This window comes from Paenibacillus sp. Y5S-9 (assembly GCF_036894235.1).
Lineage (GTDB): Bacteria > Bacillota > Bacilli > Paenibacillales > Paenibacillaceae > Paenibacillus.
On the sequence record NZ_CP145887.1, the window covers coordinates 6,113,173 to 6,170,843 of the forward strand.

The 57,671-nt window shown below is 47.7% G+C and carries 38 protein-coding genes, 1 tRNA gene and 1 rRNA gene; 7 read left to right on the top strand and 33 right to left on the bottom strand.

Features of this window, described 5'->3' with window-relative positions; all coding sequences use genetic code 11:
- Nucleotides 1-200: 200 nt before the first annotated feature.
- Nucleotides 201-276, bottom strand: a tRNA-Ala gene (locus V6669_RS27010).
- A 108-nt stretch (nucleotides 277-384) separates the two neighbouring features.
- Nucleotides 385-1,937 (bottom strand): 16S ribosomal RNA (locus V6669_RS27015).
- Between the two features lie 714 nt (nucleotides 1,938-2,651).
- Here V6669_RS27015 and V6669_RS27020 point away from each other — a divergent pair.
- Entirely contained in the window at nucleotides 2,652-4,025 is a 1,374-nt protein-coding gene (locus V6669_RS27020) for a molybdopterin-dependent oxidoreductase (protein WP_338588656.1), read from the top strand.
- Between the two features lie 128 nt (nucleotides 4,026-4,153).
- Here the strand turns inward: V6669_RS27020 and ligA are convergent, their stop codons facing one another.
- From ligA to uvrB, 15 genes are all read right to left on the bottom strand, one after another.
- Nucleotides 4,154-6,175: an NAD-dependent DNA ligase LigA gene (ligA, locus tag V6669_RS27025; RefSeq protein WP_338588657.1), complete on the bottom strand. Its 2,022-nt coding sequence runs from the start codon at nucleotides 6,173-6,175 to the stop codon at nucleotides 4,154-4,156.
- 286 nt (nucleotides 6,176-6,461) lie between these two features.
- The gene (gene pcrA / locus V6669_RS27030; protein ID WP_076334036.1) at nucleotides 6,462-8,816 is read right to left on the bottom strand and encodes a DNA helicase PcrA; all 2,355 of its coding nucleotides are present in this window, start codon (nucleotides 8,814-8,816) and stop codon (nucleotides 6,462-6,464) included.
- A gap of 634 nt (nucleotides 8,817-9,450) precedes the next feature.
- A complete protein-coding gene (locus V6669_RS27035; RefSeq protein ID WP_338588658.1) occupies nucleotides 9,451-10,146 on the bottom strand; it encodes a heptaprenylglyceryl phosphate synthase in 696 nt (231 codons plus the stop codon).
- A 115-nt stretch (nucleotides 10,147-10,261) separates the two neighbouring features.
- Complete coding sequence (locus V6669_RS27040) at nucleotides 10,262-11,137, bottom strand: phosphatidylinositol-specific phospholipase C/glycerophosphodiester phosphodiesterase family protein (RefSeq protein WP_249912618.1); 876 nt, start codon at nucleotides 11,135-11,137, stop codon at nucleotides 10,262-10,264.
- A 135-nt stretch (nucleotides 11,138-11,272) separates the two neighbouring features.
- Nucleotides 11,273-12,154, bottom strand: coding sequence for a dTDP-4-dehydrorhamnose reductase (gene rfbD, locus V6669_RS27045; RefSeq protein ID WP_338588659.1), 882 nt, complete (start codon nucleotides 12,152-12,154; stop codon nucleotides 11,273-11,275).
- Nucleotides 12,151-13,176: a dTDP-glucose 4,6-dehydratase gene (gene rfbB / locus V6669_RS27050; RefSeq protein WP_338588660.1), complete on the bottom strand. Its 1,026-nt coding sequence runs from the start codon at nucleotides 13,174-13,176 to the stop codon at nucleotides 12,151-12,153. Before rfbB ends, rfbD begins: the two co-directional genes overlap by 4 nt.
- A 53-nt stretch (nucleotides 13,177-13,229) precedes the next feature.
- Nucleotides 13,230-13,778, bottom strand: coding sequence for a dTDP-4-dehydrorhamnose 3,5-epimerase (gene rfbC, locus V6669_RS27055; RefSeq protein WP_338588661.1), 549 nt, complete (start codon nucleotides 13,776-13,778; stop codon nucleotides 13,230-13,232).
- Nucleotides 13,779-13,959: 181 nt separating this feature from the next.
- On the bottom strand, nucleotides 13,960-14,838 hold the full coding sequence (galU, locus tag V6669_RS27060) for a UTP--glucose-1-phosphate uridylyltransferase GalU (protein WP_338588662.1): 879 nt from the start codon (nucleotides 14,836-14,838) through the stop codon (nucleotides 13,960-13,962).
- A gap of 297 nt (nucleotides 14,839-15,135) precedes the next feature.
- A complete protein-coding gene (locus V6669_RS27065) occupies nucleotides 15,136-18,786 on the bottom strand; it encodes a DEAD/DEAH box helicase (RefSeq protein WP_338588663.1) in 3,651 nt (1,216 codons plus the stop codon).
- Between the two features lie 110 nt (nucleotides 18,787-18,896).
- Nucleotides 18,897-21,410: a DUF3656 domain-containing protein gene (locus V6669_RS27070; protein ID WP_338588664.1), complete on the bottom strand. Its 2,514-nt coding sequence runs from the start codon at nucleotides 21,408-21,410 to the stop codon at nucleotides 18,897-18,899.
- 502 nt (nucleotides 21,411-21,912) lie between these two features.
- Entirely contained in the window at nucleotides 21,913-23,808 is a 1,896-nt protein-coding gene (locus V6669_RS27075) for a stalk domain-containing protein (RefSeq protein ID WP_338588665.1), read from the bottom strand.
- 43 nt (nucleotides 23,809-23,851) lie between these two features.
- Nucleotides 23,852-25,021 (bottom strand): trypsin-like peptidase domain-containing protein, encoded by a 1,170-nt coding sequence (locus V6669_RS27080; protein WP_338588666.1) that lies wholly within the window; start codon nucleotides 25,019-25,021, stop codon nucleotides 23,852-23,854.
- 494 nt (nucleotides 25,022-25,515) lie between these two features.
- On the bottom strand, nucleotides 25,516-25,728 hold the full coding sequence (locus V6669_RS27085) for a hypothetical protein (RefSeq protein ID WP_017692026.1): 213 nt from the start codon (nucleotides 25,726-25,728) through the stop codon (nucleotides 25,516-25,518).
- Nucleotides 25,729-26,065: 337 nt separating this feature from the next.
- Entirely contained in the window at nucleotides 26,066-28,924 is a 2,859-nt protein-coding gene (gene uvrA / locus V6669_RS27090; RefSeq protein ID WP_091036448.1) for an excinuclease ABC subunit UvrA, read from the bottom strand.
- A gap of 712 nt (nucleotides 28,925-29,636) precedes the next feature.
- Nucleotides 29,637-31,628: an excinuclease ABC subunit UvrB gene (uvrB, locus tag V6669_RS27095; protein WP_091013102.1), complete on the bottom strand. Its 1,992-nt coding sequence runs from the start codon at nucleotides 31,626-31,628 to the stop codon at nucleotides 29,637-29,639.
- Between the two features lie 169 nt (nucleotides 31,629-31,797).
- On the opposite strand from uvrB, the gene V6669_RS27100 reads away from it, so the two are divergent.
- Entirely contained in the window at nucleotides 31,798-32,595 is a 798-nt protein-coding gene (locus tag V6669_RS27100; protein ID WP_062837042.1) for a flagellar motor protein, read from the top strand.
- On the top strand, nucleotides 32,579-33,421 hold the full coding sequence (locus tag V6669_RS27105; RefSeq protein ID WP_338588667.1) for a flagellar motor protein MotB: 843 nt from the start codon (nucleotides 32,579-32,581) through the stop codon (nucleotides 33,419-33,421). Before V6669_RS27100 ends, V6669_RS27105 begins: the two co-directional genes overlap by 17 nt.
- A gap of 100 nt (nucleotides 33,422-33,521) precedes the next feature.
- On the opposite strand, the gene V6669_RS27110 is transcribed toward V6669_RS27105, so the two are convergent.
- From V6669_RS27110 to V6669_RS27120, 3 genes are read right to left on the bottom strand one after another with little or no spacing between them, the layout of a single operon-like run.
- Nucleotides 33,522-34,700, bottom strand: coding sequence for an ABC transporter permease (locus V6669_RS27110; RefSeq protein WP_338588668.1), 1,179 nt, complete (start codon nucleotides 34,698-34,700; stop codon nucleotides 33,522-33,524).
- On the bottom strand, nucleotides 34,693-35,889 hold the full coding sequence (locus tag V6669_RS27115; RefSeq protein WP_338588669.1) for an ABC transporter permease: 1,197 nt from the start codon (nucleotides 35,887-35,889) through the stop codon (nucleotides 34,693-34,695). The genes V6669_RS27110 and V6669_RS27115 overlap by 8 nt, the downstream gene beginning before the upstream one ends.
- Before the next feature lie 12 nt (nucleotides 35,890-35,901).
- Entirely contained in the window at nucleotides 35,902-36,837 is a 936-nt protein-coding gene (locus V6669_RS27120) for an ABC transporter ATP-binding protein (RefSeq protein ID WP_338588670.1), read from the bottom strand.
- A 211-nt stretch (nucleotides 36,838-37,048) separates the two neighbouring features.
- Here V6669_RS27120 and V6669_RS27125 point away from each other — a divergent pair, with 211 nt between their 5' ends.
- Complete coding sequence (locus tag V6669_RS27125; RefSeq protein ID WP_338588671.1) at nucleotides 37,049-38,260, top strand: sensor histidine kinase; 1,212 nt, start codon at nucleotides 37,049-37,051, stop codon at nucleotides 38,258-38,260.
- A 20-nt stretch (nucleotides 38,261-38,280) separates the two neighbouring features.
- A complete protein-coding gene (locus tag V6669_RS27130; protein ID WP_338588672.1) occupies nucleotides 38,281-38,970 on the top strand; it encodes a response regulator transcription factor in 690 nt (229 codons plus the stop codon).
- A 91-nt stretch (nucleotides 38,971-39,061) separates the two neighbouring features.
- Here the strand turns inward: V6669_RS27130 and V6669_RS27135 are convergent, their stop codons facing one another.
- The 5 genes from V6669_RS27135 to ftsE form a co-directional block, all read right to left on the bottom strand.
- Nucleotides 39,062-40,390 (bottom strand): PDZ domain-containing protein, encoded by a 1,329-nt coding sequence (locus V6669_RS27135; RefSeq protein WP_338588673.1) that lies wholly within the window; start codon nucleotides 40,388-40,390, stop codon nucleotides 39,062-39,064.
- A gap of 64 nt (nucleotides 40,391-40,454) precedes the next feature.
- Nucleotides 40,455-41,927 carry a S41 family peptidase gene (locus V6669_RS27140; RefSeq protein ID WP_289390471.1) on the bottom strand — a complete coding sequence of 491 codons (1,473 nt, stop codon included), beginning with the start codon at nucleotides 41,925-41,927 and terminating at the stop codon, nucleotides 40,455-40,457.
- A 135-nt stretch (nucleotides 41,928-42,062) separates the two neighbouring features.
- Nucleotides 42,063-43,343 carry a M23 family metallopeptidase gene (locus tag V6669_RS27145; protein ID WP_036612408.1) on the bottom strand — a complete coding sequence of 427 codons (1,281 nt, stop codon included), beginning with the start codon at nucleotides 43,341-43,343 and terminating at the stop codon, nucleotides 42,063-42,065.
- 187 nt (nucleotides 43,344-43,530) lie between these two features.
- The gene (gene ftsX, locus V6669_RS27150) at nucleotides 43,531-44,448 is read right to left on the bottom strand and encodes a permease-like cell division protein FtsX (RefSeq protein WP_091013078.1); all 918 of its coding nucleotides are present in this window, start codon (nucleotides 44,446-44,448) and stop codon (nucleotides 43,531-43,533) included.
- Nucleotides 44,438-45,124, bottom strand: a complete 687-nt coding sequence (ftsE, locus tag V6669_RS27155) for a cell division ATP-binding protein FtsE (RefSeq protein WP_024631580.1) — start codon at nucleotides 45,122-45,124, stop codon at nucleotides 44,438-44,440. The genes ftsX and ftsE overlap by 11 nt, the downstream gene beginning before the upstream one ends.
- A 253-nt stretch (nucleotides 45,125-45,377) precedes the next feature.
- On the opposite strand from ftsE, the gene V6669_RS27160 reads away from it, so the two are divergent.
- The gene (locus tag V6669_RS27160) at nucleotides 45,378-46,811 is read left to right on the top strand and encodes a VanW family protein (protein ID WP_338588674.1); all 1,434 of its coding nucleotides are present in this window, start codon (nucleotides 45,378-45,380) and stop codon (nucleotides 46,809-46,811) included.
- A 149-nt stretch (nucleotides 46,812-46,960) separates the two neighbouring features.
- Here the strand turns inward: V6669_RS27160 and V6669_RS27165 are convergent, their stop codons facing one another.
- The 4 genes from V6669_RS27165 to V6669_RS27180 all read right to left on the bottom strand — a co-directional run bounded on the left by V6669_RS27165 (nucleotide 46,961) and on the right by V6669_RS27180 (nucleotide 50,671).
- Nucleotides 46,961-48,514 carry an MDR family MFS transporter gene (locus tag V6669_RS27165; protein ID WP_338588675.1) on the bottom strand — a complete coding sequence of 518 codons (1,554 nt, stop codon included), beginning with the start codon at nucleotides 48,512-48,514 and terminating at the stop codon, nucleotides 46,961-46,963.
- 72 nt (nucleotides 48,515-48,586) lie between these two features.
- Nucleotides 48,587-49,270, bottom strand: coding sequence for a hypothetical protein (locus V6669_RS27170; RefSeq protein WP_338588676.1), 684 nt, complete (start codon nucleotides 49,268-49,270; stop codon nucleotides 48,587-48,589).
- A 34-nt stretch (nucleotides 49,271-49,304) separates the two neighbouring features.
- On the bottom strand, nucleotides 49,305-50,033 hold the full coding sequence (locus V6669_RS27175; RefSeq protein WP_338588677.1) for a polymer-forming cytoskeletal protein: 729 nt from the start codon (nucleotides 50,031-50,033) through the stop codon (nucleotides 49,305-49,307).
- 14 nt (nucleotides 50,034-50,047) lie between these two features.
- Nucleotides 50,048-50,671, bottom strand: a complete 624-nt coding sequence (locus V6669_RS27180; RefSeq protein WP_282320125.1) for a YhbD family protein — start codon at nucleotides 50,669-50,671, stop codon at nucleotides 50,048-50,050.
- 199 nt (nucleotides 50,672-50,870) lie between these two features.
- Between V6669_RS27180 and V6669_RS27185 the strand changes: the two genes are divergently transcribed.
- Complete coding sequence (locus V6669_RS27185) at nucleotides 50,871-51,659, top strand: alpha/beta hydrolase family protein (RefSeq protein WP_338588678.1); 789 nt, start codon at nucleotides 50,871-50,873, stop codon at nucleotides 51,657-51,659.
- A gap of 201 nt (nucleotides 51,660-51,860) precedes the next feature.
- Here the strand turns inward: V6669_RS27185 and argH are convergent, their stop codons facing one another.
- From argH to V6669_RS27205, 4 genes are all read right to left on the bottom strand, one after another.
- On the bottom strand, nucleotides 51,861-53,264 hold the full coding sequence (argH, locus tag V6669_RS27190) for an argininosuccinate lyase (RefSeq protein ID WP_036612430.1): 1,404 nt from the start codon (nucleotides 53,262-53,264) through the stop codon (nucleotides 51,861-51,863).
- 106 nt (nucleotides 53,265-53,370) lie between these two features.
- Entirely contained in the window at nucleotides 53,371-54,606 is a 1,236-nt protein-coding gene (locus tag V6669_RS27195; protein ID WP_017692004.1) for an argininosuccinate synthase, read from the bottom strand.
- A 324-nt stretch (nucleotides 54,607-54,930) separates the two neighbouring features.
- Nucleotides 54,931-55,896 carry an ornithine carbamoyltransferase gene (argF, locus tag V6669_RS27200; RefSeq protein WP_017692003.1) on the bottom strand — a complete coding sequence of 322 codons (966 nt, stop codon included), beginning with the start codon at nucleotides 55,894-55,896 and terminating at the stop codon, nucleotides 54,931-54,933.
- A gap of 200 nt (nucleotides 55,897-56,096) precedes the next feature.
- A complete protein-coding gene (locus V6669_RS27205) occupies nucleotides 56,097-57,350 on the bottom strand; it encodes an aspartate aminotransferase family protein (protein ID WP_338588679.1) in 1,254 nt (417 codons plus the stop codon).
- Between the last annotated feature and the right edge of the window lie 321 nt (nucleotides 57,351-57,671).

Consider the following 57,671-nt stretch of genomic DNA (forward strand, 5'->3'; position numbering starts at 1 on the left):
TTTGACTGCTCGCTTCCCTTGTTTTGGACTACGTCCAAAGCCAAAAGTCGCTCCCACCCAATACCATCGCAAAAGCAATTTAACTACCTTTATACACTTCACTTGTTTACACAAGTTCAGCTTAAAGGAATGTTCTAATTCGCGTTTGTTTCGTTTCGATATCTAGTTTTCAAAGAACAAGCCAAATAGATGAAATTGTTTGGTGGAGCCAAGCGGGATCGAACCGCTGACCTCCTGCTTGCAAGGCAGGCGCTCTCCCAGCTGAGCTATGGCCCCTCAAATTCCATCAAAACTGAACAAATGGATAAATAACTATGTTGCTGTTGCAGGTTCTAAGAACCTGCTTATCTGAATGTTTCCGTTGCAGGAAACGATTCTCCATAGAAAGGAGGTGATCCAGCCGCACCTTCCGATACGGCTACCTTGTTACGACTTCACCCCAATCATCTATCCCACCTTCGGCGGCTGGCTCCTTGCGGTTACCCCACCGACTTCGGGTGTTATAAACTCTCGTGGTGTGACGGGCGGTGTGTACAAGACCCGGGAACGTATTCACCGCGGCATGCTGATCCGCGATTACTAGCAATTCCGACTTCATGCAGGCGAGTTGCAGCCTGCAATCCGAACTGAGACCGGCTTTGTTGGGATTGGCTCCATCTCGCGATTTCGCAGCCCGTTGTACCGGCCATTGTAGTACGTGTGTAGCCCAGGTCATAAGGGGCATGATGATTTGACGTCATCCCCACCTTCCTCCGGTTTGTCACCGGCAGTCTATCTAGAGTGCCCACCCGAAGTGCTGGCAACTAAATATAAGGGTTGCGCTCGTTGCGGGACTTAACCCAACATCTCACGACACGAGCTGACGACAACCATGCACCACCTGTCTTGAATGTTCCGAAGAAAAGGTACATCTCTGTACCGGTCATTCAGATGTCAAGACCTGGTAAGGTTCTTCGCGTTGCTTCGAATTAAACCACATACTCCACTGCTTGTGCGGGTCCCCGTCAATTCCTTTGAGTTTCAGTCTTGCGACCGTACTCCCCAGGCGGAGTGCTTAATGTGTTAACTTCGGCACCAAGGGTATCGAAACCCCTAACACCTAGCACTCATCGTTTACGGCGTGGACTACCAGGGTATCTAATCCTGTTTGCTCCCCACGCTTTCGCGCCTCAGCGTCAGTTACAGCCCAGAGAGTCGCCTTCGCCACTGGTGTTCCTCCACATATCTACGCATTTCACCGCTACACGTGGAATTCCACTCTCCTCTTCTGCACTCAAGTCACCCAGTTTCCAGTGCGATCCGGGGTTGAGCCCCGGGATTAAACACCAGACTTAAATGACCGCCTGCGCGCGCTTTACGCCCAATAATTCCGGACAACGCTTGCCCCCTACGTATTACCGCGGCTGCTGGCACGTAGTTAGCCGGGGCTTTCTTCTCAGGTACCGTCACCTTGAGAGCAGTTACTCTCCCAAGCGTTCTTCCCTGGCAACAGAGCTTTACGATCCGAAAACCTTCATCACTCACGCGGCATTGCTCCGTCAGGCTTTCGCCCATTGCGGAAGATTCCCTACTGCTGCCTCCCGTAGGAGTCTGGGCCGTGTCTCAGTCCCAGTGTGGCCGATCACCCTCTCAGGTCGGCTACGCATCGTCGCCTTGGTGAGCCGTTACCCCACCAACTAGCTAATGCGCCGCAGGCCCATCCCCAAGTGACAGATTGCTCCGTCTTTCCAGTTTCCTTCAGGCGAAGAAAACAACTATTCGGTATTAGCTACCGTTTCCGGTAGTTGTCCCAAACTTGAGGGCAGGTTGCCTACGTGTTACTCACCCGTCCGCCGCTAAGTATCAAGGAAGCAAGCTTCCTATCAACTCCGCTCGACTTGCATGTATTAGGCATGCCGCCAGCGTTCGTCCTGAGCCAGGATCAAACTCTCCAATAAAGTATTGAAAAGAGCGATAAGCTCATTTTGAATCTGACGATTCATTGTGAATCAAAAGTTACTATCCATTTGTTCAGTTTTCAAGGAACTTGTATGTCCGTTTATGACGATGTTTGTCAACCGGACAGGAATCTTATCATATCATGTTAACTAACTTACTGTCAACACTTTGTTTTCGACACCTTTCAAATGATTATGACAATCATTCGTTTGAAGCGACAAGAAATAATATATCATGTAGCGATTTATTTAGCAAGCATTTTTAATCAACCTTTTGATATTATATAAATCTTCAACAACGGTATACTTGCCTTCAGCCTATATGCGACACATTAACACAATATCTGAAACAAAGATGGAACCCTATTAAAGGCTACTCTTTATCAAAGAAACATGTCCTTTCTATAATATTGATTTCTAAAACCATACGTAATAAGGATCTAGATGAAGGTCAGCTAGAGTGCACGATTGGGATAATGAGCCCTGCCCTCCTGTTGGTTTGAAGAAAGTGATCCAAAAACTCTATAATAAGGTATATAGATATAGGGATAAGGTTAAGCAGTCAAGTATACTACTTTCATAAGTAGCCTATGCACAATCGTATAACTATCTCGCATAGCACCTTTACACAGATCACGTACTCCATTCACAGCTAGCTATTACATATCAAAGTTCTGAATAAACTCATTACTAACCTATATGGGGTGATCACACTTGAAACAATGGTTGAAGAACATGCGCAAAGGTTACGGCAAAAAGTTGGTTTCCATCCATGCTTGGAATGCCTGGATTGTTGTGATCCTTGCTATATCAGGTCTTATGCTGGTAGGCGGCTTTTGGCGAGAGATACTCGGAATTGGGCGTGTATGGTTAAAATGGCTACATATCATCGTTGGGCTAGCTATGCTGGCACCCGTGGTATATTACTTGATTTTGGCCGGAAAGCACTGGAAACAGCTTCGTAATAGACCTTGGCAAAGGGTGAACACCATCTTAGTTCTTGCGCTGCTGGTAGGATGGTTACTCTCGGGTATTGTACTATGGCAGTTCAAGCTAGCTGGACCTCGATGGTCGAATGCTGCACTTTTGATCCATGACCTGCTGACTTGGGTGGGCTTACCTTATATCATCTATCACTCCATAACTCGGACCAAATGGTTAAAGGACCCTGCACGTCGTGCGGTTAAAACCACCACAACTTCAACACGAACTCAAAATACTGCTGATCCATCTGATTCAATATCGCATGAAAATGAAACTCCGGCTGCTATATCTTCTTCCCACATCGATAGCAGATCGGGCAGAGATTCACTCAAGCAGCCTGAGCGACCTGAACCTGTGTATACACGCCGAGCTTTCATCCGTTCTGCTGTAGGTATTGGTCTTGCCGTCACGCTTGGACCTACTTTTATATCCTGGGTAGGACGAAATCTCAAGATTGATAACAGTATCGATAGTATGCTGGAGAACGATCCTAACCGTATGGTTCCTTTACCACAACCACTGTCTGCTTCCTCTCCTCCCATTGGAGGCGGAGCTGAAGGTCATTTCCGCGTATATACGGTTACGCCTATACCGTCCTTCTCCAATGCTAACTGGTCTTTTCGAATTGATGGGTTGGTTGAACGGGCACAGGTATGGAACTGGGAACAATTCGTGAAGCTCGCTCGTACCGTACAAGTTAGTGATTTCCACTGTGTAACGGGCTGGTCTGTATATAAGAATACCTGGGAAGGCATTTCTCTTGCACAGCTTTTGAAGCAAGCCGGGGTCAAACCAGAAGCTCATAGTGTGAAATTTTATTCCGGTGATGGTGTGTATACGGATGCCATTACGATGGATCAAGCACAAATGGAGGATATTATGGTCGCTGTCATGCATGATGGCAAACCTATCCCGGCTGATCTTGGCGGTCCGGTACGACTCGTCATTCCTCAGATGTATGCCTATAAATCGGTAAAATGGTTAAATCGCATTGAACTCATCGACAGCGAACATATCGGTTACTGGGAAGAACGAGGATATGACAAGGATGCATGGCTTACAGGCGCATCTCAGCGCATCCCTAACAATTTAAGTGGATCATGATCACATAAGATAAGATTGGTGAGCGTTCATTCGTTGTAAAAATAATTTAGATAAATAGCAAAAGCCCCCGATCACATATTCGTGTCTTCGGGGGCTTTCTTATATGAACTCTTTTGCTAATTCATCCTTTAACCCTGTGGGTTCAAAAGACGTACAAGTTCATCCTCATCCTCAATCGTTGGAATACCGAGATCATGGGCCTTGGTTAGTTTACTACCTGCCTTCTCTCCGGCAACAACCAAATCTGTCTTTTTCGACACACTGCCAGTCACCTTCGCTCCGAGTGCTTCCAGTCTTTGCGTTGCCTCTTCCCGAGTCAGTTGGTGCAGCGTTCCAGTCAAAACGACCGTTTTACCACTGAAGAAGGAATCTTCCACAACAGCAACGGTTGGCGCCTCAGGTGCCTGAGCTTTCACGCCCAAGTTGAGCATTTTCTCAATTGCAGCCTGTGTAAACGGATCTGCAAAAAAGTTTACGATGCTCTCTGCCACAATACCACCGACGTCGGGTAGTTCAACCAGTTCTTCCACAGTTGCATTCATAATGGCGTGCAGATCACGGTAATGATCAGCGAGCATACGCGTTGTCGATTTACCTGTGTTCGGAATACCCAGTGAGTATAAGAAGGAAGCCAAGTCTCTATCTTTACTAAGCTCAAGCGCAGCGATAAGGTTGTTCGCTTTCTTTTCCCCAAATCGCTCCAGCTTCACCAGATCATCAAACTGTAACGTATACAGGTCGGCAGGCTCACGTACGTTCAATTCATCATACAGCTGAATCGCTGTTTTCTCACTGAACGTCTCGATGTCCATGGCATCACGGGAAGCAAAATGGGAAATACGTGCCACCGTTTGCGGTTTGCAAGCCAGTCTGTTGTTACAGAATAGATGCGCTCCACGTTGCTCCAGCGGGAATCCACATGCAGGACACTGCTCAGGGAAGACGATCTCCTCGCCATCACTCTCCTCCGTCACTTTGCCCAGAATTTCAGGAATGACGTCGTTGGAGCGACGGATAAAGACCCGTGTGCCCAGAGCGAACTTCAGATTTTTGCGCTCAATATCGCCTACATTGTTCAGCGTACAGTTCTGGACCGTTACCCCGGCAAGTTCAACCGGTTCTACGCGTGCCAGCGGAGTTACTTTGCCAGTACGGCCCACATTCCATACCACAGCGTTAAGAACCGTCGTGGTCTCTTCTGCCTCGAATTTATAGGCTACCGCCCAGCGAGGGAATTTATCGGTATAACCCAGTACCTCGCGGGTGCGCATGTCCGTAATTTTAATAACAGCTCCATCGATCAGATAATCTAGATGCCCTCGGTTCTCCTGAATCGCGGCCAGTTGTTCCATCACATCATCAAACTCATGGAAATAAGTAATCGATGGATTAACTTTGAAGCGGTTCTCACGCAGGAAATCCATCATCTGCTGATGATTGGCAAACTGAATGTCATCCGAATAACCTACGTTATAAAAGTAAGCATTCAGCCGACGCTCAGCCGTCGCTTTCGGATTCAAGTTACGCAGCGCTCCTGCTGCTGCATTCCGCGCATTCTTGAGTGGCTCTGCCGCGGTCTCATTGTATCGGTCCAGAACAGACAGATTCATGATACCTTCACCCTGTACTTCAATCGTGCCGCTTGTGTAAGGAATTTTGAGCGGGACAGATCTGATCGTTCTCACCTGAGCCAAAATACCTTCGCCCACCGTACCGTTACCACGAGTAGAGGCTTGTACCAACTCGCCGTTGGTGTAGGTCAGGTTGAGCGTCAATCCATCAAACTTCAACTCAATGACATAACCTGGTTCCGGTAAAGGCGTATCGGAATTTTTACTGTTATAGTCGTTAATCAGTTTCAGTACACGGGTATTCCAGCTGCGCAGCTGCTCAATATTCTGCGCTTTGTCCAGACTCCATAATGAGGATAAATGGCGATGTGGGGTAAACCCCTTGAGCAGTTCGCCGCCCACACGCTGTGTTGGAGAATCAGGCAGAACGATGCCACTTTCCTGTTCCAGCGTAACCAGTTCATCGTACAGAAGATCATACTCCTTATCGCTGATCTGTGGCTGATCCATCGTGTAGTACTGATAATTATGCTGGTTCAGCTCGGTAACAAGTTGCTCCATCCGGTGCATCGGGTCCATACAGGGCCATCCCTCCGTTAATTTGATCTATATATGTAGAACGAATACTCCTATTGCACTTGGACTGCGATAACAGAAAAACGTTCCATCGTTGATATCACTACATAATTTCAATGAATGAATATCCACACCGACACTCCGATAACAGAATAACTTTCCGATCGCTGTTATCCCCGGGTTTCTTTTATTCATTTTAAAAGGTAGAAATCCAGGGATAAAGGCGAACGCCTTGCTTCTTCAAGTCATTTCTGTTCTCTCCGTTATCGTGCAAAAGGAAGTTTCGTTCTTATTCTACTTTCGTAATAGGGGCAAAACCGGCAAGCAAACGTTTCACACCAACCGGAGCCGGGAAGGCAATCTGCAGTTCGGTATCATTACCTGTCCCTTTTACTGCAACAATTGTGCCTGTCCCCCATTTTCCATGCTGCACTTTATCTCCTGCCTTGAATCCTGCTTCACCATTAGAAGCCACCGGCTTGGAAGCAGATGATGGCGTAGAGTATGCTGGGCGGGACGTGCTCGTGGTCACACGCGAAGTTGGCGTGGATGAGGTAGCAGATGAACCGCTTTTGCTTTGGTGATCAAAGAGCTTGGTACCACCACCGAAGTTGCTTCCTCCACTGGAACCTAGTCCACGTCCACCATAAGAGCCGCCTCCGCTACTGCCACGACGGTAACGATCACGAGCCATGGAGGTGTCTTCCTTCAGCTCATCCGGAATTTCGTCCAGGAAGCGGGAAGGCGGATTCGCTGTGGTACGTCCAAACAACGTACGCATCTGGGCACACGACAGGAAGAGTTGCTCTTCCGCACGGGTGATCCCTACATAAGCCAGTCGGCGTTCTTCTTCCAACTCTTCATTGTCCATAAAGGCACGGCTATGCGGGAAGACCCCTTCTTCCATACCCACGATAAAGACTACCGGGAACTCCAGACCTTTGGCGCTGTGCATGGTCATCAGGGTAACAGCGTCGCTCTGATCCTCTTCATCATCGTTCATGCTGTCGATGTCAGCAATCAATGCAAGATCGGTGAGGAACGATACGAGCGTTTTGTCTTCATTATTTTTCTCAAATTCCATCGTTACCGACAGGAACTCTTCAATGTTCTCCAGCCGTGCACGGGATTCGAGTGTGTTTTCATTTTGCATCTCAAGACGGTATTGGCTCATCTCAAGTATCTTCTCGGTTAATTCAGTTACAGACAGATATTCTACCATCTGATGCAGCGCAGCGATCATGTCATAGAACTCCACGAGCGCATTACGCGTACGTCCAGCAAAACCAAGATCATCCACGACCTGCAGTACTCGGAAAATAGAAATTCCACGCTCTCCTGCCGCAGCCGCAAGCTTCGCTACCGTTGTATCACCGATGCTACGCTTCGGTACATTAATGATCCGGGTGAGACTGATATCATCGTCGGGGTTGGATAACAGGCGCAGATACGCCAGAATGTCCTTGATCTCTTTACGATCGTAGAACTTGATGCCGCCGACAATCTGATACGGAATATCAGACTTGATCAGAATTTCCTCTATAACCCGGGACTGGGCGTTGGTACGATACAAAATCGCATGGTTCTGATAGGATTTGCCGTTCTTCACATTTTTACTAATCTCGGAGGTAACAAAATACCCCTCATCATGTTCGGAATCCGCACGGTATACCTTGATCTTCGAACCACCCTCTTTGTCCGTCCACAGTTTCTTCGGTTTACGCCCTGTATTCAGGCCGATCACTTCATTCGCTGCATTCAGGATATTGGAAGTTGAACGGTAGTTCTGCTCCAGCAAAATCGTATTTGCTTCTGGATAGTCTTTTTCAAAATTCAGGATATTGCTGATATCCGCCCCGCGCCAGCGATAGATCGACTGGTCACTATCCCCTACAACGCAGATGCGGTGGTGACTGTCAGCGAGCATGCGGCACAGCATGTACTGTGCACGGTTCGTATCCTGATACTCGTCCACGTGAATGTACTGGAATTTCTTTTGGTAAAAGTCGAGGACTTCCGGTACTTCCTTGAACAGTTGAATGGTCTGCATAATGAGATCATCGAAATCAAGTGAGTTGTTGGCTCTTAACCGTTTTTGGTACATCTTATATATCTTCGCTACAATACCCTCGAAATAGTCTCCTGCCTGCTTCTCATATTGCTCCGGACTAATCAGTTCATTCTTGGCTGTGCTCATCATCGATTGAACTGCTTTTGGCTCGAATTTCTTGGTATCGATATTTTGGTCTTTCATACAGCTACGAATTACAGATAATTGGTCCGATGAGTCCAAAATACTAAAGTTGGAGGTAAAGCCAATACGTTCAATATCACGACGCAGAATTCGCACGCACATGGAGTGGAACGTGGATACCCAAATGTCGCGGCCTTGGGAGCCACCAACCAGTTGGGAAACCCGGTCTTGCATCTCACGAGCGGCTTTGTTTGTAAAGGTAATCGCTAAAATGCCCCACGGGGGTGCTTTCCGTGTTGCAATGAGGTAGGCAATCCGGTGTGTCAGCACCCGGGTTTTGCCGGAGCCCGCTCCAGCCATAATCAGCAGTGGGCCATCCGTCGCCTCGACGGCTTGCCGTTGAGGGGTGTTAAGCCGTGCAACGGCATCATGTATATTTACAGGTTGCATGCATGCATGCTCCTTTCGTTGGTTGGTCGGTATACCTGATCTATCCATTACACTTGGACTTCGATTGCAGCAGCATCTTCCGATCGTCGTTATCCCCAAATTTTTTGATTCCCTTTAATAAAGGGAAAATCCGGTGATAAATACGAACACTTCGTTTCTTCAGATTGCTTCTGCACTCTCCGTTTCCGTGTAAACATAATCCTGTATACGAATTATTGGTAAGAGGTTAAAAACCGGAAATAAAGGCGAATGCTTCGCTTCTCCAGCTTATTTCTGTCCTCTACGTTCTCGTGTAAAATTTAGTTTAGCTTATATTTAAGGGTAGTGAAATCACAAGAGAGAACACTGCGTTTCTTCAGATTGCTTCTGCACTCTCCGTTTTCGTGTAAACATAATCCCTGTATACAAATTTCTTAGTAAAAAAAGAACAAAATCAGGTAATAGAAGTATGCTTAGGATTTAGCTTTCTTACAGAAAGCTTTTAACGAGCATTTCGTTTCTCCAGCTCACTTCTCTCCTCATCGTTCTCGTGTAAACGACATTACGCTCATATAAACTTCTTAAAATTAGTAAGGGCAAAGTTCTATTTTAACAGATCATAAGGGGAAAATGGGGGAATGGTAAACTAAACCGATTAATTGGTTCCTTTTACAGCCAACACTGTCTCAAGTGCCTTAGTCAAATCGCTGTACACAATGTTACCTACCACGACGGTGTCTGCCACCTGGGCAGCTTGCGTGGCTTTCTCTGGATCATCAATTCCGCCGCCGTAGATGAGGTGTGCCCGCTCCAATTGTCTATGTGTCTCACCAACAAGCTCCATATCTCCGAACGTTCCGCTGTACTCCATGTATACAATTGGAAGATTGAGCAGACGCTCCGCTGCCTGGGCATATGCCACCGCAGCTCCTGTCGTCAGATCCGTATCTGCACCAGTTAACCGCGCTACCGTGGAGTTCCCATTAAGCACAATATAACCCTCGGCAATCAGCAGATCCCAAGGGATAAGATAACCGTAACGCTCTATAGCTTGCTGGTGGTGCCCAATCATCCATTTGCTGTCCGTTGCATTCAAGACCATCGGGATCAAATATCCGTCAAACCCGGGAACAACAGCCTCCAGATCGGATACTTCAAGCACACATGGCAACTCATAACGACGCACACGGGACATCAGGTCTACCGTATTATCATAAGTAATTCCCGAAGAGCCACCGACGATAATTGCATCGGTCCCCGACATGCAGACCAGATCGAGTTCTTCGTCCGTAATCTCCCTGTCCGGGTCAAGCTTAAATACATGTCTCCACTGCTTAATCATGTCTATCAACGAACATTCCTCCAGAGGTTCTTCTGCATCCTAGAAAGCTTGTAAACTAAGTCTAAGTCAGCAGACAGTGAGTGTCAATGTTCGTATAAAAAGGGGAACAGAAAAATATGAATTTTTACGGTTTCCAGGCAAAGCGTGTGTTCATTTCATCCAACTCCTGCTCTGTCAACACGTCCGAGTACACCCCGTACACGCCCCATTTCTCATAGTTAGCCACCTGTTCAGTGTCATTGATGGTATGAACATAGGTGACTGAGCCTGCACTATTTAGCTTGGCGACAAAATTCTGGTTTACTTTATATTCCGGCATAGTCACGGCATCAATATCATTTTTTTGTACAAAATCAACAACCTGATCTTCTGTATCCTGTGTGGCATATAACGTATAGATAATGGAAGGGAATGCATAGACTTCTTTCACCGTTTCAAGCATCGGTTCGTTATAGATCTGTACAACCACTCGATCCAGCACGGATGGATCATGTTCTTTGGCTGCATCCACGAGGGATCTTAACACCTGCTGTATATCCTCATCCTTCTGTTCCTTGGTGTCGGTTACGATATACATATCCGGGTACTGAGCCAGTACATCTATAATGCCATCGGCATCCATGGGTTGGTACATGCCCAAGATTGGCGTATCCATGAATTCATCATGTGTCAACGCCCCGGCCTGTTTTTCCTCGGGAAGCTCTTGGTCCTGTCCTAGCATTTTACTCATATTAGCGGTCCACTCATGTCTGGCTACGGCTTTGCGATCCGAGGTCAGCATAAAGTCGATCTCAAAAACACGTGTGCCTTTCTCGTAATTGGCAATCATCGCTTCATAGGCGTTGGTATATGGTTGATCACGAATACTGCCCATGGCGTGGGCGATTAATCTATAAGCGGTAAATCCGTCCCGTTGTTCCTCACTCTCGCTTTCATAGGCGAAAAAGAGTGTGCCCACGGTAACGATCAGTAGTATTAACACGGCGGCAATGCGTTTCATATCACATTCACATCCTCAGTACCTTTTTGTTAGCTAACTACCCGAATTGAGGAGGTACAAAACAAAATAGCCGCCCGGAGGCGGCTGTTAAATGGTGGGTGTAGTTTGGGAATAAAGCACGGACGCTCCACATGCTCAGTCCTTTTGCAGTACACTCAACTCTTTCAAAAATGCAATCAGCGCCTCACGCCAAGGTCTCAGAGGTTCCAAACCGTTCGTTCGAATCGCCAGATGATCCATCACCGAGTATGCAGGACGAGGGGCTGGCCGCGGAAACTGATCGGTTGTGCATGGCGTAAGTTCGGCTGTCGGCTCGAACCCACTCTGTTTACCGGCTTCCTCTCTTATTGCCTGTGCAAACTCGTACCATGTGCAAGTTCCTGAATTGGAGGCATGATAGATGCCATACTTTTCACTCGTAGAAAGGGTATGAATGAATCGGGCAAGATCCACCGTATAGGTAGGCGAACCTTGTTGGTCATGAACAACTTGCAGTTGTGGACGTTTCTCCATAAGTTCCAGCATGGTTTTGACAAAATTACTGCCATATACGCCAAACACCCATGATGTTCGGATGACAAACCATTGCGTGCACAAACTTTGAACCAGCCGTTCCCCAGCAAGCTTCGACTTGCCATATACACTCTGCGGATTCGTTACATCGTATTCTCGGTAAGGTGTACTCCCGCTCCCATCAAATACATAATCGGTACAGATATATACCAGTTTTGCTTTCACTTTCTCGGCGGCAACCGCGATATTTCTAGTACCTGATGCATTGATTGCATATGCTGTATCCTCATCTACCTCAGCCTGATCGACCGCTGTGTAAGCAGCGCAGTGAATTATGATGTGGGGTCGGAACGTCTTAATCATATCTGTGCACTGCTGTTGATCGGTAATATCCATCTGGTTCTTGTCACAGGCCAATACTTGATGACCCTCTGCTTCGAAGGTCTTCACCACATCATAACCCAGCTGTCCCGCCGCGCCAGTCACCATAACTCTATAGTTCATTTGGACGAATCACCCATCCGCTTACCATACTGAAGCTGAATATAGTCCTGATACGTGCCTGATTGAATTCTCGTCCACCAATCTTGATGTTTCAGATACCATTGGATCGTCTCCTTGATCCCTGTCTCAAAATTGTGTGCAGGTTGCCAGCCGAGCTCTGTGCGTATCTTGGTAGGATCTATACCGTAACGTCGGTCATGACCCAATCGATCCTGTACATATTGAATCAAACTCGCAGGTTTACCCAGTTGCTCCAATACGCTCTCCACAATGTAAATATTAGTACGTTCATTATTACCACCAATGTTGTATACCTCTCCAGATTGTCCATTATGAATCACCAGATCAATCGCGCTGCAGTGATCCTCAACATAAAGCCAGTCACGAATATTGAGCCCGTCACCATATACTGGGATGGCTTCATCATTCAATGCACGGGATATAATCAGCGGAATCAGTTTCTCCGGGAATTGAAAAGGTCCATAGTTATTAGAGCAACGTGTAATATTTACAGGAAGTCCAAACGTTTCATGATAGGCTCTTACGAGCAGATCCCCGCCAGCTTTACTTGCAGAGTAAGGACTGTTAGGCATCAGAGGTGTATCTTCAGTAAATAAACCTGTTGCACCTAGTGATCCATATACCTCATCTGTCGATACCTGAACAAATTTGGTGACTTGATATTTCTTTGCCGCATCCAGCAGAACCTGAGTGCCCATCACATTGGTACGCACAAAGATATCCGGGGACAGAATACTTCGATCCACATGAGACTCGGCAGCGAAATTCACAACCACATCGATGCCTTGGGAAAAAACAGCTTCCATCTGCTGTACATCTGCAATATCTGCTTTGATGAAGGTATATCGGGGATTGGACTCTACTGTATGCAAGTTCTCCAAGTTCCCCGCATAGGTTAGTGCATCCACATTAATTATCTCGTAACTCGGATGTTCACGAAGCATATATAATACAAAGTTGCTGCCGATAAATCCGGCCCCACCCGTAACCAGTAGTTTCATTCTGTCTCTCTCCTCTGCCTCCAGATACATAAGTATCTGAAAAGTCTGATTAATTAGTCGAAGTTCAGTTCAGCATCTTTCAGTAAAGGATGCTTCTGATCCTTCTCCGATAATATAGGTTTCGTCACAGGCCAATCAATGGCGAGTGCCGGATCGTTCCACAGAATTCCACGGTCATGTTCAGGCGAATAATAGGCGTCCACCTTATAAGTTACCTGGGAATGAGGCACCAAGGTACAGAAACCATGAGCAAATCCTTGAGGAACAAGCAGTTGCCGCTGGTTGTACTCACTTAGAATGACACTTTTCCATTGGCCAAAGGTAGGGGATGACGTGCGGACATCCACAATCACATCATATATAGCCCCAGATATAACCCTCACCAATTTAGACTGTGCTTTGGGCTGGAGCTGGTAATGAAGCCCACGCAGAACACCTGCTTCAGCCGATAAGGATTGATTGTCCTGAATAAAGACGTGCTGTATCCCCTGTTCATGCAGAACCTGCTCATTATAACTCTCCATAAAATATCCACGGTGATCACCATAAACCTTGGGTTCCAAGATGGCAGCACCATCCATAAACAGCGGAAGTACCTTCATGACATCCCTCCGTTTTGCTGTTAACATCATTTCTTCATATTGACTATGTATATGTAAAGTGTCGGGTATGTGTTTGTTCATTGGCCTGTATAAGCCTCATATTTACTCTTCCATAAAATAAATTAAAGCCCAGCCGCGATATCATTCTTCGGCTGGACTTCAAGGGCATGCGGAAAACCATTTATTGATCCTTTACAACCTGTTCCAAATACTTTAAGAGATCTTTCCGTAGATCCGGGCGCTGCAATGCATAATGTATGGACGTCTCAATGAAACCTAACTTCTCGCCAACATCATGACGCAGTCCGTCAAAATGATATGCGAGAATCTGCCGCTGTTCATTCAATCGGGACAAAGCATCCGTGAGCTGAATTTCGCCCCCAACGCCAGCAGATTGTTGACCTAGTATCTCAAAGATATCCGGTGTAAGAATGTAACGTCCCATAATAGCAAGGTTCGAAGGGGAATCTTCGGTCTTTGGTTTCTCAATTAAGCGGCGGGCACGAAAGACACGATCATCGGTAGGGGTTAGCAACTCTCCATCCACAATCCCGTAGCGGGATACCTCGCTCCAATCAACAGGCTGTACACCAACAATCGGAGATTGCAGTTCATCGTAGACATCGATCATCTGCTTCAGGCAGGGATGGTCCGCTTCCACGATGTCGTCCCCTAACAGGACGGCAAAAGGCTCATTGCCGATAAACTTGCGGGCGCACCAGATGGCGTGACCAAGTCCCTTCGGTTCCTTTTGACGGATATAATGGATATCTGCCATCTCGGAGGGTTTGCGTACTTCGTTAAGCAAGTCCCACTTCTGTTTGTCCGCGAGATTCTGCTCCAGTTCAAAAGAATAGTCGAAGTGATCTTCAATGGCCCGCTTCCCTTTACCCGTCACAATAATGATATCTTCAATGCCTGAAGCTACGGCTTCTTCAATAATATACTGGATCGTTGGCTTGTCCACGATGGGCAGCATTTCCTTAGGCATCGCCTTGGTAGCAGGCAGAAACCGGGTACCCAGCCCTGCAGCTGGAATAATCGCTTTGCGAATACGCACACGAACCCACTCCTTTTGTTAAACAAGTTGAACTAAAGCATATTTACACTTACCACTCCGATGACAGAACAACCTTCCAATCGCTGTTATCCCCAGATTTTTTTCATTCCCTTTTTTAAAGGGGAAAATCCGAGGATAGCGTATGCTTTCCGATGCAGCTTCTTTCAGAAAGCTTTTAGGCGAACGCTTCGCTTTTTCAGGTTATTTCTGTCCTCTCCGTTATCATGTAAATGATTAGTCCATCTTGTATAGATTCATATATTTAATGATTCTTATTGCTAGGATGCTTGGACTTCATTATACCATCAACAATTCGCGGATATCCTGTTCGGATAAAGTCGTTGATCCTCCGTCTCCCGGTTCGATTACTTCGGCAATCAAGTCCTTCTTCCGCTGCTGGAGTTCCAAAATCTTCTCTTCGATCGTACCTTCGGTAACTAAACGAATGACTTGCACCACTTGTTTCTGTCCCATACGATGGGCACGGCCAATTGCCTGTTCTTCCACGGCGGGATTCCACCATAGATCATATAATATAACGGTATCTGCCCCTGTTAAGTTTAGTCCGGTACCGCCAGCTTTCAGGGAGATTAAGAACAGTTCAGCTTCGCCCTCATTAAATCTGTGGCACATCTCAACCCGGCTCTGCGCAGGGGTCTGACCATCGAGGTAGAACAGATTCCTTCCCTGTGCCACGAGCGTCTGGCGAATCAGGTTCAACATGCTTGCAAATTGGGAGAAGATAAGAATTCGTTTGCCTGAAGCCAAACAATCCTCGACCGTTTCAAGCAACTGTTCCATTTTCCCGGAATCGCCTTGGTACCCTTCAACAAAGAGGGCAGGATGACAACATAACTGACGCAAACGGGTGATGCCTGCCAGAATTTTGATACGATTCTTCTGGAATCCATTATCCTCCATGTCCTTCGATGCTTCATCCTGAAGCTGGGATAGGTATGCGGCGTACAGTTTCTTCTGTTCAACCGTAAGCTCTGACCGCTGTACCGTTTCAATTCGATCCGGCAATTCTTCCAACACATCCTTCTTCAGGCGGCGCAGAATAAACGGACGCACCATCCGCGAGATCCGTTCCGGAGGAAGGTCACGGAATCTTCTGTAACTTGGAAATAACCCTGGGAATACGGCTTCAAAAATGGACCACAATTCATCCAGCGAGTTCTCCACAGGTGTACCTGTGAGTGCAAAACGGCGCGGAGCCTGAATTTGTTTCACTGCCTGCGCAGTCTGGGAAGAAGCATTTTTGATTGCCTGAGCTTCATCCAGAATGAGCGTATGAAATGTTCGGCCAAGGTAAGTGTCTAGATCCCGGCGTAATAAAGGATAAGACGTCACAATCACATCCGCCTCATCCATGCCTGAAAGCATATTGGCTCGCTCTTCTTTCTGACCTGCGGCAATCAGGACGTTCAGATGCGGAGCGAACCGTGCAAACTCATTAGCCCAGTTGTAGGTCAGCGAGGCAGGAGCCACGACAAGTACCGGGGGATGAATGACCCTCGTTCGGATTGTCAGTCCATCCTGCTGCATCGTAGACCATAAGCCATCCGTATTCTCTGAAGCCATCTTATCCAATGGGAGCCCAGTTTTGGGATCGATGTCGGAAATCGCCAACGTTTCACCATCCCGTAATGGTCCGCTCTCCCGGTATTTATCACCGCCCGTATGGTCAATGTTGTACTCAGGCTTCTCTAGAAGAACCGCTGTGATATAGGCGATGCTTTGCAACGTTTTGCCAAGTCCCATATCATCCGCCAGAATGCCGCCAAAACGATAATAAGCGAGAGTACGCAACCACTGGTATCCGCTATTCTGATAATCCCGCAGGATGGGGGTCAGTGATCCCGGCAATGCAAAATCCATCCGTTCGGGATCTCTGAGATCATCGAGGAAACGTTTCAGGGAGCCTCCCCACTTCACATGACCGGAAACTTCGTCCCTGCCTGGCAATTGTAACGCCCGAACAGCTGGCAGCCGGATATGGCTGCTCTTGATGTCATCTGCCCCCAGCCCAAGTGAATCGGCCATGTGAGCGAAGCTATCTGCACCTTCATTTTCAAGCGACAGAAAGACACCGCTCTTGAGACGGAAATACGGTTTCTTTTCCACAATGCGACGCATGAGTTCCTGAAGTTCCTGCTCGTCCACACCTTCCATCTCGAATGAAATCTCCAGCCAGTCCAATCCTCTTCCCAAATCTGCTCGTACTTTCGGCGGTGTTGGATAGGATTGCACCATCGCCTTCACGGCGTTTGGCATGTAGATTTCTACCTGTTTCTCAAGTTCAGGCAACAGATGATACATGACATCATAGATGGCATCTTCCCGTTCGCTCGCCCAAACACTACCATCCCTTTCGAGAAAGGATCGATCAAGCCGTTCAATCAGATTCCGCTCTTTGTATCGGTCACGCACCAAAATAACCTTTTTCTCTTCTTCATCTATCAAGTACTCGGCAAGCGGATTAATAACCATGACCTCATAGTCGAATTCCAGACGCGCTGTAATACGTTCACGATAGAAGTCGATGTACAGCTTCGGTGAGAGTTCCGGTTCCGCGATCTGTTCACGCACCTGTGAATCAATGGACAGATGGCCGAGCGTACGCAGTTCTGGCACGACATGCTGAACAAACTCATCCACCTGCTGGGTCGAAATATCGATGCTTTCCTTGATTCCATATGAAGTGAGCGCCCCACTCAAATCCTCCAGACTTCGCATCTGCATCGGTTCCAACATATGCAACTGTCCTTCCACTACGGCAGCATCATAGGCAGGAAGAAGAATCAGCTCACGCAGACCCGAAATTTCAAGCTGATACCCTTCATTCGCTCCCTGGGCAATCCGGTAAAACAAAGGCAATACTCCCTCACCGAGCGTGAGTGGTCCATTGGCAAATCCTGTACCCTCCATCCGACTATCAGCCTGCAGCAGCAATTCCAGCAGTGGCTTCCATACGAGTGGAGCAATCAATATATCCCGTCCATCTGACGCCCCCAAATAACCGGAAATGGATTCGCGGTATGCCTCTTCACTCTGCCTCATTCGAATGAGCATCGAGAGAATCGCCTGATCCTGCGGAGTGAACACATGCATTAATGGATCATAGTGGAACAGTTTGGTAAATGACATGGGCTCGCCTTTTTCGATGCAGTTCAGGAATTGTTTCAATTTCTGCACCACATACAGACGTTTGTTACCCACTTTCAATTCAAGAGCAAGTTTCCCGCCACCCTTGTGAACCTGTATCAGCTTGCATATAAACTGAACCTGCAATTCTTCCCGCAGGGAGGAACGGCTGACAGGAGCAGTGTACTTACGATCAGTTCCATGCAGCGGTCTCCGATCCTTGGCAAACATGGACAGAATCTGATCCGCCGTACGGTAAGAAGGTTTATCTGCCGATCGGCCCCACCCCGAAGCTGAGCTTGGCCGACCTGCTTGGGCAAAATGAACCGGAGGACGCTCTGGAGCATCATTCAGTTGCTCTCGTTGTGAAGCGGACTGGGGGCGCTCCCACACGCTCTCTTCGACTAGCGTCCCAACCTTGGACTTGGAACCAAAGTTAGAACTGGTATTGGCTCCTTGGCCTGTAGCAGGTTGAGGAGGCTTCCCAGAGGCAATCGTGGCATTACGCTCCTGCTGCTCACCCCATTCGTGAATAGCCAACAGGACAGCAGCGACATGTTTGCAATAGTCATAATGTCTGCCGTCACCCGGACAACTGCAGCCTGCCACAACCTCACCTGATCCATCTATATCCACCGTCACCTGATAGCGCTCCGACCCACGTACCTGTGCTTCATAATGAAGCTGATCCTCACTAACCACCAGATTGGTCACCCTGCCAGATTGGTTATAATCTTCTCCGCGCTTGAATGCCGTGACCCCGCACAGCAATTTGATATCCATAATTGTGAATGGCGCCACGCTTCTTCGCCTCCTGTGTCATGATGTAAAAAAACCCCAAGAGCTCCTTAAAGCAGAGATTGGGGTTGCTTCATGCTTGATTGTAAATGTTGATGTAAAATACAATCTGTTTATTTCACCAATTGACCACGTGTAACGCCCAGTTGGTTTGTTGCTTTAAGTGTTTTCCAAACTTGTGTACCACTGATCTCGCCGCGCAGTGCACGGTTGTACAGATCAATTACTTCGCGTACCTGCTCCGGTGTCTCTTCCAGGAATTCCACACGGTAACGGGATACACCCAGATCCATAAAGTTAGTCAGATACTCGGCACCCGACTGCTCCACTGCGTTGTATACCGTATTACGGCAACCTTCATCCACACGTACCGGGTGGGACATGCCGATCCGGTCTTGCAGGGATGCACGCTGTTCCTCACAAGGACGGCCACAGTTAGTATAGTCCGTTCCTTCACTCATGAACGTACAATATACACAGTGCTCGGTGTGGAACATCGGCAGATGCTGATGGATAACCACTTCAGTCTGACTTGTACGGGAGTGACCCAGCAAATCAACCATTTGTTGAATGTTCAGGTCATAGGATGGGGTAATCCAGTCACATCCGGCTTCCAGGAACAATTCTACTGCTTTGTGATTGGCGATGTTCAATGAGAAGTCGCCGATCAGTTCCGGGTGCTTCGCATCCGGGTTTTCCATCCGGTGACGAAGGTAAAAGTACAGCGCACCTGTATTACGCACCAATACCGCATCCGGCTTCAGACGCAGGATGTTGTTGTGATATCCGTTCTCCCCAGGCATGTGAATACGCGGTGTTGCCAGCGCGATCTTGCGACCAGCGGCATGCACAGCTTCCACGGCTGCCGGGAACTGCTTGATAAACTCGAAGTCGGCATAGATCATGCCGATTCCTGCTTCAATCGCTGCCTCCACTTGTGGCAGGCTGCGACAGAGCGCGGTCAGCTCTGCTTGACCGCGAGCCACTGGCGATGCCGGTTTAACCGAATCGCCGTATACATCTACCGCCCGTTTCACGTATACGGGTGGTTTAGGACGTTCACCCGCGAGTTGTTCTACTGCCTGACGGCGAATGTTATTCAACTCGCGCATTGGGATAATGACGTCACCGTGCAGATTGACGTCCATTCCTTCCAACTGGAACACTGTGCCGCCCAGACGTCCGAACTGCTCTTCGAGCAATTCATGTGTCATTGGACGCTTCTGGGCGATGTCCAGTTCCATCTCGGAATCAATACGGACAGTCGTGCCTTTCTGCACGTCTGTCCACCACGTGCTGAGCGGTTGCCCCGGGCTGCCGATAACTTTTACTTTCACCGGGAATACACGGTAAGGCTTCTCGGTCTCGAAGCTTTGACGCAGACGTTTGTCGAGCGCCGGGTCATTCGTTTTCCACACTTTGTCGCCAACTTTCACACGACGCAGATCTACGTCACTACGGCCTGGCACAACGTCAACAATCCAGCCCTCTTCGGCTTCGCCTTCGAGTTTTACGCCTTTGCGCCGTACATCGTATACCCGTCCGCCCTCTTCCTTCTGAGTCGGGTCTCCAGCGTCAAATACAATTCCGTCTCCACGTTTCACAGGTGCATCCAACTTCAGGACCACACCATCGCGCAACACTTGATCTACACGACCAAGATAGACACCACGGCTTTTCGGGAATGTTCCATCCACCAGTTCTTTGTTGTTTGTACCGCTCAGGAAACCATGCGTGAATCCACGGGAGAAGCTTTGCTGCAATTCGCGAACTTCTTCCTTGCTTGGCGGTGTGTTATCTCCATCAAAATAACGGTCAATCGCTTTACGATATTTGCTTACTACGTTTGCTACGTATTCCGGCGTTTTGAGACGTCCTTCAATTTTGAAAGAAGTTACTCCTGCTTCGATCAGTTCCGGCATCAGATCAATCGCTGCCAGATCCTTCGGAGACAACAGATAAGCCACATCACCCATCGGCTTGTGCTCTCCATCCACCATCAGGTCATATGGAAGACGACAAGCTTGTGCGCACTCTCCGCGGTTCGCCGAACGTCCTCCCCACATTTCGGAAGTCAGACACTGCCCCGAGTAGGATACACACAGCGCGCCATGAACGAATACTTCCATTGGAAGCTTCGCCTGTTCCCCGATCTTCTGGATCTGCTTCAAGTTGTTCTCCCGTCCCAGAACAACACGTTCCATATCAAACGGCTTCGTAAACTCGACCGCTTCCGGTGACGTAATCGTCATCTGTGTTGAACCGTGAATCGGGAAATCCGGCGAAATCTCGCGGATCATCTTCACCAAGCCCAAATCCTGAACAATTACAGCGTCCACACCAGCATCGACACATGCATCAATCAGTTCTTTTGCATCCGTCAATTCATTTTCAAAAATCAATATATTAAAGGTCAAGAAACCTTTTACGCCATAACTGTGCAAAAACGCCATAATCTCCGGCAGCTCGTCCATGCGGAAATTGTTCGCCCGTGCCCGTGCATTAAACTTTTCGACTCCGAAGAAAATTGCATCTGCGCCATTGGCTACCGCCGAACGCATACAATCCCAGTCACCAGCGGGTGCCAGAAGTTCAACGTCTTCTCTTCGTATTGTTGCTGTTTTCATGTAGATCCTCCCCATAACCGGCTAGCCGCCGGATTTCATCCCTATATCCTTAAACGCCTGAACATCCCAAGCCTAAGACTGCACCTTATCGGGTACACCTGCATTGTCACGGTATTGCTATATCTATCTATTATGTCTGTATTGCCTGAACTCCAAGCTTACAGTCATTCATAATCATCAGATCAGCAGTCATAACTCCTGAACTAGTATAGTGTACCACTTCTGCACCGACTCTTCTACGTTTTCCTGAAAAAACCGTTTACCATTTTCATTTCCATTAAGATTTACACTAGACACTCCGATTGCAGTACCATCTTCCGATCGCTGTTACCCCCAGATTTTTTTTATTTCCTTTTCTAAAGGGGTAAATCTGGTGATAAACGCGCACGCTTCGCTTCTTCAGATCGGTTCTGCACTCTTCGCCCCAGTGTAAATATTTAATTTATCTTATACAGGAAACAAATAAGCCGAAAGGTCTTTTGACCCTCCGGCTCCACTACATTTATTTAATAAAAGTAAATGAGTTCACTGCTTTTTCCAAGGCAGCCGCCTGAACTTCTGTCTTGTTGGCATCGTTCAGCCCACTTGTGATCGTATAGGTTGTTCCGTCCTTTTCAAAGACGATCTGCCGACCCGCATATGGCACGCCTTTGTCCAGTTCATGATACGTAAAGGAAAATGCAGGTACACCCGCAAACGTCAGCTCCTCACTGCGCAGCAGCTGGAAGTTTTTCCGCGTTTTGGTGGCTTCGGCATAAGCTTCTCTCAGTTGGCTGACCGTCATCTCGATTGACTTGTCTTCACTCGCCGCAATGGAGAATTCTCCGCCCGTAAAGGTGTACACCACAGGTGAATATTCGAATCGATCACTGTAAGGTGTCCAGTAACGCGGAATATCTACACTGTATTTATAACGTTTGGACGTACGTGTAAGTGTCTTCGTTTTGTCTGTCAAATAAGGATCTTCATCCAGCTGACCGAAATTATCGGCAACCGTATCAAAATCAATCTCCACACTCTTCATAATCCGTTCAAACCATGCCCGATCTGCACTTTGCTCCTCAGGGAACGTATACTCTGCATAATATCGATACCCATTCTTCTGCAAAAGAACATCAAACTCGGTCTGCCAGCCCCCGCCAAAGTTATAACGGAATTCATTCACCTCGGCAGTCTCTCCCGAGATATCCATCGTATATGAACCAATTGGCTCGTAACTCTCTGGTGTAAATGTCTCGCGCATCCACTTATCCAGTTGGCCGCTCCAGTCTTTTACCGTTGTACCTGCCTTCGCCGAAGTGACACGCCATTGCAGATACGCACCATCCTTGGATTCATAGATCATCTGATTGTTATCCATCGACCAGCCGGCAGGAATCTTCAACTCAATACCATAATCATCGTTCCAAGCGGAGCGCATGCCATTATCTACGGTGGATAGATCCTTGATCGTTCGATCCGATTCCGCATAGGTTGGCTGGAATGAATTGAGTAGCGCTGCACGTTTGCCCAGATCTTTATAATTCAAGGCTTCGTAATCCGCGAGATACACATCATATTGACGACCTTCGCTCAGATACTGACGCATCTCCCATAACATGCCGTCTACATCCTTCACGATAATCCGTGCATAAGGCGTTTTGCCTTTCGACACCGCTTCACGATCCAGCACCGTATCTCCCGATTGTTTGGCTTCCTGGACGAGTTGCTGCAACAAATCATCCGCATCCAGAGCCACATCCTGATCGCTGACATACACTTCAAGATAATAACTGTTGTCCGCAGCGCCGAAAGTTATCATGCGCTCCTGCTCACCGGTCTGGAAAACCATAAGGTCTGCCGAGTAGTTAATGGACCAACCGTAAAAACTGTTGCCAATTCTGGTTTTGCCTTCATCCGGATGAATACCATCCTCATCATCCACCGAATCATCGGTTTGCAACAGACGAATGACCATTTCTCCGGAACTGGTTGGAGCTAGCGTCGCTCCGATACCGGCAGCAACCGCACGAAGTGGAACCATAAGTACGCCATTCACCATCTTGGGGGCGGCACCCATTTCATGTTTTACACCATCCACCCAAGCAATCGAACTGCCAATCGTTAGGGTAACCGTGTGTGAACCTTCCTTGATTTTGACAACATCATTTTTCTCCAGCCGGATTTCACTGCCAAATGCTTTCTTGAATACACCGACAGGTACCATCGTGACACCCTTAAACTTGTAAGGTTTGGCTATGACCTGCTTATCGCCGTTAATGTAAGCGCTCGCGCTACCCGCTTTGACCCGTAGTTCACTTGTCGTCAGATCAGATGCCCATACAGGCAATGCCGCGCCAATGGTCAGCATCCCGGTTAATACACCTGTGCTTAGCACACGTATCCATGACTTTTTCATTCCGTTCTTTCGTCCTCTCTCCATCCGGGCTGATCGCCGGGCTTTATTGTTCTTCATCTGCAAGGAACGCTTCATCTTCCTCGTCTACGATGTCTGCGCGATCAGCAAGCACCAACGTGCGGGTGACGATATCGCCATCCGTTTGCATCAACAGCTTTACCTTTTGCCCAGGCAGATACTTTTTGAGCAGCTCATTGATATCTACTACTGAGGAGACACGTGTACCTGCCACACTATAGATGACGTCGCCCTCTTTAATTTTGGCTTTTTTTGCTTCAGGAGACAGTACACCCGTAATCGTTAAGGGATCATCTGTAGGCAGGCCCACAATCGCAGACCAGCTTTCTTCCAGCTGCAGTCCCAGACTTGCACGTTTTATTTTTCCATATTTAAAAAACTGATCGATGATATATTGAACGGTATCCACTGGAATCGAAAATCCCAAACTCTCTACGCCGACCGCAGAAAATTTCATCGAGTTGATACCAACCACTTCACCCTTCAGGTTGACCAGCGGTCCTCCGCTATTTCCTGGGTTAATCGCCGTGTCGGTCTGAATCAACCGGTAGGTCGCCTCAACACCACGATTCAAGCCGCTAATTACCCCTACCGTTGCCGAGTTGCGCAAAGAAAAGGAAATCGGCGTACCCAAGGCAATCACCGTTTCTCCAACAGTGGTTTGTGAAGCTTTGGCGAAGCTCGCCGGTTTGAGTGATTTGGCATTGATTTTGATTAGCGCCAGATCACTGAGTGCATCACTGTATGTTTTCGTAATTTTGTATGTATTGCCATCCGTCGTTACGACCACAGGGCTTATTAATCCATCTACCACGTGAGCATTTGTTACAATCCATCCATTGGACCGGATAATGACACCTGTACCATGTGCAAGATTATATCGATCGTCTGATGTTGCACCGTCCTGCACTTCGGTAGATTTCCCAATAATGCCTACGACCGAAGGAGATACCTTTTCGATCACTTTAGGAATGGCTTCACTTCCCTTGTACGTGTACGTTCCCGATTTGGCATCATATTGTCCACTTCCACCAACTGCCTTGAGCAGATCCTTGGTGTTCACATAGACTTGACCGTCTACCACTTTCGCTTGCATCGCCGCTTTGGATTCAGCTGCACCGGCCGTTGCCGCTACACTAATCGAGAGTACAGCAGCCATCAGTATGGCTATCCCCTTTTTACCCAACACGCTCATATTCTCACCTGACCCTCTCTATACATCCTTCTTGCGCGACTCGACATCGGATTCATCGCTGAATCTATTCTCTTTTTCTCTCATCTGCAATTCCGGTATCCCTCAATGTATCATACAGAATCTGGATATACAATTGTTTTAAGTCCTATTTTAGTAGAGAAGATAGAATCCTGTTCAATCGTTTCAGTATAAATGAAAAAAACACCCTCCATGTCTCTCTGGAAAGTGTTCGTCTGTACCTCTTTTAGAGGTAGTTCAAAAAGTACGCTTTTGATTACAAAGGATGCCTGGTGGCATCATCAGCATCGAATATGGAATTCAGCCGAAATAAGCGGGAGGCTTACGAAGTATGTTTCTTTTCGAAACATTGTAGTTGCTCACGTAGTTTTCCCTACGCTCCGCTACTCCATTTCTAGCTTCATCCCATCTTCTCGGTACTGAAAACCGATCTTTTTGAACATGCACTATTGGCTTAATTCAATTCTACGGCATTCCTACTGAGCAAACCAACCCGTTATCATCGCATAGTCTGTCATCAGAAATACCAGTAGGCTGACTACTGCAAATCCGATCGCAAACAGATTTTTCTTCGGTGCCCGTAGAAGGCGAACAACTCCGATGAAAATCAGGATCGTAAATAAGATGACAAAAATATCAAATGCATTAAAATTCGATGTACTCGCCGTGGCAGCTTCTGCAAACAGCATGGATAGACAGACCTCCTTACCATAGTTGAACAGCTAACGCATACCCTAATATCTTCCTCTATGTTATCTGTACCCTGCTTGTAATGCAAGCCCTATCATCCATAAAAATGAAAAAAATCCAATTTGGCCGATTATTCCTGTAATGCTCGTCGCAATGCATATGTAAACACTTTCACGAAATAACTTTAGTCCGAAGAAAAACGGTGCATAATTCAAAATTAAAAAGCCCTTCTTCTCGGAAGCAGAGCACATCAGATCGTAATCCAACGTCTCAACCTTTTCGAAAAGAAGGGCCAATAATGCCACTTCATAGGATATAACTAATGGTTAGCTGACCTTAGTCCACCAATTGCAGTGCCTTGCTCCGCTCGGTATCCCGCTCCAGAACCGGCTTCAAGTACTTGCCTGTGTAGGAAGCTTCCACTTTGATGATATCCTCAGGGGTTCCGGTTGCAACAATGGTTCCTCCACCACTACCGCCTTCCGGCCCCAGATCAACAACATAGTCTGCTGTTTTGATCACATCCAAGTTATGCTCAATCACCAACACCGATTCCCCGGAATCAACCAGACGGTGCAATACGTTCAGCAAACGGTCGATATCATCGACATGCAAACCGGTAGTCGGTTCATCGAGGATGTAGATGGTTTTCCCTGTACTGCGGCGATACAGCTCGGAAGCAAGCTTCACCCGCTGGGCTTCACCACCAGACAATGTAGTTGCAGGTTGTCCAAGGTTGATATAACCCAGGCCCACATCCATCAGTGTCTGCATTTTACGATGGATCTTCGGAATGTTCTCGAAGAATTGGGTTGCATCTTCAACCGTCATTTCGAGCACATCGGAAATATTTCTGTTTTTATATTTCACTTCAAGCGTTTCCCGGTTGTATCGTTTGCCTTTGCAGACTTCACAAGGAACATAAACGTCCGGCAAGAAGTGCATCTCGATTTTGATAATACCGTCTCCACGGCAGGCTTCACAACGTCCACCTTTGATATTAAAGCTGAATCGGCCTTTCTTGTATCCACGTACTTTGGCTTCGTTCGTCTGAGCAAACAGATCCCGGATATCATCAAAGACTCCTGTATACGTAGCCGGGTTGGAACGTGGGGTCCGCCCGATTGGAGACTGGTCAATATCGATGACTTTATCGATATGTTCCAGACCACGAATTTCTTTATGCTGACCCGGACGTACCCGAGCACGGTTCAAATCACGTGCCAGCGTTTTGTACAGGATCTCATTGATTAATGTGGATTTACCAGAACCTGACACACCCGTTACCGCGGTAAATACACCTACAGGAATCTTCACATTCAGATTCTTTAGGTTATTTTCTTTGGCTCCACGTACTTCCAACCAACGGTCTCCTACACTTCTACGTTCTGTACGAATCGGAATGAATTTGCGTCCACTCAGATATTGACCGGTTAAGGAGTTCTCATCATTCATGATCTCCTCCGGTGTACCCTGTGACATGATGGTACCCCCGTGGATACCTGCACCTGGGCCAATATCAATAATATAGTCGGCAGCCATCATCGTATCCTCATCATGTTCAACCACGATCAACGTGTTACCAATGTCGCGCATATGCGCAAGCGTTGAGATCAGACGGTCATTATCCCGTTGATGCAGACCGATACTTGGCTCATCCAGAATATACAGTACACCCATCAGGCTGGAACCGATCTGTGTAGCCAGTCTGATCCGCTGAGCTTCCCCACCGGACAATGTTCCGGCAGCACGACTCAGTGTAAGGTAATCCAGACCAACATTCACCAGGAAGCCGAGACGGCTGTTGATTTCTTTCAAAATCAGTTTGGCAATCGTCTGCTCTTTCTCCGTCAATTCCAATGTATCAAAGAATCGGCCAGCTTCACCAATGGACAAACTAGTCACATAGGCCATGTTGTGATCATTAATCGTAACCGCAAGACTCTCGCGTTTCAGACGTTGACCTTTACATGTACCACAAGGTTTCGCACTCATGTAACCTTCAATAAATTCACGGATACCTTCAGATGCTGTATCACGATAACGACGCTCCAGGTTATTTACGATACCTTCAAAGGTAACCAGTGCTTCCTTCCGTTGTCCAAAATCATTCTCATAGCGGAAACGGATTTTCTCCGTACCTGTTCCCTGCAACAACTTGTTCATCTGCTCAGCTGGCAGATCTTCGACAGGTACATTTTGGGGAATGTTAAAGTGCTCACATACTGACTTCAGAAACTGCGGATAATAGGTGGATGTGCCACCTGTCCAAGCATCAAAAGCACCATCTTCGATGGTCTTAGTCCGATCCGGTACGAGCAGATCAGGGTCAACAATCATTTTGACACCTAATCCATCACAATCCGGGCAAGCCCCGAAAGGACTGTTAAATGAGAACATCCGCGGTGCCAGCTCTTCAATACTGAATCCACACACCGGGCAGGCAAAGTTGGAACTGAAGCGCAGCTCTTCTTCGCCCATAATGTCCACAAGTAGTTGTCCACCGGACAAATTAAGTGCTGTTTCAATAGAGTCGGCCAGACGCGCCTGTACATCATCTTTAACAACGATCCGGTCAACAACGACTTCAATGGTATGCTTTTTATTTTTCTCCAATTGAATATCTTCTGACAGGTCACGCAGTTCCCCGTTCACCCGCACACGGACAAAGCCCTGCTTGGACACATCAGCAAATACACTTTTATGCTCGCCCTTACGGCCCGAGATAATGGGTGCCAAAATCTGCAACCGGGTACGCTCTGGGTATTGCATAATACGGTCAACCATTTGCTCTACGGTCTGGGAACTGATCTCCACGCCATGGTCCGGACAATGTGGATGACCCACACGTGCAAATAACAGACGCAGATAATCATAGATTTCGGTCACGGTTCCTACTGTGGAACGTGGGTTACGACTTGTTGTTTTCTGATCTATTGAAATGGCAGGAGATAATCCTTCGATGGAATCCACATCCGGTTTCTCCATCTGTCCTAGAAACTGGCGTGCGTAAGCTGACAATGATTCGACATACCGCCGCTGTCCTTCGGCATATATGGTGTCAAAAGCCAGCGAGGACTTGCCTGAGCCACTCAGGCCGGTCAATACCACAAAGCGGTCACGTGGGATGGTAATGTCGATATTTTTCAGGTTATGCGCTCTTGCGCCTTTAATGACAATGTTATCGCTCGCCAATAGTATTCATCCTCTCAAATTTACTAATCCAAACCTTTTAAAGGCTTTTCGATCCCTCCCAAACCCTCCCTTCCAAGGGAGGGCCCCAGAGGGCGCAGCCCTCTGGACACCCGAAACAAGCGGTGCAACGGTGAGGGGTCGGGTCTTGCTATGTGAAGGGTTGTCGTGTGCCCGCGGCTCCACATAAGGTTCCGGCTCATTGCCGGAACCTTATACGGCCGCTCTACTGCGAGAGTGACGCTCTCGGCTTCGCCACGTTCGCGATAGGTCGCCATTGCCTTTGGCTCGGCTCCAAGGTCAACACCAGGGCGCTCTCGGCTTCGCCTTGATCGCGTCATTGCCTTTGGCTCGGCTCCAAGGTCAAGAGCGGGACGCTCTCGGCTTCGCCACGCTCGCGACAAGGTCGCCATTGCCTTTGGCTCGGCTCGAAGGTCAACACCGGGACGCGCTCAGCTTCGCCTTGATCGCGTCAGGTCGCCATTGCCTTTGGCTCGGCTCCGAGGTCAACACTGGGGCACTCTCGACTCCCAATTGCTTTCCTATAAACCTTTTAACCAATTTCAACATTTCTATCAGTATAGACCCGAATTCAAGATTTCAACATCTCTTATTATCGGTAGATATCAACGATTTCCTTACTCAACAAGAGAACGGCCAATTGGCCGTTCTCTTGTTACAAATCCTTTACTGGAGCATATAAATGAGCAGTATCTTATTCAGCGCGAAGTTCCAGCAACGCATCGCGAAGCTCGGCAGCACGCTCAAACTGCAGATTTTTGGCTGCATCTTTCATCTCTACCTCTAGGCGCTGAATAAGCGCCTGACGATCTTTCTTCGACATCTTCTCGGCTGCGCCCGTGAGATAGTCTTTCTTGGATTCAGCAACTTTGGTTGCCTCAATCACATCACGCACTTTTTTGCGAATCGTCTGTGGTGTAATTCCATGTTTCTCGTTGTACTCGATCTGGATTGCACGACGACGTTCTGTTTCCTTTATCGCTTTATCCATCGAATCCGTCACTTTGTCGCCGTATAGAATAACGCGACCCTCGCTGTTCCGTGCTGCACGACCAATCGTTTGAATCAGTGAGCGTTCGGAACGCAGGAATCCTTCCTTATCGGCATCCAGTATAGCTACGAGAGATACTTCGGGCAGATCGAGACCTTCTCGGAGCAAGTTGATTCCGATTAGGACATGGAAAACGCCCAACCTTAGATCACGTAAAATCGCCATCCGTTCCAACGTCTTGATCTCGGAGTGCAGATAACGAACCTTGATTCCAACTTCCTTCAGATAATCCGTCAGATCCTCAGACATCTTCTTCGTTAATGTTGTAATCAACACACGCTCGTCTTTGGCAATCCGGTCGTTAATCTCACCGATCAAGTCATCGATCTGTCCTTTCGTTGGACGCAGTTCAATGATTGGATCAAGCAGTCCGGTTGGACGGATAATCTGTTGCACCATCGTATCGGTATGCTCAATCTCATAAGGGCCCGGTGTGGCCGATACATAAATAATCTGATCCATCTTGCCTTCGAACTCTTCGAATTTGAGCGGACGATTATCCAGCGCTGACGGCAGTCGGAAACCATGTTCAACCAATACCGTCTTCCGCGCTTGGTCACCATTGTACATCGCACGGATCTGTGGCAGAGTCACGTGAGACTCATCGACCACGATCAACATGTCATCCGGAAAGTAATCCATCAGTGTGTATGGGGTATCGCCGCGTTCGCGGAAAGTCAGTGGACCGGAATAGTTCTCAATCCCCGAACAGAATCCAACTTCCTTCATCATCTCGATATCATACCGTGTGCGCTGCTCCAGTCGCTGAGCCTCTAACAGTTTCCCCTGTTCACGCAACACTTCAAGACGCTCCTCCAGTTCACGCTCAATGTTCACCAGCGCAACCTTCATCGTCTCTTCTTGCGTTACGAAGTGAGACGCCGGGAAGATGGCAATATGTTCACGTTCGCCAATGAGCTCTCCGGTTAACACATCAATCTCCGTAATTTTCTCGATCTCATCACCAAACAATTCAACCCGAATTGCATGTTCGCCCTTGGAGGCAGGGAAAATCTCAACAACATCCCCACGAACACGGAACGTACCCCGCACAAAGTTAATATCGTTCCGCTGATACTGGATCTCTACCAGACGAGACAAAATCTGATTGCGCGGTTTCTCCATGCCTACCCGAAGTGACAGCAACATGCTTGAATACGAGTGCGGTGAACCCAAACCATAAATGCAGGAAACACTCGCTACAATGATGACGTCCCTGCGCTCAAACAACGAACTCGTCGCTGCGTGCCGCAGTTTGTCGATCTCTTCATTAATACTTGAATCCTTCTCGATATACGTATCGGAGGACGGGATATATGCTTCTGGCTGAAAATAATCGTAATAACTGACGAAATACTCAACCATGTTATTAGGGAAAAAATCTTTGAACTCACTTGCAAGCTGCGCTGCCAACGTTTTGTTGTGTGCAATAATCAGCGTCGGACGTTGCAGTTGGGCTATCGTCTGGGCTATCGTAAACGTCTTACCCGTACCCGTTGCACCCAGCAGTGTCTGGTACCTCTTCCCCTCCTGAACACCCTTCACCAATTCTTTAATGGCTGCCGGCTGATCACCTTGGGGAGAAAACTCTGACTCGATTTCGAACGTTTTGTCGCTCATTATAATATCGCTCATTGCCGTATCTCACCCTATCGTCTAAAATAATAGTCACTATATATTGTCGAAGTTCCCCGAATTTTCATATGGGAAAACTTATAGTAATAGGAATATTTGTTCCCGTTTAATTATACCTCGTTCGTTTTAGTGATGCAAACGTGAAATGAAGATAGGAGTGGGTTAATTTATGGATATTGCGACACTTATCGGTATTATTGCCGGAATTGCCGCAGTCATTAGCGGTTTTTTGTGGGAAGGCGGCCAATTGTCCGGTCTCCTGCAAAAAACGGCTGCTTTAATTGTATTCGGTGGAACGATTGCTGCTGTGGTTGCCAGTTTCCCGGCGCATCGCCTTCGTACGATTCCAGCTGCCCTGCGTATGGCTTTTGGACGTAACAACAATGAATCAGGCTTATGGGTCGAAGAACTGGTGGAGATGTCTTCAATCGCACGCCGCTCAGGTGTACTTGCATTGGAACGCAAGGTTATGGATCATCCGCATCCATTTTTGCAAGACGGGATTCAGATGGTTGTTGATGGTACAGATCAGGATGTGGTTCGCCAGATCCTGGAGATGGAGATCGACTCGATTGAACAAAAACATGAGGGCTACGCCAAAATATTCGAATCCGCTGGTGGGTACGCTCCAACCATGGGGATCATCGGAACCGTGATGGGACTTATTCAGGTACTTGGCAGTTTGACCGATCCAACCGGACTCGGACCTGCCATTGCTGTTGCCTTTACCGCAACCCTGTATGGGGTCGCCAGTGCCAATCTTATCTTTTTGCCCATTGCCTCCAAGATCAAATCCAGAGGTGCTGATGAAGTGCAGACGATGGAAATGCTTCTCGAAGGTGTACTTGCCATTCAGAACGGTGAGAATCCCCAGCTTGTACGCAAAAGACTGGAGTCCTTCACCCTCACGCATCGTCAGCATATACGCCCCCTAGCAAAGGAGGGATTGGATGAGTCGGCGCAGTAAACGGCGCGGAAAACGTGAAACTATCGATCATCGGGATCGCTGGATGATTACTTATGCCGATCTCATAACCCTGCTTTTGATCTTTTTTGTCATCATGTATGCCATGAGCAATCTGGATTCCGGTAAATATGACGTCGTTACTCAATCATTACAAAATACATTCAATGCGTCCGACTCTATCCTTGAGCTTGGTGAGGAACTCGGTGAGAAACCCGGACAGACGATTACAGAGACTCCGCCATCCGAGGTGCAGGGTGAAGATCCTTCAAAAGGTGAAGGAAACCCTTCCGATACCGGGACTGCAACACCAGATGATGACGACAAGCCCCTCACAGAACGGGAAGAACAGTTCAGATCACAGGAGCAGGAATTGCAAAATCTGTTCAATGTGATTACCCAATATATCGAGGATAATAAACTGGAAAATCAGATTTTTGTTGCGGACAAGCCACAGGGCCTATCCATTACCCTCAGTGACCGCTTCCTGTTTGATCAGGGCCAGGCCGCTCTAAAGGACGGTGCAGCACCAACGCTCAGTAAACTTGCCAGCCTGTTTCGGGATCTGAATACCGTTGTCAGCATTGAGGGTCATACCGATAACATTCCTGTGGGAGCTAACTCCGCCTATACCGATAACTGGCAGCTTTCCGGGGAACGTGCACTGTCTGTATTACGATTTTTTCTGGATACAGAGAAACTTAACCCGGACGGCTTCCAGTATGCCGGATATGCGGATACGCGCCCAACGGGTGACAACACCACAGCCGCCGGAAGACAAAAGAACCGTCGGGTTGAAATAACGGTCCTTCGTCAACTCCAACCTTAATCATCAATATCTCACATAATGCATCATTCCTTATGCAAAGAAAGCACGCTCTAACTGAATTCAATTCAGCAGAGCGTGCTTTCTTTTATGTCGTATTACCTTATGCCTCTACTCCTGGCTGGCTAGGGCGTAGAATCGCAGAGCCTACGGTCAGTAAAATAGCAGCCATGCCAAACAAAATCAATAGTGGCAATGTGATATCCGACAATGTACCGCCAGCAGAGATCGTTTCCACAGCCTGAATCGCCCATTTCTGTGGAACGAAGTTGGCGAGCTTTTGCATATAATCCGGCATCAACGAGATCGGCCAGAAACAACCACCTATCATGCAGGTTGGCATAATGACAAGTGAATTCAGCATGTTGGCATTTTTGGGATTACGGATTAATCCTGCCACGGTACTTGCGATCCCCATGGAGACCAGCATAAATGCGGCCAAGATGATGAAATGAATGCCAAAAGGAATACCGGCATCATAATGCAGCAACCACCTGCTGACTCCCAAAACCAGAACAATCTGAATCATACCAATGACAAAGCTGCCGAGGAAATTACCAAGCGCAATCTCATATGCACGGACGGGTGCCGTATATACTCTGGCCATCGTACGTTTCCTGCGATCTTCCATAATCACAGCCACTGCACTGGTCAGCAGCCCCATCATAAACATAATCGTAAATCCAGTCACATTGTTCAGGCCACGCTTAGGATAGATCTGCAGATCCGTGACTTCACCAGCAACCTGATGCTTTCCTGTTTCCTGTAATAGCTGTTCAAACGGCTTCTGTATCTTCACCGCTATGTCATTCTCACTTGAGACACGACCCGCGGCCAACGTAACAGCTGAAGCAGATTGTTGCAATCCGCTCGTCAAACCTTCAACCGCCGCTCGTAGTGTATAGGAATCTTCACTTATACGCAGTTCCACAAGTTTAATTTCGCTTGGCTTTCCTTGTAACAGATCCTCCGTATAATGTGCCGGAATGATGATACCAGAACTTCCTTTTTGCTGAGCGATGGCTTCCTTCACTTCTGCTTCGTTTGTCATCGGCTTGAGCAGATACTCCTCTTTGCCAGCAAGTTCATGAATCATCCATGTCCCTGCCACCCCTGTATCCTCGTTGACATAGGGAATAACAGTACGTGTACTCTGCTCGCTTCCAAATAGAGCAACCGCTCCTGTAACCACCAGGCAAGGCAGAAGCAAAAACGTAATGAAGCCCATTTTACGGCCAAGTGTACGTCTAATCATCAACCAGGCGATGTGCAGACTATTCATATCGGTATCCTGCCTTTCTATAGATCATTCCTGAGATGAACAGTAATACAGCGCATACCACGCCTAACATTAGAATGTTATATACAATCTCTCGTACAGGTGCATCCAGCATCATTCTCAGAAAACTCTGGAGTGCCCAGTGGTTAACCGTAAATTGGCTAAGCCGTTGTACAAAATCAATCGGAATGGGCATGAACCCACCGCTAATGAATGTCATGGCAACGATGATACCTTGTAAGGTTGCACTGGCCGATGCCGTGCTTTTGCATACCAATGCCACGATCACGCCAAGGGTCATGGATGCCAATGTGATGAATACACAAGTCAGCACAATATACCAAGGATGGGTTCCCCAATCCACACCGTAGAGCCAATATGTCATAAGGATGATCGTTGTTGCTTGTAAGAAAGCGAGCAGACTATTACCTGCAATTTTGCCAGCGAAAATAACTCCATTACCTATCGGCGCAGCCTGAAGGCGGATCAACGTTCGGTTATCCCGCTCTCCAAAAAGGCTAGTACTTGTTGTCATACCCGAGTACAACATGAACATTGCCAGCATGGATGCTGCATAGTATTGGGAGGCACTGTAGGCCGTGCCTGTTTTTCCGGGATTGATGACAGTAAAGGAAGTGGAACTCACCCCACCAGACTCCGAAGCAGAGTCCATGGCAGCAATCACTTCCGGACCGAGCACTTTGGTAATCGCCATCTCTCGGTTCCATTCATCCGTAAAACGTGTGAACAAAGTTTCACCCAAGGTATTAAGTGTGTTGTCCTTTCCTCGTATCCACTGTAACCTGGCCTCCTTCCCCACCATCACGTTTTGCTCAAAATCCGAAGGAATCATTACAGCAAAGTCCAGCTTGCCGGTACGCAACGAATGAACGGCCTCTTCTTCAGTCGTAAAGTTCTGCACCTTGAGCATCTCAGCCACTTCCGGGGATTTAACAAATGTATCCAGCGCTTGATTAACTGTACTTGATCCTCCACCAGATTCGGTATTCAAATGGATGACTCCCACACGTACAATATCCGGAATAACATCATCCGCCGTCCCCATCGTACTGGAAAGTGCCGTACCCAATATAAAAATCAGTAACAACGGCAAAATAAACAGGTTTAACACTACAGATCGAATCTTAAGAATACGCCTTAATTCAAAGATGCAAATATGCCATATATTCATCTCTTGTTCCCCCTAGTCCCGAAGCGTACGCCCGGTCAGATTGAGGAACAACGTTTCCAGATCCGGCTCTTCGACCTTGAGCGACTGAATGGATACTTCATGTTTGCTGCAAATGAAGAGCAGATCCTGGAGATCCTGCTGTGCCGAAGGCAGCGTAATGGTCAGTGTATTCTCTGAAACGTCTACCATCCGCACACGGGGGTGAAGTTTCAGTTCTTCCACGACGTCGGGACCGATACCGGAAGTGGAGAGCACTACTTTTTCCTCCGATGCTACCCGTTCTCGCAGCTCTACTTCAGTCCCACAGGCAATAATTCGCCCCTGATCCATAATCGCAACCCGGTGACTAATCGCCGCCACTTCCTCCATGTAATGACTTGTATATATGATCGTTGAACCCATCTTGTTGAGTGTCCGTACCGATTCCAGAATATGATTCCGAGATTGCGGATCAATGCCAACTGTAGGTTCATCCATAATAATGAGATCCGGGCGATGTGTAATCGCACATGCGATGTTTAACCTGCGTTTCATACCACCAGAGAAGGTCGAGGGGGCATCTTTTGCTTTATCCTGCAACCCTACAAATTCAAGAGACTCCTGCACTCTTTCCTTAAGCAATTTTCCACGCAGTCCATACAGTCTGGCAAAAAAGGTCACATTCTCCGCAGCAGACATGGTTTCATATAAAGCCAGATCCTGCGGAACGAGTCCGATCTTGCGCTTTACTTCAAGCGGTCGCTCTTTGACCGATATCCCATCTAATCTGATTTCACCCTGATCCATATTCAGGAGCCCTGCAATCATGCTGATGGTGGTACTTTTGCCTGCTCCATTGGGACCGAGCAATCCAAAAATCTCGCCTTTGCCAACACTAAGGTTCAAATGATCCACGCAAAGCTTGCTGCCGTATCGTTTTACTACATGATCTACTTCAAGTATGCCCATCCCTTTTACGCCCCTTTTCCGTTTCGGCCTTCGCCGCTGGATTTGATAATTTTATTGTAATGGATCGCAATCTGTAGCGAAGGTACAAAAAGTCATGAATCGAAGGTGACTTAAGTCATCTCCTGATTCGAATGCTGCTTATGGTATAATCAAGGGCGCATTACCAAGAGATTTTGTACTCCACTTTTTATATAAAGGATGTCATTTACATATGCCAATGCGGTTTCTGCAATACGGATTAATTATCGTTCCAGCAGTACTGTACATGTTGATGCTGCCCTTGGAAAACGAAGCGGTCTACACCCTGTATATCATCATCGCACTTGGACTCTCCGTGTGGAAAGATTTTAACCGTTCGAGTACACAGCAGTGGCTGTTACTTCTAGCCGAAATACTCTGGAGCTGTTGGCTGATTGCTTCGTATGGAACATTTATGGTATTCCTCTCTCTATCCGTGCTCTACGTGTATATGTACAGACTCAAGGGGAGCCGGAGGTGGTTGATGTTTGCGATTCAGCTTGTCGCTAACAATGTCGCTTTGCATTGGCATTATTCTGTCCCAGAGGCACCGCAGCCAGGGTTAACCACACTAAATACAACCGCAACTACATTACTCTCCGCAGAGACAACTGCGATAGTTCTTGGCAACCTGCTTCTGCTCATCACAGCGGCTCTGTCCTGGCAGGGATCAAGAACGGCGAGCAGCCGTGGACAACTGGAACAAGTCTATGACGAGCTCCGCAGTAAACATTACGAGCTACAAGAAGCGCGCGAACAGCTGCTACTATTTACAAAGCAACTTGAAGGAGTAGCTCAGGCAGAGGAACGCACTCGTATCTCCAGACAGCTTCATGATGATATTGGACACCGAATGATTCGCACCAAAATGATGTCGGAAGCCGCTTTGCTGACCCTCCCCCTGAATATGGAACAAGGAACGGAAATGGTGAGACAGATTCGCGATCAATTAGGCACCAGTATGGATGATATGCGCAGCACACTGCACAAACTGCAACCTAACTCCTATGCATCCGAAGCCTACGCGCTGGATCGTCTCCTAGAGGAATTCGGTAGAGACACCGGCGTAAAGACAAATTATGAAGTTCATGGCCTATCTCATGCGCTGTATCCCAGCATACAAATCGTTTTATTCAAAAATGCCAAAGAAGCCCTGACCAACGCACTGCGACACGGAAATGCTTCTTCAATCACAGTGGGGTTGGTATTCAGAGATCAGGAAGTCTGTATGAGCGTAAGTAATGATGGCATCATCCATCCCCCTTCGTCTAAGGGAAGTGGTATAGGACAGGAAAGCATGCGTCTACGTACACAAATGGTGGGAGGAACGTTGGAGATCCAATCGGCTTTTCCGTATACAGTGATTACACGCATTCCAATAACGAACCAGATGGATACACTTTGAAAAAGGAAGTGAATGTTCTCATGTCCGAACAGAATGATATGAACAACAAGAATGATTCAGCTCAGCCCCCACTTATTCGGCTAATTCTCGCCGACGATGACTACTTCATTCGCGAAAGCCTTAAAGTGTTGCTCGGACTTGACTCTGGCATTACTGTTACAGGCACGGCCTCCAATGGGCAGGAAGCGTTGGCATTGCTTGAGACAGGGACGCCTGCGGACGTGGTCTTGATGGATATTCGGATGCCGGAATGTGACGGAGTTGAAGGTACACAGCGCATAAAGGTACGTTTTCCCGAAGTCCAGGTGCTCATGCTGACGACGTTTGATGACGATGAGTATATTATTCAGGCATTACAGAATGGCGCAAGCGGTTATTTGCTCAAAAATGTTCCACCCGAGCGGATCATTCAAGGCATCAAGACCGTACATAACGGCGATATGTTAATCCATCCGGATATTGCCCGCAAATTGGCAGGCTTTCTTCGTCCTGCTGCGATTCCCCTGACACAGAACCCAATCGAAGCCTATGGACTGACACGTATGGAGCTGGCGGTTGCCGAGGCCATATCGGAGGGGCTATCCAATAAGGAAATTGCCGCCAAACTGTTCCTCAGTGAAGGCACCGTCAAAAACTACGTCACAGATATTCTCGGCAAGCTGAGCTTGCGTGATCGGACCCAAATCGCCATCTTTATGTTAAAACAATAACAAAAAAGGTATTTCCCTTGCCTGCGACGGCGCTCGGAAATACCTTTTTCATTGCTTGATTTATGCAAACATACTTCATCACGTATGCTAGTTACATCTCCACGGACCCTTTATCACTGGCCACAGGGGCTGGCGGTAACGCCAAGGGAGCTTCCTCCCTTTGTGGTTTTTTCAGACGGGCAAACAATTTGAGGTTGATGATATGGAACAGTGTCAGTGGACGTAACCGAATCGCCCAGACCTCGTGATTGTCCGGTGCCATAATGACCCCCAGCTGATGATGCTCCCCTTCATAGATCGCTCGTTGCATGAACTTGCTTTCTCCCTGGTGATTTCGTACCTCGAGCTTGCAAAAAGCCGGGTTCATCCGCAGAGCACGATGCAACTCTTCCGGTGAATGGACCAACTTACCATTCACCTTGTACAAGGTCTCTCCTGCTTCAATCCCCAAATCTGCAGCAGGACTCTCCGGAATAACAGCCAATACTTTCAACCCATGCTGCGGATGAACAAATACCGGACTGCGGTTTTGCTCTTCAAACGCGCTGTACCATACCAGAAATTCATGTCCAATAAATGCAATCAGTGCAGCAACCACCATGAGTGGAGACCACCATGCAGCAAGCAAACTAAACACTAGCAAAGTTGCCCCGTATATCATCAACCGCTTGGATGAGATCTGTACCTTTTGTCCCGGAAGCATACTCTGCGTGATCTCACCAAATCCGAGCATAATCGGCAACGCAACCAGCATGTAACTATGACCTGCATTCATCAGTGGATTCCATGCCAGCTCCGCGCCACCTCCTGTGACTGGAACAAGAATCAGTAGAGGAATGGCCCAAAACTGCTGCAGTTGATATCCCCCAACCAGTTTCCCGCGTTTTCCCTCGAACAGAAGTGGTGATGCCATCGATACCCCCTGCATGCGTACCAACAGGGCTTCACCCATATGTAGAAGCGCCGCCAGGACAAGCAGTGCAGGCATATCCAGTGTACGTAGCGTTTCCGTTACACTACCCATCCAACCCGAGGGTTGCCAGCCTGAAGCCAGATTCAAACCAAATTGCAGCACACCCAGTAACCCTGCCGCATAAGCAAAGCACAGATACCGGATACGGAACAAGGATAGAATTAATGTTGCAGCCCATATGCATATCAGGCTTCCCAGTGTAAGATGTGCACCGAGGAATAGGGACACAATCGAGACGATGGTACCAATGAGTATGCCTCCGAGCACCGCTCGAATCGTCTGTGTTATCGAGCTTTGCAAACGAACATGGAACAATTTACGCTCCTGCAGTAACTGACGATGATAGATCAGCGCAATCAGGATCACCGCAATATAATAAAACGGCTGAATAAACAACTGCAACAAAGCTTCCCCTAATGTAGTTAACCACGGCCATACCCATTCCATTGTGGTCGGTCACCCCTCTCTTTCAGCCGGTTCAGAAAAAAAGAAGGCTGAAAATCAGCCTTCTTTATGGCTTCGACACAGCGGACGAAATATCCTTCGAGACATTTTCGATCGCGCGTTTCAGCTGTGCATCATATTGAGGATTGGCAATACGTTCAATCAGAGCCGCTTCCAGTGATTCAGCGGTTTTCTCGTCAATCTGGCCTGTAGCCTGAATGCCTTTTTGCTTCTGGAATGCTTTGACCGCTTCTTCTGTCTTCTGGTCGTAGTATCCGTCCACACGATCCGGTTTGAAATCGAGTCCTCTCAGCATCGTCTGCGCACTTTTCACATCCGTGCTATTACTGTCATATTTCAGTGGTAACTTCTCTTTGTTAATCGGTGCCACCGAGAAATAATCCGGCTGATCTACCGCAATATCCGGTTTGATTCCTTTTTCATGAATCCAGTCTCCGTTCGGAGTGAGCCACTTGGCAATGGTGATCTTCAGCAAGCTGCCGTCACCCATCTGCTTGTCATAACTCGTCTGTACGGTTCCTTTACCAAAAGAGTTTTCACCAATCAACTTGGCACCTGCTGACTGTTGTAATGCACCGGCCAAAATCTCCGACGCACTCGCACTGCCTTTGTTCATCAGGACTGTGACTGGGTAAGCTTTGGCTGATCCATTGGACTTGCTTTGTTCCTTTTTGCCGTTCTTGTCTTCAACTTGCACAATAACCTTGCCTTTAGGAACAAACTGTTCAGCAATATCAATAACGACTTGCAATACACCGCCTGGGTCATTCCGTACGTCGATGACCAGACCTTTCATGTTCTGCTTCTCAAGCTTCGCCAACTCTTCCTTAAAGCGATCGCCTGTATTCAAAGAGAATTGAGTAATGGCAATAACGCCAATTCCGCCATCCTCCATGTGAGCATATACGGTCTCCAGATCAATGTCATCGCGTACAATGACAAATTCAATCAGCTCGGAAGATCCAGCACGTTTGACTTGTACCTTCGCTTCACTGCCCTTTGGACCTCTTATTTTGTTAACAGCCTTGTTCAGTTCCAAACCTTGCAGGGATTCACCGTTTACCGACATAATCATGTCCTTCGCACGAATACCCGCTTTCTCGGCAGGGGATCCTTTGATCGGGGAAACAACAACCACGTTTCCATCCTGTGAGGATACCTCTGCGCCAATACCGGTAAATGAACCTTCGATCGACTCTTCAAACTGAGCAGCTGTTTCCTGCCCCATATAGTTGGAGTACGGATCACCAAGGGATTCCATCATGCCGTTGATCGCACCGTCAATCAATTTGGTCTGATCCACATCTTTATAATAGTTGCTTGAGATCAAATCCATCGCGGTTTCAATCTTCTTCAAATCGTTCTTCTGCTGTGTATTACCGGTTACACTGGCCAGCAAACCTTCGCCCGGTGTGGCCTGGCTCGCTATTCCCGGATACGTCATTAATACCAGGGTTAGCAAACTACCGCCAAGGAGACCCACAATGACAAGCAGTAGCGCCGATCTTTTCTTCATCATCCGTTTGTCACCGCCTTTAGTTTTGAAGCGTGTCCGATTCCATTGTTGCCAGAATCCATTCCCTGAACATGCCAGCTTATTATATGTCTAGCTTGTACGGAATATGTTTTTTCCATTCGAACGATGGAGCAATAATTACAAATAGTTCATCGGATTTACAGCGGTACCGTTGTCTCTCACTTCAAAGTGCAAGTGAGGTCCAGTAGAGTTCCCTGTATTTCCTGACTCCGCAATGGTATCCCCTTTGCTTACTGTGTCTCCCTTGCTGACTTTGAATCCACCTTCACGCAAGTGACCATATAACGTCCATAGTCCACCGCCGTGGTCCACAATAACCGTATAACCATAACCGCTATACCATTCAGCCATGATCACGATTCCGCCAGAGGCAGCGTGAACTGAGGTTCCCTGTGGAACAGCAAAATCGACACCGGCATGCATTTTACCCACTACACCCGTAATCGGATGGGTACGGGGACCGAATCCAGAAGAAATACGTCCCCCAGATACCGGTCTTGAGAAGATACCATTACCGGATGAATACGTGACCTCACTGCTACTATCCGAACTCACTCTGGTAGGCGCCTTGGCTGCAGCTTTCGCCCGAGCCGCTGCTGCGGCTTTTGCTTTGGCTGCAGCTGCAGCCTGCTGTTCACGCAATTTATTTTTCTCTTGAAGAAGTGCCGAACGTTTGCTGGCAATCTGCATTAATACATCTTCCTGCTCTTGTGTCAGCTCTTCTGACTCTTCAATTTTAGCATCATATGAAGCGAGAAGCACTTGCTTTTCCGCTTCTTTCTCATTCAATTGGGACTTGCGCTGTTTCTTCTGTGCATACAGGCTCTTGGCTTCCGCATATTGCACATCCAATTCTGCTTTTTTGTCCACAACCAGTTGCTTGTCCGCTTTGTGCTCATCCAGCAGATGCTGATCCTGATCCACAATCGTTTTGAGTGAATCCGCACGGGTCAGGAAGTCAGTGAAGCTAGTAGAAGACAATAATACATCCAGATAGGATACAGCACCGTCCGTATACATCAGGCGCACACGTGACTCCAACAATTTTTCCCTTGCAACAATGCGTTCTTCTGCCGCTTGCAGATCTTTTTTCGTTGTACGGAGATCTTCCTCCGTGTTCTCGATCTGCAAGGATACACTCGCCAGTTCATCACTAACGACATTGATCTGTTCCATGACAACCTTCAGATAAGCGTTGGTTTTGTTCTTGTAATGCTGTGCTTCCTTTTTGTTGGAAGCCGCTTTTTTTTGCTCCTGCTTGGCAGAAGCTGCCTTGCTCTCCAGTTGCTGAATCTGTTGGTCAATATCGCTGATGCTACTCTTGGCATATCCGTCAGAAGGTTGAAGCGTCAAACTGGCCAATAACGTAAAGGCCAGCAGCGAAGCGGTTTTTTTCAAAATGATGATCCCCCATCCTATGATTTCACAAGAAAGCAACCTGCACAGGTGGTGAACAGCATGTTCTTTGCTTTCTTCAATCTTAAAAGACTCCGTCTTTCCTACATATCGTCAAACAGCGTCCATTAATGAACCTGCTTTACCATTCTTTTCGACATATTCTGCAATTCGATCGTTGAAAACAAAATTAAACGTTGAGTGATTTCCGAATGGACAGTGTACTTCCCAAAATACCTACCAGCACACCAAGTCCGATCAACAATGTTCCAAACAGCAACCAGATTTCGCCCAGCGGAATCAAGTTAAGCATCTGCATGAAGACATCCTGACCAATCGTCTTCATCAACTGGCTGTATCCAACAAACAGCACCCCAACCGTAATGACCGAGCCAATAAATCCAATGAGTGCACCTTCAATAAAGAAAGGCCAGCGAATAAAGGTGTTGGTTGCGCCAACCAACTTCATAATTCCGATCTCCCGGCGACGTGCCAGAATCGTTACGCGAATCGTATTCGAGATCAGGAACATGGACATGAGACCCAGTCCCCCGACAAAAATAAATCCGATGTTACGAACAAGCTTCGTAAATTTGAACAACACTTCCACCGTTTCCTTGCCGTAGTTCACTTTCATGATTGGCTTCTCCGGGTGTTTTTCGTTCAAAGCTTCGATTTTTTGCGCCACAAAAGTGACGGTTTCCGGTTCAATGACCTCAACTTCAATGGTCTCCGGCAGTGGGTTGTTGTCCACATCGAAACCGCTAAGCACGTTATCTGCACTCTCTCCAAGACGCTCACGGAACTCCTTGAGTCCTTCTTCCTTGGAAACAAAACGAATCTCACTTACTTCAGGCATCGCGCTGATTTCTTGCTCCAGTGTGTTACGCAGGTTCTCGTCCACATTCAGTTCGAGGAACGTGCTGATCTCCACTTGGCTATCAACCTGATTCGCCATGGAGTTCACATTGAGCACCAACAGCATGAACACGCCAAGAATCAATAAGGACACAATGATGGACATGATGGAGGCCACGGACATCCAGCCGTTGCGGAATACGTTTTTGAATCCCTCCCGCAGATGGCGCAAGAGAGTACTAAAATTCATAACCGTATTCCCCTCTCATCTGATCCCGTACAATCTGTCCACGTTCAATGGCGATTACCCGTTTACGCATCGTATTCACAATATCTTTGTTGTGGGTCGCCATAACAATGGTTGTTCCCCGGAAATTAATCTCATCCAGCAGCTGCATGATGCCCCACGACGTCTCCGGATCGAGGTTACCTGTAGGCTCATCCGCGATAATAACCGATGGGTTATTGACGATAGCCCGTGCAATGGCAATACGCTGCTGTTCTCCACCCGAGAGCTGCGAAGGTTCACGATTCGCCTTGCTGCGCAGTCCCACCAGATCAAGCACTTCCATCACTCGTTTCTTGATATGACGCTTCGGTGCTTCAATTACTTCCATGGCAAATGCCACATTCTCAAATGCGGTCATCCGTGGTAGCAGACGAAAATCCTGGAACACAACGCCGATGTTACGACGCACATAAGGAATCTTTCTTGGCTTCAACTTACCAATATTAAATCCGTTAATGGATATTTGTCCTTTGGTCGGAACTTCTTCTCTGTACATCAATTTCATAAATGTCGATTTACCTGCGCCGGACGGACCGACGATATAAACAAATTCATTGCGGTCGATCTTCACCGACACCCCTTGTAATGCGTGGGTACCATTGGCATAGGTCTTCCACACGTCCTGCATTTCTATCACATCATCACTTCCTGCTCGCATAGTTAGCCATTATCATTTCGACACAATCCCGGCATTTCCTTTAAAAAGACCTGAATTTCATCAGGAAAAATCCACTTCGTCCCTATTTCGTTGGTGAAGCATGGATTCATATGAAGTTTATTGTAACAAATTTGTTACCTATTGAGTACCCGAAAGTTTTCCTGCATTGGATCATATATATAGAAAGTGTTACAAAGTGCGGAACAACAGAAGTATAAAGGAGCGTACGGTTATGAAAAAAATACATGTGACGGTCATTGTTCTATTCTCCATCCTCTTGATCGGCTCCGCGTCTTATGGATTGCTGTATATGTACGTGAATCAACCTGCCCTGCCCAAAGATGTTCATGTTGGCGGTATGCTGGTGGAGGGAAAGAATCGCAAGAACGTATTGCATGGATTAAATGAACAGATCCAAAAGCTGGAGGACTGGCCTGTTACCTTTGAAGTGGCTGAACCCGATCCCCAGACGATGACGTATACCGCAGCTCAGGTGGGGGTGAGTTACAACGTTAACAGCTTGGAATCCGCGATACAGCAGCTGGAGGAAGGTAACTTATGGGAACGCGCTTATGCACGTTATCATTTTCCGAAAGAGTTCTCTCTGGATATGAGCTACGACTTACAGCCACTTCAAGAACATCTCAGCCCTGCCTGGGAAAAAGAAACCTTCGGAACACCTGCGGACGCTGTTCGCCGCATTACCACAAATGACAAAGTCCAGTATATCCCGGAAAAGGGCGTTCGCCGGATTGATTGGGAAACACTCGGAAATCTCATTCAGACGAAGCTACACAAGGATTTCAGTGTACTGGGCCCGGATGAGAAACCTGCCCCATTGCTGATCCAGGTACCACTGTATACGCTGAAGCCTGAAGTAACCCTTGATTCGCTACGCCAGGAAGGCATTGACCGAAAGATCATCCAGTTCTCCACGGGTCTGGGCAATAGTAGTGAAGGCCGGATACATAATGTCAGCGCAGCGGCGGAAGCGATTAACGGCATGATTTTGCCACCGGATGCCACATTCGATTATGAGAAGATCATCCGTAAAGCGGAGAAGGATTATGGGTTTCGTGAGGCTCCGGTCATTGTTAATGGAAGACTAACCCCTGGAATTGGCGGGGGAATCTGCCAGGTATCCAGTACGGTGTATAACGCAGCACTGTTGACGGGTCTTGATATTATTGAGCGTCGCAACCATTCCCTGCCGGTCAAATATTTGCCAAAAGGGCTGGATGCCACCTTTGCCTCTGGAGCCATCAACTTTCGCTTCAAGAATAATACCGGAAAATCCTTGCTCATTCATGCAGAGGTGAAGAACCATCAATTGATGGTGAAATTTTTCGGCACATTCCCGGAGAATGTCAGCTATGCACTTGAATCTCGTACCATTGAAACATTAAGTGTTCCAGTAAAGTATGTGTCGAGTGCGGTACTGCCTGATGGTGCACAGCAGGTGCTGCAAGACGGACAGCCCGGATATATTGTCGAGACGGTAAGAACCAAAAGGCTGGACGGCAAAGTGGTCGAATCCAAAACGATTACACGGGACACGTACAAAGCTCAGAATCGCCTGATTGCCCGCTCCGGTCATAGCAGCCTGCCTGATCCACAAGGGCCTTCTGTGGTCGAGGACGGGATTAGCGATACAAAACAGCCTTAGGTTCCTTTTCTGAAGCCAACAAAAACAAAAAGACACACATCCCGTCCCTTTTGCAGGTACGCGAGAAGTGTGTCTTTCATGTTTTAAGCTAAGATAAGTTATTCGTTTTTATAAATTACGAGTAGCCGCTGTATCGTATGCATAACGGTTTAGTGACCGCCTGTGTATTCGCCTTGCTCTTCGCCTACAACCATCTTCTCTTTTCCCATGAAGAAGGAAGCAACCAGCGCGAGTGCAGCTGGAATTACAGCCCAGGCAAATAACTGCACGATGGAAGAAGACAGGGCATGTGTGATGGTATCCAGCACCTGAGGCGGAATCGCCTGTCTGAGTTCTGGTGAGAGCAACGCATGTGGATCGGTCAGATCCACTCCCTGAGGCACGCCACCCGCTGAAGCACCCCCTGCTTCCGCAGCTGAACCAGCGAGAGCATCGTTCATTTTACGCGTAAATACCTGGCTCTGTACGATACCAAAAATCGTAATGCCCATCGTCATGCCGAGGGACCGCAAAAAGTTAAGTGTGGAGCTTGCTGCTCCTCGTCTTTGCGGTTCAAACGCATTCATGGCTGCATTGCTGAGTACCGAGAACGAGGCACCGACACCAAGACCAACCATCACCATGTAGATACGTATCGTCCAAAGGGATGAATTCTCATCCAACGTAGTCAGCAATCCGAGTCCAATGACAAGCAAGGCCAACGTAGGGATCATGATATTGCGATACTTGATTTTGGTCATCAACACCCCGCCCAGGGACGCCGTCACCACAGACCCAAGCATCATGGGCAGCAGCACAAGACCGGAGTTGGTCGCTTTACCACCAAGTACCCCCTGTATGAAGATCGGAATGTACACGGATGCTGTAATGAACGCCGCACCACTGAACATACCAATAACGTTACTGGACCAGTAGACCCGGTTGCGGAACATGCTGAAGGAGATAATCGGTTCTTTGGCTTTGGTTTCTGCAAAGAGGAAGAGCAGCGCTAATGCTACAAATCCGGCAAACAAGCCAAGAATCTGCCAGGAACCCCAGGCAAATGTTTTGCCGCCCAGTTCCAGACCAAAGATCAGGCACACAACAGCACCGATCAGCGTTACAGCACCCAGCCAGTCGATCTGTTGGGATTGATGCTGATGAGACTCCTTGTAGAAGAAGGCAATAAACACAAATGCAATCAAGCCTAGCGGCAGGTTGATGTAGAATACCCATTCCCATGTCGCATACTGGGTAATGTAAGCACCGAGCAGAGGTCCAAATACGCTGGACAAGCCAAAGACCGCTCCAAACAATCCACCCAATTTACCACGAGATTCTGGTGCAACGACATCAAACATGATCGTAAAGGCAATCGGCACCAGGGCCCCCGCACCAATACCTTGAATCGCTCTGTACATCGTCAATTCCACAATAGACGTTGCCGTTCCGCACAGCGCTGAGCCAAGCATAAACACAATAATACCAAATACAAAAAACTTCTTCCGTCCATACATATCGGATAGCTTACCGAATATCGGCATCCCTGCCATCTCAGCCACCATGTACGCGGAGGTAACCCAGACGAACTTGTCGAGCCCACCCAGCTTCCCGACAATGTCCCCCATAGCTGTTGCCACGATGGTGTTATCCATGGAAGCCATAAGTATGCTGAGCAGTAACCCTGCCAGCACCAATCCAATACTGTTTTTACGTGCAACCATTGTACTCAATCTCTCCATTCACGCTCTATTCATATGACTGCATTAGTATATCCGAAAAGAAGTTTTCGTTAATCAGTCCAAGGACCGATTGCTTTGCAGCAAAACTTCCGATTGCGGATGAATTTGCAGAGATGAACGGTATTCCACTGTACCAATCCGGCAGCCAGGACCGATTTTTATTTTATCGCCACGGACAATCTCGGCTTCCGTATTCTCTAATTCAATGTCGTCACCTTCGATAATCTGTGCTTTAAGAATTGATTTATTCCCCGTAAACAAGTCATTCAACCGGCCACTCTTCACCGAGATGATGGAACCGCCCATTTCTTTGACCTCGGATGGACCCATGATTTTGAGCGTCATGTGTTCAGCGCTGAGCATCCCCGCTATCGTCAAACGCCCGTTCAGCTTGATATTTTCTGCCTGACAATCCCCTAACAGATGAAGTTCGCCTACCACTTTTATATGCTCAGCTTTGGCATGCAGGCCAGATGCCTGGATTCCATCCTCAACATCGTTGCTGGCCTCTCGCTCTTTCAGTGTAAGGGTGCCGGTAATTTTAATATCTGTGGATTCAAGCGATCCGTATATGACCGATGTACCCGTACATTTGAATCGATCACAAGATAGATTGTCGTTAAAGGACGCGTCCCCTACGACCTTGATCTTGCCGTACACGCCACCAGAAGAACTGCCATCACCAACGATGCTGATATCCATTTTTTTGTCCAATGAACGCCCAGGATTGTTATTCATGTCGATCCCATCCCTTTCTCTCCATATCCAAACTTTAAATTCGCTGACTGCTGCCCACCTTGGCATCCTGATCTATCTCAAGTTCACCTGAATACTCGACAAGCCTGATGTTACAGCCGCGACCGATAAAAATGTTACTCCCCCGAACAATGTCAGCTTCGGTATCTTCCAGCACAATCTCATCACCCTCAATTAAGGATGTCTTAAAAGAAGGGGTCCCGCCCAGACCAATACTTTTCCAAAATCCATTCTGTTGTTCCTTGCGACGAATATCGATACGCTCTCCGCCAATCTCTTTAGCCGAAGAAGATGTATGCAGCCTGATCTCCACTGTTCCCGCATTCAGTAAGCCGCTGATCTTAATATTGCCCCGTACATTCAGGGACTCACATTGGACATCCCCTTCAATATCGATCACACCGCCAATATCAATTCGTTCCCCATCCACTCTTCCACGTACGGTACACTTTCCGTTCACTTCAAGCTCAGGGCATAGGAGATCTCCGTTAATCGTCGTCATGCCATCCACCCGAACACGAGAACTGGTCAAAGGACCGTTCAACGTACACATGCCGTTAATCGTTGCACTTTCGGAGCTCAAAGCGCCGTGCATCTTCAATGTTCCATTTACTTCCATAGAGGTGCAGTCCAGGTTGCCGTTCACCTTAGCCATGCCATCAATAGATACACGGTGAAAATTCCCGCCTGCCGTTTGACTTATGCCCGACACATTCAGATCATTCCGCTTATTCCGCTCTTCCATAGATGATCCTCTCCTTATCCCAATTTGAGTTTTAATTCTTCCATAAATGTTCCCATCGGCTGCCTAAGAACCACTTTCACACCATTGTCAAAATAAAACTCCGTTCCTGCTGTTATCAGCATGAATGAAGGAACACCCATCTTACGAATAAGCACGAGTTCGCTCGGTTTGCCTGTAAAACGATAATAATGTTCAGACATCACTTCGATCAGCAACGCACCCTCTTGCCGAGTAATATCTCCGCTCATTAACAGCTTATCAAGGACGTAGAGCATCATAATCTGTTCCAAAGCATACAGCGGTTGTTCCCGACCTGCTTCTTTCAACAGATCCAGCGAGATTTGTGAAACAATGTTTCGCTCTAACAGTTGTTGTGCAGACATCTCCACTTCACCCAACGTAGGTGAGAAGACGTCTGCCAGCTCATCCAGCGATAATCCGTCTTTCATATTGAGAATCTTGTCAATGCGCAGTAAAATCTGTTGTTTGGGAAAAAAGGTCTCTTGTCCGGTGTAGGACGACTTCCGAATGAACCATTCTTCCGGAATGAGATTTTTCCGCTTCCAACGGTATAACTGGCCGTATGAGATTCCTGTCAGGTCCAACAATTCTTTCTTGGAGATCAAATCATCCGTCATATATGGTCCCCCTTTTTATTGAAATGAGTGTAACATAACATTGTTACGTTGTAAACCAATCTTGGTATTGCATTGATTAAGTAATGCGTATAACCTGTTACATATAAACACTTTGGAGGCCTAGGCATCCGATTTCCATCCCATCGTCTCATGTCAGAACACGTGGTTAACGAACTTATGAAAGGGGTTTCTTATACTCATGGCACTTATTAAATGTGATTTTTACTCGGATACACTCGGGCTTAGCACCAGCATGCATGTCATTCTGCCGCAACAAACCCACAATCAGATCGGTATGGAGAATGTGACTGGCAAAGGGTTGCACCCAACCCTGTACCTGTTGCACGGTCTGTCTGATGATGATTCCATCTGGCTGCGCCGGACTTCCATTGAACGTTATGTGGCCAATCTCGGGATTGCCGTTGTTATGCCACAGGTACATCGCAGCTTCTATACGGATATGGTGGAAGGTGGAAAGTACTGGACGTTTATCAGTGAGGAACTGCCAGCACTCGCTCGCTCTTTCTTCCCATTGTCACCAAAGCGTGAGGATAACTTCGTTGCAGGTTTATCCATGGGTGGTTACGGTGCATTCAAGCTGGCTCTTCGCAAACCGGATCAATACGCTGCAGCTGCAAGTTTGTCCGGAGCACTCGATATGTCTGCACATATGGATAGAAATGCATCCTCAGCATTACAACAGACGGAGTTACAGCGAATTTTCGGACCCGAGGTGGCAGGTACAGAGAACGATCTGATCCATCTGTTAAAAGAAAATCAATCTAGCGAAAGTCCTCGACCTTTGCTCTACCAATGTTGCGGAACGGAAGATTTCCTGTATGAGGATAATCAAACCTTCCGGCATGCCTGTGAACAAACGAACTTCGCATTGACATACGAGGAAGGGCCTGGTGAACATGAGTGGGGCTACTGGGATGCCAAGATCCAGGATGTATTGAAATGGTTGCCTTTGCCCAAGCACGATTAGTCGATCATTGGGAGCTACTGAGGATAAAGAAGGCTGGTACTCCGATGACAGAACAACCTTCCTTCCGTTCGCGGTTGAGTTGAATATATTTAAAACATATCGCTGTAAAACACAAAAAGCAGGCCGCTGAGAACAAAGTTCTCTGGCCTGCTTTTTTATTGTACTGTCGTATCTGTATGGTAACCTATTGTAACCGTGACATTAACCGCGGTTCGTAATCCATTGCTCGGTAATCTCCAGTACCTTCTCACTACGTCCAATGGCTTCAGCCACTTGACCCGAAGCTGTTCCGCCGTAAACATTACGAGCGTTCACTACCGCTTCCGGTTGCAGCACGTCATAGATCCGGTCATCGAACAGTGGTGAGAACTGACGGAATTCATCAATCGTCAGATCCAGCAAATACTTGCTGTTCTGGATGCAGTACAGCACTGTTTTACCAATCACTTCGTGTGCCTGACGGAAAGGCAAACCTTCGCCCACGAGGAAGTCGGCAATATCCGTAGCGTTGGAGAAATCCTGGTTGACCGCTTGACGCATACGATCTTTGTTCACTGTCATTGTTGCGATCATTGGAGCAAACAGTTGCAATGCACCTTCCAGCGTCGCTACAGTATCAAACATGCCTTCTTTGTCTTCCTGCATGTCTTTGTTGTATGCCAGTGGAAGAGATTTCAATACTGTCAGCAAACCAATCAGGTTGCCGTACACACGTCCTGTTTTACCACGAACGAGTTCAGGAACGTCCGGGTTTTTCTTCTGAGGCATAATGCTGCTGCCTGTGCAGAACGCATCGTCCAGTTCAACGAAACCAAACTCTGTGCTGCTCCACAGTACCAGCTCTTCACTCAGACGGGACAAGTGAGTCATGATCAGCGAAGCTGCTGCCAGAAACTCAACGATGAAGTCACGGTCGCTTACTGCGTCCAGACTGTTCTCGTACACGCCATCAAAGCCCAATTGTTCCGCGACAAAATGACGGTCAATCGGGAATGTTGTGCCCGCGAGCGCACCTGCGCCCAGTGGCAGGATGTTAATGCGTTTGTAGCTGTCCATCAGACGCTCAGCATCCCGTTGGAACATGGATACATACGCCATCAGGTGATGGGCGAACAGAATCGGCTGGGCCCGTTGAAGATGCGTATAACCCGGTACGATAGTATCGAGGTTATCTTTCGCTTGTCCAATCAGTGCTTCCTGCAAGGAATGCAACATGCCTACAAAGCCAACCACCCGCTCGCGCAGGTATAGGTGCATATCCGTTGCAACCTGGTCGTTCCGGCTACGGCCTGTATGTAGTTTACCGCCTACAGGGCCAATCGTTTCGATCAGGTTTTTCTCAATATTCATGTGGATGTCTTCGTCCGATACGGAGAATTCCACTTCACCTGCACGGATTTTGTGCAAAACGGTGATCAGACCTTCTTTGATGGTCTCTACATCTTCCGCCGGAAGAATACCGCATTTGCCCAGCATCGTCACATGGGCCAGACTGCCCTGGATATCTTCCTCAGCCAAAGCTTTGTCAAAATTGATCGATGCCGTATATTCCTCAACCAAATGATTGGTTTGTTTTGTAAAACGTCCTCCCCACAGCTTGCTCACAGTGAGTACTCCCCTTTCGCTCATGGACAAAGCCGCTCCTGCCAGATGTGCAAGAACGGCCTGCCTTGTCATTTATATTGATGTAGCTCTAGTATGCAGGTTGAAATTAGTTTTTGTTTTGCTCCACGCCGGAGTTTACTTTCAAACGCAGTGCATTCAGGCGGATAAAGCCTGTTGCATCGCCTTGATCGTAGGCTTGTGTTGGATCAGCTTCCATCGTTGCGATGTCCGGATTGTAAAGGCTGACAGGACTTTTCACACCTGCGCCGATGATGTTGCCTTTGTACAGTTTCACACGAACCGTACCTGTTACGTTCTTCTGGCTTTCAGTCACCAGCGCTTGCAATGCAAGACGCTCTGGTGCGAACCAGAAACCGTTGTATACCAGTGTGCTGTAACGTGTGATCAGGCTGTCACGCAGGTTCATCACTTCACGGTCCATCGTGATGGATTCCATTTTGCGATGTGCGGTGAACAAGATTGTTCCACCTGGTGTTTCGTACACGCCACGGCTCTTCATACCAACAAAACGGTTCTCAACCATATCTACACGGCCAATACCATGTTTACCACCCAGTTCATTCAGTTGCTCCATCACTTGCAGTGGGCTCAAGCGCTCACCGTTCAGTGCAACACAGTCACCTTGTTCGAATTCCAGTTCAACATATTCCGCTTGATCTGGTGCATCTTCAGGTGCACTGCTCAGCAGGAACATGTCTTTGTTTTCGTCCGCGCTTGGATCGAACCAAGGATCTTCAAGCACACCGCTCTCATAGCTGATATGCAGCAAGTTACGGTCTGTGGAGTATGGTTTAGCCGCAGATGCGGTTACCGGAATGCCATGTTTTTCAGCGTAAGCAATCATCTCGGCACGTCCCGGGAATTGGTTACGGAATTCTTCCAGACGCCAAGGTGCAATTACGTTAATGTCTGGTGTCAGCGCAGCCGCGTTCAGCTCAAAACGAACTTGGTCATTTCCTTTACCTGTAGCGCCGTGAGCGATGGCTGTAGCACCTTCTGCACGAGCGATATCCACCATGCGTTTAGCGATCAGTGGACGAGCGATACTTGTACCGAGCAGGTATTGTCCTTCATAAAGGGCACCCGCCTGGAACATCGGATAGATGAAATCTTTTGCGAACTCATCGCGCAGATCGTCAATGTATACTTTGGAAGCACCTGTTGCCAGTGCTTTTTCCTCCAAGCCATCCAGTTCGTCCTTTTGTCCAATATCCGCAGTGAATGCGATAATCTCAGCATCATACGTTTCTTTCAACCATTTCAAAATTACAGATGTGTCCAACCCGCCTGAATACGCGAGTACAATTTTTTCCTTAGCCATGTTCGATGGTCCTCCCCAAGATCAGTTAAGTTAAACAGAGCCTTCATACACTGAATCCTACGAGCCAGAAAGCCCTTCCGATCATTGTTATCCCCAGATTTTTTCATCCCTTTATGATAAAGGGGAAAATCCGGGGATAGCCTATGCTTCCGATGCAGCTTTCTTTCAGAAAGCTTTCAGGTGCACGCTTCGCTTCTTCAGGCTTTTTCTATCTCTCCGTTGTTGTGTATGCTTCTTATTTAACTAACTTTTTAAAGTGCATTATAGATGAATCTATCATCGCGAAATCTGCGCCTAAAATCAACCCATTCAATGAAATAGCAGCTATTCGCTCATTAACGCAGCCATTAATGCTTTCTGTGCATGCAAGCGATTCTCCGCCTGATCAAAGATCAGGGAGTTCGGTCCGTCAATTACACCGGCACTCACTTCTTCGCCGCGGTGTGCTGGCAGACAATGCAAGAACATGTAGTCCGGCTTCGCGCCTTTCATCAGTTCCTCGTCCACTTGATATGCCGCAAATGCCTGCTCACGAATCTTCTGCTCTTCTTCAAAGCCCATGCTTGCCCATACATCCGTGTACACGATATCTGCATCTTTGGCTGCTTCTTGTGCACTGTAGGTTACAGTCACTTCAGAACCGCTCTCCTGTGCGATAATGCGTGCCTGCTCCACAACTGCACTATCCGGCTCATAACCTTCTGGCGTTGCTACAGCAACATGCATTCCCATCTTCGCTGCACCGAGCATCAGGGAGTGTGCCATATTGTTGCCATCTCCGATGTAGGCCATTTTCAGACCTGCCAGCTTGCCTTTGTGCTCCAGCACCGTTTGGAAGTCCGCCAGTACCTGGCAAGGATGCGCCGCATCGCTCAGGCCGTTAATGACCGGCACATCCGCATGCTCTGCCAGTTCAGTTACATTATGGTGTCCAAAGGTACGGATCATGATGCCGTCCAGGTAACGGGACAATACTTTGGCTGTATCATGTGTTGTTTCCCCACGACCCAGTTGGATATCATTTTTGCTCAGGAAGAGCGCGTGTCCACCCAATTGGAACATGCCCACTTCAAAGGATACACGCGTACGTGTGGATGATTTTTCAAAAATAAGTCCTATCGTTTTACCTTTCAACGGTTGAAAAGGTACACCGCTTTTTTGCTTGCCTTTAATCTCAATCGCGAGATCAAGCAGATAACGAATCTCCTCTGCCGTGTAGTCCGTGAATTCGATAAAATCCCGGCCTCTCAGATCAATCTTTTGAACCTTTTCCGTCTGTTGTGCTGTCATGTATAATGTCCTCCTTATTTCCGGTTCCCTGCACCCGCATGGGCAGAAGAGAGAGCAACGTTAACACTTTGTCTTGGCGCTTCTCAAGTTTATTCCATTTCCACCTTCTGCAAGTTCACCACGCGGCTACAGGGATTCATCATCTCATTCTGCTTCGAGGCCGGTAATGGCCCCGAGACAGAAAGGTTCTCATTTTTATATTAGGCTTTCGCCGCTACATGCTCTTCGATCAATGTGCCTACCAGCGATACGGCCTCGTCGATCTCTTCTTTGCTCACATACAGGTTCGGAAGCAAACGAATCACATTCGGTCCTGCAGAGACGAACAAGATACCGCGTTTTTGCCCAGCAAGCACAATATCACCTACCGGCTCAGCGCATTCGATGCCGATCAACAATCCCAAGCCGCGAACTTCCTTCACAAAGGAATTGCCCGCCAAACGTTTCCGCAGGGAGCTCATCAGGTATTCACCCATCTCCGCTGCGCGCTCTGGCAAACGATCTTCCAGCATCGTTTCGATTGTTGCAATCACAACGGATGAAGCAAGTGGTGTTCCACCAAATGTTGTCGCATGGCTACCTGGTGTGAACGCATCCCGCAGGAAACCTTTACCCAGCATCGCGCCTACAGGGAAACCACTACCGATACCTTTGGCAACGGTGAACACGTCTGGCTCAATACCATAATGTTCGTGTGCAAACAGTTTACCCGTACGTCCCATTCCTGTTTGTACTTCATCAACAATGAGCAACAATCCATACTCGTCACACAATTTCCGTACATGTTTGACGAATTCCGGCTCAACAGGATATACACCACCCTCAGCTTGAACCATTTCCAGCATAATAGCTGCTGTGTTGGGTCCAATTGCCGCTTCAAGGGCAGGGATATCATGCAAAGGTACAGTTACAAATCCGGCTGGCAATGGCAAAAATCCTTCTTTTACCTTATCCTGTCCGGTTGCTGTCAGTGTAGCGAGTGTCCGTCCATGGAAGGACTGGGCAAATGTGATCACTTCATAACGATCTGTGCCTTTCACCTTCTGGTGATAACGACGGGCTACTTTAATAGCCGCTTCGTTCGCTTCGGCACCACTGTTACAGAAGAACACTGCGTCAGCGCATGTATTGGCTGTCAGCAATGCTGCTGCCTTCTCCTGGCCTGGAATCTGGAACAGATTGGATACATGCCACAGCTCATCAATCTGAGCTTTCAGCTTGGCTCCAACTTTCTCCGGTGTATGGCCCAGGCTAGTTACAGCGAGGCCACACATGAAATCGAGATAACGGTTGCCCCGATCATCCCACAACCAGCTGCCTTTACCTTTGACCAGACTGATTGGATAACGCGCATACGTTTGGAAAAGCGAGCTTTCCGTCTGTCCCGCTGCACCTGTTGCTGTTGCGCCCGCTACCGCTGTGCCAGAACCTGGCTGTTCGTTGCCTTTTGCCATGACCATATCACTCCTTATTGGTTGGTGCACGAGCAATTATATAAGAAACCTGATTTACACTAGATCACCCGATTGCAGAACTATTTTTCGAACGTATGCATACTTCCACTTCGATGACAGAACAACCTTCTGATCGCTGTTATCCCCGGATTTTTTTTATTGCCCCTTAAAGGGGAAAATCCGGGGATAAAGGCGCACGCTTCGCTTCGCTTCTTCAGGTTATTTCTGTCCTCTACGTTATGCATTTTTATTCTTCAGTTTGGTTCTGCACCCTACGTTATTGTGTGTGTAATATTTGATTTCTTATATAAAAAAGCCGTG

Bases quoted from the DNA above. Each gene is read 5' to 3' on its own strand.
- ligA (WP_338588657.1), bottom strand. From the start codon at position 6,175: ATGGACCCGATGCACCGGATGGAGCAACTTGTTACCGAGCTGAACCAG.
- pcrA (WP_076334036.1), bottom strand. From the start codon at position 8,816: ATGCAACCTGTAAATATACATGATGCCGTTGCACGGCTTAACACCCCT.
- V6669_RS27040 (WP_249912618.1), bottom strand. From the start codon at position 11,137: ATGAAACGCATTGCCGCCGTGTTAATACTACTGATCGTTACCGTGGGC.
- rfbD (WP_338588659.1), bottom strand. From the start codon at position 12,154: ATGAACTATAGAGTTATGGTGACTGGCGCGGCGGGACAGCTGGGTTAT.
- rfbB (WP_338588660.1), bottom strand. From the start codon at position 13,176: ATGAAACTACTGGTTACGGGTGGGGCCGGATTTATCGGCAGCAACTTT.
- rfbC (WP_338588661.1), bottom strand. From the start codon at position 13,778: ATGAAGGTACTTCCGCTGTTTATGGATGGTGCTGCCATCTTGGAACCC.
- V6669_RS27070 (WP_338588664.1), bottom strand. From the start codon at position 21,410: ATGAAAACAGCAACAATACGAAGAGAAGACGTTGAACTTCTGGCACCC.
- V6669_RS27075 (WP_338588665.1), bottom strand. From the start codon at position 23,808: ATGAAAAAGTCATGGATACGTGTGCTAAGCACAGGTGTATTAACCGGG.
- V6669_RS27080 (WP_338588666.1), bottom strand. From the start codon at position 25,021: ATGAGCGTGTTGGGTAAAAAGGGGATAGCCATACTGATGGCTGCTGTA.
- V6669_RS27085 (WP_017692026.1), bottom strand. From the start codon at position 25,728: ATGCTGTTTGCAGAAGCTGCCACGGCGAGTACATCGAATTTTAATGCA.
- uvrB (WP_091013102.1), bottom strand. From the start codon at position 31,628: ATGAGCGATATTATAATGAGCGACAAAACGTTCGAAATCGAGTCAGAG.
- V6669_RS27100 (WP_062837042.1), top strand. From the start codon at position 31,798: ATGGATATTGCGACACTTATCGGTATTATTGCCGGAATTGCCGCAGTC.
- V6669_RS27105 (WP_338588667.1), top strand. From the start codon at position 32,579: ATGAGTCGGCGCAGTAAACGGCGCGGAAAACGTGAAACTATCGATCAT.
- V6669_RS27110 (WP_338588668.1), bottom strand. From the start codon at position 34,700: ATGAATAGTCTGCACATCGCCTGGTTGATGATTAGACGTACACTTGGC.
- V6669_RS27115 (WP_338588669.1), bottom strand. From the start codon at position 35,889: ATGAATATATGGCATATTTGCATCTTTGAATTAAGGCGTATTCTTAAG.
- V6669_RS27120 (WP_338588670.1), bottom strand. From the start codon at position 36,837: ATGGGCATACTTGAAGTAGATCATGTAGTAAAACGATACGGCAGCAAG.
- V6669_RS27125 (WP_338588671.1), top strand. From the start codon at position 37,049: ATGCCAATGCGGTTTCTGCAATACGGATTAATTATCGTTCCAGCAGTA.
- V6669_RS27130 (WP_338588672.1), top strand. From the start codon at position 38,281: ATGTCCGAACAGAATGATATGAACAACAAGAATGATTCAGCTCAGCCC.
- V6669_RS27135 (WP_338588673.1), bottom strand. From the start codon at position 40,390: ATGGAATGGGTATGGCCGTGGTTAACTACATTAGGGGAAGCTTTGTTG.
- V6669_RS27140 (WP_289390471.1), bottom strand. From the start codon at position 41,927: ATGATGAAGAAAAGATCGGCGCTACTGCTTGTCATTGTGGGTCTCCTT.
- ftsX (WP_091013078.1), bottom strand. From the start codon at position 44,448: ATGAATTTTAGTACTCTCTTGCGCCATCTGCGGGAGGGATTCAAAAAC.
- V6669_RS27160 (WP_338588674.1), top strand. From the start codon at position 45,378: ATGAAAAAAATACATGTGACGGTCATTGTTCTATTCTCCATCCTCTTG.
- V6669_RS27165 (WP_338588675.1), bottom strand. From the start codon at position 48,514: ATGGTTGCACGTAAAAACAGTATTGGATTGGTGCTGGCAGGGTTACTG.
- V6669_RS27170 (WP_338588676.1), bottom strand. From the start codon at position 49,270: ATGAATAACAATCCTGGGCGTTCATTGGACAAAAAAATGGATATCAGC.
- V6669_RS27175 (WP_338588677.1), bottom strand. From the start codon at position 50,033: ATGGAAGAGCGGAATAAGCGGAATGATCTGAATGTGTCGGGCATAAGT.
- V6669_RS27180 (WP_282320125.1), bottom strand. From the start codon at position 50,671: ATGACGGATGATTTGATCTCCAAGAAAGAATTGTTGGACCTGACAGGA.
- V6669_RS27185 (WP_338588678.1), top strand. From the start codon at position 50,871: ATGGCACTTATTAAATGTGATTTTTACTCGGATACACTCGGGCTTAGC.
- V6669_RS27195 (WP_017692004.1), bottom strand. From the start codon at position 54,606: ATGGCTAAGGAAAAAATTGTACTCGCGTATTCAGGCGGGTTGGACACA.
- argF (WP_017692003.1), bottom strand. From the start codon at position 55,896: ATGACAGCACAACAGACGGAAAAGGTTCAAAAGATTGATCTGAGAGGC.
- V6669_RS27205 (WP_338588679.1), bottom strand. From the start codon at position 57,350: ATGGCAAAAGGCAACGAACAGCCAGGTTCTGGCACAGCGGTAGCGGGC.